Genomic DNA, 48,148 nt, shown 5'->3' on the forward strand with positions numbered 1-48,148 from the left:
CCCTCGCTCCACAAAACTTTTTTGCCTGCTGCCAAGGTGACGGCATCGGCTTCCCCTTTGTTTTTCTAACGTGTCTCTACCCCTTCACCCTTTCTCATTCCGGCTCGCATGGTTTCCTGCCTCCCCTTAAACCTCCCCCCGCTTCTTTGGCTCCAAGGCTGGATAACGGCGGCTTGCTGGGCCTTACCGGGCCGGGTTCCCACCGGCTATATTCCCAACGCCGAACTGGCGCACCACCCGTTTCACCATACCCGAAGGAAGTCTTAAAGTCAATAAAAACCCCCACGCCCGTTTATAAGCGAAGGGGGTTTGGGTTTGACCAATTTTTAAAGGTGCAATTACATCATTGGGGGCATGCCGCCGCCCATGCCGCCGCCCATGCCGCCGAAATCATCCTTCTTGTCGGGTTTGTCGGCGACCAGGGTTTCAGTCGTCAGGATCATCGCCGAGATGGATGCTGCGTTTTGCAGAGCTGAACGGGTAACCTTTGCAGGATCGACAATACCAGCTTCAATCATGTTGACATAGACACCATCTAAGGCGTTAAAACCAACGCCGGGGGCGGATGTCTTAACTTTTTCCACAACTACGGAACCTTCCACGCCGGCATTATTGGCGATCTGCCTCACGGGCTCTTCCAGGGCTTTGCGGATTATGTTAATCCCTGTATTTTCGTCCGGGGTTTCGCCCTTCATGTCTTCCAGCGACTTTACGGCTTCGATATACGCTACGCCGCCGCCGGGGACAATGCCTTCTTCGACAGCCGCCCGGGTTGCGTTGAGGGCGTCTTCAATGCGCAGTTTCTTTTCTTTCATCTCTGTTTCGGTTGCGGCGCCAACCTGGATGACGGCTACTCCGCCGGCCAGTTTGGCAAGGCGCTCCTGCAGTTTTTCACGGTCGAAATCAGAGGTTGTTTCTTCGATCTGCTTCTTGATAGAAGCTATTCTGGCGGTTATAGTGCCGGGACTGCCGGCGCCGCCGACAATAATTGTTTCTTCTTTCTTAATTCTAACCTTTGATGCTTTGCCCAGCATGTCAACAGTTGCCTTGTCAAGCTTTAAACCGAGTTCTTCGGTGATCACAGTGCCGCTGGTAAGGATGGCGATGTCTTCGAGCATGGCCTTGCGCCTGTCTCCAAAGCCGGGCGCCTTTACGGCCGCGCATGATACCGTGCCGCGCAGTTTGTTCAGCACCAATGTCGCCAGGGCTTCGCCTTCAATATCTTCAGCAATGATCACGATTGACCGGCCGGACTGGACAACTTTTTCCAGAACGGGCAGCAGTTCCGCGATTGCGCTGATCTTCTTGTCTGTGAGCAGGATGTATGGATCGTTAAATGTAGCTTCCATCTTGTCAGCGTCTGTAATCATATAGGGAGAAATATAACCCCGGTCGAAGTTCATTCCTTCGACTATTTCAAGGGTCGTTCCAATGCCCTTGGATTCCTCAACGGTGATTACGCCGTCCTTGCCGACTTTCTCCATGGCTTCGGAAACCAGTTCACCAATGGCAGTATTATTTGCGGAAATGGACGCAACCTGGGAAATGGCAGCTTTGGTCTCAATCTTTTTGGCGCTGGATTTGATTGCTTCAACGACTCTTTCGACTGCTTTCTCAATTCCCAGTTTGACGATCATGGGGTTGGCGCCGGCGGCAACATTCTTCATGCCCTCGCGTACAATTGCCTGGGCTAAAACTGCTGCGGTTGTGGTGCCGTCTCCGGCGACATCGTTTGTTTTTGTGGCTACTTCCTTGACCAGTTGGGCGCCCATGTTTTCAAGCGGGTCGCTCAATTCGATTTCCCGGGCGATGGTGACACCGTCGTTGATAATCATGGGAGAACCGAATTTTTTCTCCAGCACAACGTTGCGGCCTTTGGGGCCAAGTGTTACACGGACCGTATCCGCCAGGGCATTGACTCCCTTTTCTAATGCACGTCTTGCTTCTTCACGGAAGACGATATCTTTTCCAGCCAATTTCTCATACCTCCTTAATTATTTTACAATTACGCCAAGAATGTCAGATTCGCGCATAATCAGGTATTCAACATCATCAAGTTTAATCTCGTTACCGGCATATTTAGAGAAAAGTATCTTGTCTCCTACTTGAAGGTCAATTGACACTCTTGTGCCATTGTCCAGCAGCCTGCCCGGACCTACTGCTACGACTTCCCCTTCCTGGGGCTTTTCTTTCGCTGTCTCCGGCAGTACAATGCCTCCTTTAGTTACTTCTTCGCCCGGCAGTGGTTTGATGACTACCCTTTCACCTAGTGGTCTGATCACCTAAAAAACCCTCCTTAAGGATATTATAAGTTGGTTTTTGGTTGTTAGCACTCGATAATAGTGAGTGCTAACAACAGCTAAATAATATTAAAGAGTGACATTTATGACAACCATCATTCTCCAACAAAATAGCCCGTCTTCGATGATTAGGATGCCTTTTCTTCAGATTTCTTTATCTTTCCTTTTATTTTCATGTTTTGTTCTTTTATTCTTTCCGCTGTATGGGATTTTTATACCGGGTAAAGGCAAATATTTCTTTTAACCACCGCATTCCCCGGTTCTGCCGGTGAGGATTTCCATCCCGTGGATAAGTGTGGGAAAAAGTATGTCCAGGCACTCCTTTACCGCCTTAATGCTTCCGGGCAGATTTATAATCAGGGTGCCTTTTCTGATTCCAGCAGTTGCCCTGCTCAGCATAGCCTGCGGGGTCTTTTTTGAACTTTCCAGGCGCATAATTTCAGGAATGCCGGGCACTTCTTTTTCAATGACCTTTTTAGTCGCTTCCGGTGTGTTGTCACGCGGGGAAAATCCCGTCCCGCCGGTGGTAAAGATCAGGTCCAGTTTCTCTTCATCGCACATGGCAAGCAGGGCTTTTTCCAATCCTTCAAGATCGTCGGGCACGATAAGGTAAGCTTTTACCTTCCAGCCCAATGCCTCAATAAATTCCCTGATTGCTGCTCCGCTCAGGTCATCGCGTTTTCCACTCGATCCTTTGTCACTGGCCGTAAGGATTCCTACAGAATACATTTGATGTCGCTCCTTTGGATTTTATCGCCATTAAGTTTAACATACTTGTACTGGTTTTTCCAACGCGGTAAAATAACCTGGGAGGTTTTTAAGTTTGCCGGATTACACTACCTCAATTGAAGTCAAACGTTATAACCACAGCAGCGGGCTGTCCGTATCACAGGATATGATTTAAAATTGCCAGGATCAAATCACCTATGATTATTTCACGCGGCGCCCCCACCGATATGGCGCTTGGCATAGCAAAACAGTTAGGCATAACGGTTATTGGATTTGCCCGTCCTGATAAGTTTAACATTTATACAAACGATCAAAGGATTGCGGTTAGAAAATAAAGGAGGGCTTAAAAAATGATGCCTACTTCAAAGGTGGTTATCGAAACAACCGAGGTGGACAGTAAGAAATCTACTGTCTTACAGGACGTGGTAGTCAAGGAGAGACAGGTTAACCTCCTTTTCAACGGCTACGAACTTGGAGTTATAGACGGTATCCAGGATTCACTGCGGGAACTTGCCCTTGGCTTTCTTTTTACTGAGGGATATCTCCGTAGAAAAGATGAATTGAAACGGATTTTTCTAAGCGATAACAGCAGTCTGCTTATGGTGGAGACGCTTGCCTATGAACCGAAAGAGGAGGATTTTACAAGGCCTATTGGTGCCAGTTCTAAAAGCAGGTGGCCTTCACTGCGGCCGGAAGGCCATGAGGAGACTCTGAATCCGGTCGTGTCCGATCTTGTTGTATCATATGAACAGGTAATCAGCCTGAATCTTCAGTTTGATTATCTATCTGTACTTTTAGCGTCAACAAGGGCCACTCATGGAGCGGCCCTGTGCACGAACAGCAAAATTATCCGGCTTTTTGAGGATATCAGCAGGTTCAACGCAATGGATAAGGTGGTCGGTTTTACTTTCTTTGAGGAAATACCCCCATCTGACAAACTTATATTTTTCAGCGGCCGGATTTCTTCCGGAATTATTACAAAGCTTTTGCGTATTGGGGTACCGGTGATTGTTTCTCGGGACTACCCTACCGATCAGGCGATTGAGCTGGCGCGTGAAAAAGGTATTACAACAGTAGGCGCCGTCAAGGATGACAAATTTATCATTTACACCCACGGAGAAAGGGTTGATCTGGGCAGCAAGGCAAAAACCTGCTTTTAAAAGCAGCCCAATTCGCAGGATTTGAGCTTTATTTTCAGGCTGTTGCAGGCATTTCCCACAGTACGAGGCCGGACCTTTAGTTTTGCAGCCAGTTGGCGTGCCCCTGAACAGGTCAACTTGCCGTCAACGGCTGCTTTTTTAACAGCTTCCAGTAACTGCTGTGATATCTCGTCGCCGGTTTCTACATCTGTCTGCTTCTGGTGGCTGGCAAGTTTTGCTTTAAAATAGTGTTCTGCATAGATTGCTCCAAGCGGGTTATGGGCAAGAACCCGGTCCTTTACTGCAAGAACTGTTATCGGCGCTGAAGAGTAGCGGATAAAAAGAGTGTCGTGGCCCACACACAGACCGAGTAAGATATTCAGCTGCGTACCCGCTTCTTTTAAAAGTCCGGCTTGCGCAATAGGGTTGCACATGGCTTCAAACTGGCCGGGCCGTACTTTCTGGCTGTCATTCAAACCGAGTTTTTCTTTGTCCTGGGCTCCTGTTTTACATACCACAGAGGTTACCTTAAATCCGGCGTTCTGTAATATTATGGATACCTGCCTTGCCTCTTTTCGCAGACCTACACAAAAAGCAAGCCCAAGTTCTTTAAAACCAGCACGCCAGCTGAATTCGATAATTTCCTCCAGTCTCGTCCAGATGCCGTAGCCTTCCGATTCGACCAGTGCGGAGTTATAGCTGATGTTTTTGATCTCTTCCTTTTCGTACTCGCGGAGCGTTTCCTCGTAAAATTCCTGGTGATCCTGCATGGGGCAGTGATCCGGTATTTTTTCCAGCCGTCCGTCCCAACAGGCAAACTGACCGCAGTTAGCGCAATTGCTCATCGGTGGCGCCTCCTTATAGTCCGGCTAAAATAAAAACTGTACCATATTACATAATTACATATATCTTTACGGGCATTTTAGCCGGAAGTTTTTTATACTAAAGATTTCTCTGGATCCAGGCTATTTCCTTCAAGTTTAAATTATTCGGTAAAAATAAATCTTTGTGTTTTAAAATAAGCTTACTGGAAAAAATAAAGAAGGAAAAAATTGTGCTAAAGTCGAATTATCTCTAGGCTGTTAATTTTAAGTAATAATTTAGGAGGTTAATGAGTTGGCAAAAGTTTTGTATGACTCGGATGTAAAGATGGATGCCCTGAGCGGCAAAAAAATAGCGGTGATCGGTTATGGAAGCCAGGGGCATGCTCAAGCGCAGAATTTAAAAGACAGCGGTCTGGATGTTGTAGTTGGGGAATTAAAAGGGACCGCTGCCTTTGACCAGGCTGTAAAAGACGGCCTTAATGTTGTCAGCGCCGCGGAGGCAGCAAAGGCAGCCGATATTATCCAATTTCTGGTCCCCGATCAGTACCAGGCGGACGTTTATAAAAAAGAGGTTGTGGAAGGACTTGAAGAAGGAAACGCCCTGATGTTTTCCCATGGTTTTAATATTCACTTCCACCAGATTGTCCCGCCGGCAAATATTGACGTAATGATGATCGCGCCCAAAAGTCCCGGTCACCTGGTGCGCAGGATGTACACCGAGGGCAGGGGTGTGCCGGCCCTGCTGGCGGTATTCCAGGACTATACCGGCAAAGCGTATGAACTGGCCTTAGCTTACGCCTGGGGCATCGGCGCAACACGGGCGGGCGTAATTGAAACTACCTTCAGGGAGGAAACCGAGACCGATCTTTTTGGTGAGCAATGCGTCCTCTGCGGCGGCGTGACCTCTCTTGTCAAGACAGGGTTTGAAGTGCTGGTTGAAGCCGGTTATCAGCCGGAGATAGCTTATTTTGAATGCATGCATGAACTAAAGCTGATTGTCGATTTGATGTACGAGCAGGGTCTGTCGATGATGCGCTACTCGATCAGCGACACTGCCGAGTACGGGGATCTGACAAGGGGACCGAGATTAATTAACGGCGCCGTAAAGGAAGAAATGGAATATATCCTGGAAGAAATTCAAACCGGGGAATTTGCACGGGAATGGATTCTTGAGAACCTGGCCAACCGTCCGGTTTTCCAGGCCCTTCGGGATAGGGAGAAGGAGCATCTGATCGAGATAGTGGGCGCCGAACTTCGGGCGATGATGCCCTGGTTGAGGGACCGGGGTTAAAACACCGCCGCGGCTTAATAAATATAGGAAGTAACAGGCGGTAACTGGCTTTTTGCAGCTTTTGATCCTGCACGTTTATATATATTGCAAAAAGGTTTGAGCCGCCATTATTTTTACTTAAACAGGTTTAATTGGGGGATAAAAGATGGCGGCAGATTATCAGGATTACTACGAAACCCTGGGTATTAACCGGGGCGCTACGGAAAAAGAAATCAAGGCCGCATACCGGAAGCTTGCCCGTAAATGGCACCCTGATCTGCACACGGGCAAAAAGAAAAAGGATGCAGAGGAAAAATTTAAAAAGATTAATGAGGCTTACGAGGTTCTCAGCGATCCCGAGAAAAGGGCAAAATATGACCATCTGGGCAGCAACTGGCAGGCGCAGGATTTTGGGCCTCCTCCCGGAGCGGGTAAAGATGTCCATTTTTATTCGGATACGGATTTAAAAGGCGGTTTTAGCGAATTTTTTCAAACGCTTTTTGGAGATCGCTTCAACAGGGCCGAGACAGCCTATCGTTCCCATGCTGTTAACGGCCGGGATGTGGAGAGTGAGATCGAACTTACTCTGGAAGAGGTATATCATGGTACGACCAAGGGTTTCCAGGTTTCCAACGGCGCTATCTGCCATATGTGCGGAGGTACGGGATACCAGGATAGAAGTTTTTGCCCGGCTTGCGGGGGAACCGGGACCCTGCCGGAAACCAAAACGCTGCAGGTTAAGGTTCCGCCGGGCCTTTCGGAAGGAAGCCGCATCCGCCTGCGGGGCCAAGGAGGGGAGGGCCTTTCCGGAGGCAAAAGGGGAGACCTGTACCTGAAGGTGCATATTCTCCCACACCCCCATTTTACTCTAAAGGAAAACGATCTGGAGACAGAAGCCGTTATTTCTCCCGAGGATGCGGTGCTGGGAGCCAGGGTATCCGTACAGACACTTGACGGCCTTGTCACGATGACAGTTCCCCCGGGAAGCCACGCAGGGAAGAGGCTCAGGCTGAAAGAAAAGGGGATCCCCACCAAAGGCGGAGGCCGCGGAGATCAGTATGTCCGTATTGTAATCGACATTCCGGAATTTATCACCGAAGAGCAGAGACACTTATACCGGCAGCTTAAAGAAACTAAAACGGGGTAGAGATCAATGACTGAATATTCATTACAGGTATACCTTCACAGTATTAAAGAAGAAATGCTTGATGTCAACGAACTGGAAGTGCATCCTGAAATAATTGACATACTCAGCGAACTGGGTATTGTAGAGGTTATTGACGGCTGTATCGGCCCTGAAAATATTTACCGGGTAAGAAAAATGATCAGGCTAAAAAATTCTTTCAGCCTGAACTGGCAGGGCGCGGCTATTATTCTCGATCTTCTTGAGCAGATTGAAAAACTCCAGGAAGAGATTGAACAACTTAGAAAAAGGTGATTATATGGACTTCAACCATTTTACACAGAAATCCAGGGAGGCCCTCTCCGCTGCTCAACAGCTTGCTGCCGGGAAAAACCACCAGGAAGTCGGCCAGAAGCATCTTCTGGAGGCATTGCTTGCCCGGCAGGACGGTTTGGCAGCCCGAATAATCACGGGTTCGGGGACAGACCTGGCAACTCTAAAAAGCGGTTTGTCAGATCTGATAAAAAAGATACCTGTTGTTACCGGCTACAGTGGAGAACTGCGGATCAGCGCCTCACTTTCCAGGGTCCTGGCGCAGGCTGACAAGGAAGCGCAGCTTTTAAAGGATGATTTTATAAGCGTCGAGCACCTGCTGTTGGCTTTGGCCGAGATGGCCGAATGGGATCTGGGAAATCTCTTTAAGCAGATGGGCATAACCAGGGCCAGCCTGCTCGATTCCATGCGTTCCATAAGGGGAAACCAGAGGGTGACCTCTGATAATCCTGAGGAGACATACCAGTCCCTGGAGCGGTACGGGAGGGATCTGACCAGCCTGGCTGGCGCCGGGAAGATCGATCCTGTAATCGGCAGGGACGATGAAATACGAAGGATTATTGAGATTCTGTCACGGCGCACCAAAAATAACCCTGTTTTAATCGGTGAGCCCGGAGTTGGCAAGACAGCCATCGTGGAGGGACTGGCCAGAAGAATCATTGCCCGGGATGTTCCCGAGGGGCTGAAGGAGAAGAAGCTGATTTCCCTTGACATGGGCGCGCTGATCGCAGGCGCCAAATACAGGGGTGAGTTTGAAGAAAGGCTGAAGGCGGTTTTAAAAGAAGTCCAGGAATCTTCGGGAAAAGTGATCCTTTTTATCGATGAACTGCATACCGTTGTCGGCGCAGGTGCGGCGGAGGGCGCTATGGACGCCGGGAACCTGCTCAAGCCGATGCTGGCGCGCGGCGAACTGCGCTGTATCGGGGCGACAACCATTGATGAGTACCGCAAACATATCGAAAAGGACGCCGCTTTAGAAAGGCGCTTCCAGCCAGTTCTGGTCAACCCTCCCTCGGTGGAGGATACTATTTCCATCCTGCGCGGCTTAAAGGAGCGGTACGAGGTTTTTCACGGTGTCAGGATTCAGGACGCCGCGCTGGTTGCTGCCGCTGTATTGTCTGACCGGTATATAACGGACCGTTTTCTTCCAGATAAAGCCATTGATCTGGTAGACGAGGCCACCGCCCGCCTGCGTACGGAAATTGACAGCATGCCCACGGCTCTGGACGAGGTAAACCGGCGTGTGATGCAGCTTGAGATTGAGAAAGCCGCCTTAAAAAAAGAAAAAGATCAGGGTTCCCAGGAAAGGCTGAAAAAGATTGAGGAGACACTTGAAGAATTAAGAAGTGAGTCCGCCGATTTAAAAGCCCGGTGGGATGTTGAAAAACAGGCTATCACCAGGATCAGGCAGCTCAAGCAGGACATCGAGGAAACCAGGATGGAAATTGAAAAGGCGGACAGGGAATATGATTTAGACAGGCTGGCCGAACTGAAATACGGCCGCCTGAATGAACTGGAAAAAAAGCTCAAGGCGGAGGAAGAATCGCTTGCAGGTCAGCAGAAGCATAAGATGCTGCTTAAAGAAGAAGTCGATGAAGAAGATATTGCCAAGGTGGTCAGCAGATGGACAGGCATAAACGTAAGCAGGCTTATGGAAGGCGAAAAGGAAAAACTGATTCACCTTGAGGAAATTTTACATGAGCGTGTTATTGGGCAGGATGAGGCGGTAACCGCAGTCGCCGACGCAGTGATCAGAGCGCGCGGCGGCATCAAAGACCCGAACCGGCCGGTGGGCAGTTTCATCTTTCTGGGGCCGACCGGTGTCGGCAAGACTGAACTTGGACGGGCGCTTGCCGAGGCTTTATTTGATGATGAGCGAAACATGATCCGGCTGGATATGTCCGAATATATGGAAAAGCATACTGTAGCCAGACTGATTGGGGCGCCTCCGGGATATGTGGGCTATGAAGAAGGTGGGCAGCTTACGGAAGCGGTCAGGCGTAAGCCGTACTGCGTAGTTCTCTTCGACGAAATTGAAAAAGCTCACAATGACGTTTTTAATGTCCTTCTCCAGATCCTCGATGACGGGAGGCTGACGGACGGCAAGGGCAAGACGGTTGATTTTCGCAATACTATTATTATCATGACCTCAAATGTCGGAAGCCAGGAAATACTTAACCGCCAGGAAGTGGGCGGCGATTACGATAGAATGAAGTCAAGCGTTCTGGCCTTGCTAAGGCAGTATTTCAGGCCGGAATTCTTGAACCGGATGGACGAGGTAATCGTTTTTCATGCTCTGGAAAGGGATCAGATAAAGAAGATTGCCGTCTTGTTGTTGAAAAAACTCAACCTGCGTCTTGCTCAGACAACAAATTGCACCCTGAAGTGGACCGACGGCGCTGTGGACTATCTGGCCGAAAAAGGCTATGAACCTGAGTTCGGCGCAAGGCCGTTAAAAAGGGTGATTCAGCAGGAGGTAGAGACGCAGCTGTCACGAAAGATAGTCAGGGGAGAAATAAAGCAGGGGGACGTGATCACCTTAAAACAAGGGGAAATAGGTCTCTATTTCGACATTGGCGAGAATGAGCACGTAGACAGTTGACCTCCCCTAAGCTGATAGAAAAGAAATCTTAATGCCAAAGTTAAAAGGGTAATGATGTGAGTTATTTACATGCCGCCTTTGCAGCGCCGCTAGTCCGGTCCGAAGCAAGCCATGCTGCTGTCGGCGTGGAGCACCGGAGAGAGCATTGATAATGCCGTGCCTATCGGTCTCACAAAAACTAATTTTCAAGATAGTTTCATATTCAGGCAAAGGATATCGTTTGAAATAATAAAGTGAAACGGAGTGATTGGAACGTGTTGATGATTGAAAATTTGAAAGTCAGTCTGGAGGACAGGGAGGTATTGAAGGGAGTTAACCTGGAAATCAAACCGGGTGAGGCGCATGTTCTTTTTGGCCCGAACGGCTCCGGCAAAACCTCGCTGCTGATGACTTTAATGGGTTTTTCAAACTACCGCGTGACAGAAGGTACGATTAATTTCAAAGGCCGGGACATTACCGGAATGAGCATTAATGAAAGGGCAAGGCTGGGAATAGGTATGTCCTTTCAAAGGCCGCCGACAATCAAAGGCTTAAAAACACGCCAGATGGTAGCCCTGTGCAGCCCGGGTAAAGAAATCCCGCTGGAAGAGATGGCTGCCCGCTTAAATTTTGAAAAATTTTTAGACAGGGACTTAAATGCCGGTTTCTCCGGGGGGGAAATTAAAAGATCCGAACTTCTGCAGTTGATGGCGCAGAATCCGGACCTGATCCTGCTGGACGAACCGGAGTCGGGCGTCGACCTGGAGAGCATATCCTTGATCGGCGAAGTGATTAATGAGCTTCTAGAGCGCAAACCGGGCAAAGACCACTCCTCGTCTTCACGGGAAAAAAGAAACAAGAGATCTAAAGCCGGCCTGCTAATCACCCATACGGGGTATATTTTGAATTATGTAGACGCGGATATGGGTCATGTGCTCTATGACGGATTCTTATCCTGCCACGGCAACCCGCGTGAGACTTTAAAGTGCATTCAGGAAATGGGCTACCAGGAATGCATGCGCTGCATGATTTAATATGGAAAGGAGAATGAAAGAATGAAAGGGGCAAAGGAAAGCAAGCTTCAAAAAGCCCGTGACGCAGCCGAAAAAAAGGCTCTTTTTGGTGAAGATCTTGATCTCGGCCGGTTTATCCATAAAGCGCCGTCACGTTCAAATATGAAGGACCTTTCTTCCTTATCACAGTTAGATAAAAAAGAACTGCTCACCGCGGGCGTGGACCCGGAGGCCAGGGAGCGATCCGGCAGTTTTATGCAGATAGATCACTCGGTTGTGCATCATGATATATTTCAGGATGGTCTGGAGATTATGAGTACCAGTGAAGCCCGGGAGAAATATGACTGGCTGGAGGATTATTACTGGCACGCTGTAGCGGTGGATACCGACAAATATACTGCCAGAGCAGAGCTGCATCAAGAGCATGGTTATTTTATCCGTGCCCTGCCGGGTGTTAAAACAGCGTTTCCCCTGCAGGCCTGCCTTTTCACTGCCCAAGACAGGCTGGCCCAGGAAGTACACAATATAGTGATTGCCGAGGAAGGTTCGGAACTGCACATTATTTCAGGATGCGCTTCTTCACATAATGTAAAGGCCGGCTTACATATCGGAGTTTCTGAGTTTTATGTAAAAAAGGGCGCCAGGCTGAGTTTTACAATGATCCATAACTGGGCTGAGGAATTCGCGGTCAGGCCCCGCAGCGCCACCATAGTTGAAGAGGACGGCGTGTTTTTATCAAACTACGTCTGCATGAAACCGGTCAAAACTCTGCAGATGTACCCCACAACTTATCTTTCGGGGGCAAACGCAGTTGCCCGCTATAATACCATACTGGTTGCCGTACCAGGTTCATTCATGGATGTAGGCTCGAGAGTTTACCTTAAAGCTCACGGCACAAAGGCGGAGATGATTGCCCGTACTATAACAACAGGCGGTGATGTAATCAACCGCGGACACATCGTGGGAGAGGTAGCTGATTCAAAAGGCCACCTTGAGTGTCACGGCTTGATTCTTTCGGAAAAAGGCCTGATTTACGCTGTTCCCGAGCTGGAAGGAAGGGTTTCCGGGGTTGACCTTTCGCATGAGGCAGCCGTGGGTAAGATTGCCCAGGAGGAAATTGAATACATGATGTCCCGCGGCATGAGCGAGAGTGACGCTACCGCCGCAATCGTGAGGGGATTTTTAAATGTGGATATTATGGGCCTGCCCTCCGAGCTTAAAGAGGAGATAGACAAGACTGTCAACATGCAGGGGATGTTTTAGTTCTTGAAAAGAAGCCAAGAACAGCTCCTAGAAAAAAAACCAGCGGGTAAAAGAATGAGGCGGCGATTGTAACCCAGTAGTACAAGGGGATTTCAAGTATACTTGATGAAGGCAAAAGGGTGAAAAGCGGCGCCAGTGAAGTATGCCATACCTGCAAGAGAAAATCATACGTATTGAAAATAGTTAATTTAAAATAGCTGCCTGAAAAGATACCGCCAGCTATAAGTAAAGAAAGAATTATTGCCGGCAGCTGGCCGAAGGCTCCGCAGAGAAAGAAAGAAGCCAGCGGCCTGTTTTTATTTGACGCATGTCTGTATCCGAGATAGAATAGAAGTGACAGGTAAATCAGCCAGACAATAAAAGAAACGGCCAGCAAATTAAGCGTCACAACAGTTAAACAAATAAAACCGAAATGAAGCAGGTATAAGAACAGAATAAAACGTATATCTACAAAGTTTCGGAATGGAGTGGCGGACATGCGGTTGTTACTCCCCTGAATAACAAATTACATTAATAAGGGGGCTTTTTAAAAGTGAATCGGGAAGGATCCAGTATCCCTTTGAGCAATCAAGATTTATTCCCTGATGCAGATAGGAATACCAGATTAATTTTGTGCAGTACCAGAGTCCGTCTTCTTTTCGCGGGGCAAGGATAAAAAAGGGTCTCCCGGTTTGAGACAGTGCGTAATCAACAGCGGCCTTCTTTTGTCCTGGATCGGCCTTTACCCTTAAGATAGCTGCCCAATCGTAATCATGATAGTCTTGAGCCTCTGCAAGATAAACTCCGCTACTGGCACCCGCATCTACAACCCGGTTATCCCCTGTATACAGCCCGGCGTGGGTGAAAACTCCGTAAGAGCTCCCATGGTTGCCGCCCAGTAGAATGTCTCCCGGTTCAAGAAGAGAAAGATCGAGCTTGTTAGGGTTTCCCCGGAAATCACCGCTGCCAAATTCACCTCTTGAGGCGGCTGCCATGATGAGTACAAACAGGGACGGGGCATCACTGTAAGCGGCAGCCAGGGTTTGCCTCTTCTGAGCTTCTCTGAATGCGAACGTAAGGAAAAGGAGCAGAAGAACAATTGCGGCGGCAGTCAGTCTGCGCATATTACTTTACAGTGCAGCATGTCTTTTTAACAACTCCTAAGATTCTGTTCTGTTTTCCAAAGATATTTTGTACTGGTTCCGTCTAATTATCTCAACAAATTTATGTACTAAAAGGGGATCGAACTGAGTTCCTGAACACTGGAGAAGTTCTGTGATGGCATCTTCGGGAGGCATCGCTTTTCTGTATGGCCTGTCGGATGTCATCGAATCATAGGCGTCCACAATAGCCATGATCCGGCATTCAAGGGGTATTTCTTCCCCTTTCAGGCCGAAGGGATAACCTTCACCATTCCACCATTCATGGTGTTTCAGTATCCAGTCAGCTATTCTAATCAAATCGGGTGTGTACTGAACAATCCTATGTCCGATTTCGCTGTGCCGGCGAATTTCAATAATTTCATCGGGAGTCAGCGTACCTTGCTTAAAGAGGATATCGGCCGAGATGCCTACTTTGCCGATATCATGAAATTGAGCCAAAAGATACATGTCCATAATTTTTCCCCTGGGCAAGTCAATAACTTCAGCCAAGTTTTTAATTAAAGCCTGCAGCCGGTCCACATGGCCTTCTGCGGCGAAGTCGATCACCTCCAAAGATTCCATCAGGGCCCGGATTAATGTGCTGCGGGTGGATTGACTGTTGTATACCTTTTCTTTGTACATTTTATTGTCGGCTTCTTTGAAAAGGTCTGTTACACTGACCTTTTCTCCAATGCTGATTGCGTAACCAATTGAAACACTCAAATAACTTTCAGAGGTTTCTTTATTGTGATTGGTAATGTTTTGCCTTATTCTCCGGCAGGCGTTTTCCATAGTCCTGCTGTCGCAGTTTATTAAAAGAACGGCAAACTCATCGCCGCCGATACGGGCTACCATATCTTCAGCCCGGAAGGAAGACCTGATTGCTTTAGCAGCGGATATAATCAGATTGTCTCCGGCATTATGACCCTGCGTGTCATTAATAAATTTAAGCCCGTCAATGTCACAGACTATTATACCGATTAAAGAGAAACGCCCTTTTTGCAGGCGGTTCATTTCCTGTTCAAAATAAGTGCGGTTATAAAGTCCGGTAAGGTTATCGTGGAGGCTTAAATATTTTAACTGCTCCTCCATCTGTTTGCGTTCGGTAATGTCCCGGCTGGAAAGTATAACACCCGTCAGTTCCTGATTGTCGTCCAACAAGGGGTTAGCTATCGTTTCCAGCCAGATGTAGCCTTTTTTTGAAAGCTTGTAACGGTATTCGAACCTTTTTGAAATTTTTGTTTGAGTTACCGCCCAAAAGGCTGAAAACGCATATCCTGAGTCGTCGGGATGGATATTGTTTGTAAAAGATTTTCCAAGAAGATCTTCTGTCTTATAACCTAAAATTGTCTTGTACGAAGGTGAAACATAGCGGGAAATACCATCGATGTCGGTTGTGCAAATCATATCCAGCATATTATCGGTTATGCCGCGCAATAGTTGTTCATTTTCCTGGATGGTTTCTTCCGCTTGTTTCTGTTCGGTAATATCAAAACAGATCCCGGCCATTCCGGTTACCCGGCCTTCCTTAATTAATGGCCTGCTGGAAACACTTAAATAATATTCTTTTTTTCTGATTGCACTTGAAACCCGGTAGACATTGTTTATTTTTTCGCCCTTTAAGACGCGTTCCTTGTCCTTCAGGGCAGTTTCCTGGTCGTCAGGGTGGATGAAATCTATAATAGAATGTCCATAATAATCCTCAATTTTTGCGGGAAAGAACATTTTTTCCACAACCGGACTCATGTAAGTAAAATATCCCTGATCATCTGTTAAAAAAATAACCTCATTGATATTTTCAACCAGGATTTGATATTTATTTTCGGCGCCGGCCAGCTCATTTTTCAATATAGCGAAATCCGTTAAATCGATCCCAACTGCCAGGATTACCGAATGGCCATGGAGCTGTATATTTTCGGCCGTAACCTTTATTTCCCTTGCCTGGCCTGATTTTGTTTTTACTTTGATTGCATCGTTGTTAAGCTTGTTAAGGAACAGGATTTCCTCCGGGTTTTCATTTAGTTCCCGGAGCGTATATCCCGTAACCTCTAAAAGTCTATCATTAGCGTAAATGATTTGATTATTTTCAAGGATAAAGATTAATTTGTCAGTTAAAAAATCAGCTGATAAGCAAGAGGATAATTTATCTCCCGCCATATTGACCTCCCGGGTTTGTAAAAGTTTCAATATAATTTCTACATCAATAATCTGATTCCTCTATGGTTTATTAGTTTGTAAAAGATTAGTCCGAAAAATGTACTGCAGGAAAAAATGAAAAACCTGTCCATTTGGATTAATCATTTAACGCGTTAATACTTTTTTTTAGAAAAGAATTGAGTTATTATAAATTTGGCTTTTATGCTCAAGTACGCAATCTGCAACGGAAGCCGTAAATGTCAGGGGATGATTTTCTGGATAACGATGCGTATATAAGAAGTGATAACCCGGGAAGAAATGCCCCTTCAGCGTACGGTATGGCGGGGTGAAGAAATAAGCGATCCGGAAATTGAGTTCGCTTGGGATGACGGAGTACGCAAGACGGCAATAGCTAGTTCCAGCCTGTTAATTGACGATAGCGGCTCCGTTTTTGGGGCGGTTGCTTATTTTACGGATATTACCGAACAAAAGCTGACTAAGGAAAAGCTTGGTCATACAAACAAAGTAGTAGAAGGAATTAACAGGATATTAATGCATTCCTTAACCTGCGAAACTGAAGAAGAACTGGACCAAATCTGTTTAAATGTCTGCCAGGAACTAACAGAAAGCCAGTATGGTTTCATTGCAGAAATTAATCCTGCCGGGTATCTGGTAAATATTGCTATAAGCAACTCCGGATGGACGCACTGTCAGATGCAGATGCCCAGTTCAGGAGGAAGAATACTTAGACGGGGTATAGTTCATGGTGTTTACGGAAGGGTGCTTATAGACGGGAAATCCCTATTTGCAAATAATCCGGCCTTGCATCCGGACAGTATCGGCATTCCGGAGGGGCGCCCGCCGGTTAATGCATTTTTAGGCACACCGTTAATCCATAATGGAAAAACCATTGGCACGATCGGGCTGGCGAACCGGGAAGGCGGTTATAGAGAAGAGGGCATAGAAACTGTACTGATATTGATCATATTTATATGTCTGTCTGCCAGTTGATGACCGGACAGGGAGGCTGGCCTTTGACTATCTTCATGACTCCAGAAAAAAAAGCTTTGTCCTTCACGGACCAGATGATAGATCTGTTTTGGGACGCGAAATCCGGTGGTTTTTTCTTTACCGGGAATGACGCAGAGGTTTTAATCGACCGCCCCAAGGAAATCTATGACGGAGCAATACCTTCCCGAAATTCTGCAGCGGCTTATATTCTATCCTGTTTGGCTTCCTATACCGGAAATCAGCGATACAGGGATCTTGCCTGGAATCAGATGCGCCATTTTGCCGGGGAGGCGCGCGAGTACCCTGCCGGCTATGCTTTTTTATTGACCGCCTGGCAGTTTGCCCTCTGGCCTCCCAGGCAAATAATTGTTGCCGCAGGGGGGAAAAATAGTGAGGCGGAAGAAATCCTGGACATTCTGAAAAAAGAGTTTTTTACCGGAATCGGTCATAATTTTCTTCAGTGAGATGCCTACTTGCTCATGTTCGCCTCAGGCCGTCGTTATCACGGTTCGCTCAGGTGCTCCGTACCGACAACGCCAACGGTTCGCTTCGGACAGGACCAGCGGCGCTGCAAAGGCGGCAAGATAGGTAGCGTAATATCTCCAACTTTAATTTGTATTTGTCTGATTGCCAATACCGCCCCTGTCGCCTGGGGGGCTGTCGGCATACCAGTTATTACAGCAGGCGCCGTTACGGGAATCGACGCGATGACAATAAGCAAGTTAATATCCCCATAGTTTTCGGCGCCCTGAACAAAGCTATCATTATTGGCGGTAAACCGCTGGAGGTTGTCTATACTTTCAACTGGCTTTCAGGCACGGGGACAGCCATATTGCTGGCCGGATTAATCACGGCATTTATTCTAAGGATAAAAGCTGCCGAATTGTACAGGATTTTTGCCGACACTTTAAAAAGCCTTCGCTTTGCACTATTAACAATAGCCCTGGTGCTGGGGTTTTCTTATGTCGCCAACTGGTCGGGTATGACACCCACGCTTGGCAAGGCATTTACAGTCGCAGGGGCATTCTTTCCCTTCCTTTCAGCTTTCCTGGGCTGGCTGGGTGTTCTTATTACCGGAAGCGACACTTCTTCCAATGCTCTGTTCGCCAAGACGCAGCAGGTTACGGCGCAATCGACAGGGATTAACCCGGTGCTTACTGTTGCAGCCGATTCATCAGGCGGTGTGATGGGGAAAATGATTTCTCCCCAGAGCATCGTTGTCGGTATGTCATCCACAGGCCTGACGGGGCGGGAAGGCGACCTTTTCCGGTTTACGCTGCCGCACAGTATATTTTTAACGGTAATCGTCGGGCTGATTACAGTTCTTCAGGCTTATGTGTTTCCTTCATTGTTCGGGACGACGGATTGTTATAAAATAAACTGTCTGCAATTTGTATTCTTTGAACTTAATAACATTGTTTTTTGCCTTATTTCACTTAAGTATTAATTGAGGATCATTAGTCGGTTCCTTCCGATATTTATTTCGGGATTAAGAATGACCTTGGTGGCATGGATGAAGTCCGGAAACCTGGCCGATTATTTTTTACTGGAAATTAAGGTTTCTAATGTTTTTTCCAGGGTAAGAAGTTCGGCTTTCTGTCGATGAACCCATTCCAGAATTCCTTTAAGCACTTCTTCTTTTTTCTGATCGGTCAGGTTGCCCAAATCGAGCTCTTCTTCAACAAAATAACTCTGTTTAACTTCAAAGATTTCAGCAAGTTGTTTTAGTGTTTCCGGACGTATGCTGTGAAGTCCCTGCTCCCAATCCCTGATCGCGGATACACTGACTCCGATTATTTTGGCCAGTCCTTCTCTTTTAAGCCCTTTAGTTTTTCTTAAGTTTTTCAGCCTGAAACCAATTACTTTATTCATGTCTTCCATAGTTTATCACCTGCCTTTAATAATGACGTGCCGGCAAGTAAAATTTTGATCTATGAAAAATAAATTCTAGATTATTCTTCTTTTTCCTACTTCGATATTGTAAATTAGAAATATATATCCGTTGTTGGATAATTCTGTTGTTTTTTAGCACCTGTACGGGTAAGATAAACTTACCGTTTAATTTAAAAATAAACAGGATGAGATATTTGGTATGAGATCAGTAATCTTTGCATTTTTGGCTATGCTTTGCTGGGGTATTGGGCCGATACTGGCCAAGACAGGCCTTGTTTCACTGGAGCCTTTTTCAGCGCTGACAATAAGAAGCGTATCCGTTGCAGTCGTCTTGCTGGTCACCGGCCTGTTGACCGGAAAAATGACAGCTTTATCCCAGGCCGATCTCAGGGCTGTTTACTTTATGATAGGCGAGGGAATCTTAGCAGCCTTTTTAGGGCAGATTGCCTACTTTTATGCTTTAAAGATTGGTGAGGCTTCGGTAATCACACCGATTGCGGCGGCATTTCCAATTGTTACGTTGATCCTGGCCGTACTTCTGCTTGGGGAAAACCTTACTGTGCAAAAGTTTGTCGGCTCCGTGCTGATTGTTGCCGGTGTTATTATTGTTAATAGATAAACGGGGTTTTAGTCAAGTATTGATAAAAACGGTTCAGATAGACAAAGCTTTTGAAAGGGGTTATTCGGTGAAAAAATCCATCTTTTTTATAGTGCTTTTGATTGTTTTGGCGGCTTTTTACAAATACGGAATGAAACCAGTGACGGTAACAGCTAAAAATATTCAGCAAAGCACAAATCTAATCGATATTGACTTGAAGATTCCCGTTGTTTCGGGAATGATAAATCAAAAAATCCAGGGCAAGATTAATGGACAGTTCGAAAAAGATGCTCTTGATTTCAGGAAGAAAATTGAAAAGCTTTCCGTACAGGGTAAGCAGGATGCAGATAATTCCGGCTTTCCATTCAGAAAATTTGACTCCACGACCGCTTTTGAGGTTGCCTATAACAAAAATAGCTTGTTAAGTATACCTGTAGAATACTATCAGTTTACAGGCGGCGCTCACGGGTCGACTGAAAAGAAGCCGTATAATTATGATCTGAAGACAGGCCGGGTTATTGCTCTGGGGGATATTTTCAAGGAAGGCTACAATTATAAAGAGGCCATCAACCAGGAAGTCAAAAGGCAGATCAAAGAAAAAAACGACTTATATTTCACACAGCCCGGAATGGAATTTCAAACAATTAAGGAGAACCAGCCGTTCTACTTTGTGGATGGCGGTTTGACAATATATTTTGCACAATATGAAATTGCTCCGTATGCTGCCGGAATACCGGAGTTTAAACTGCCGTTTACCCTTTTTGGCAATAACGTGAAAATTAAAGGTTAGTAAATGTACATTACTAAAGAGAAGGGCTCCCCCATGGAAAGCCCTTCTCTTTAGTCTTAGCTCTGTTTGCTTTTTTGGGGCTTAAAAGAAGGGCAGTTCTCAGACATATATCCTTCACTTTTGCTTAATTCATCGGCTTCCTCGGCCTGACACTGTTTGTTCTTATTATGGGAGCAGTCTTCAAGGTTGCATTTCATCGATCTCACCTACCTTTCTCACCCTATTGTTGCCTTAGCTGGTAATCCTTATACCACCACACGGGAAATATGTTATATATCCTTGAAAAAGCGCATATTGTATTTTTGTATGTGACATTAAAAGACAAACTTCTTCGAAGGAAATATTTTATCTGTGTCAAATACAGAACAAATGGTAACAAAGGGTAAGGAGTTGAAGGCCATGTTTATACAGAGATTAAGCAAAATGATTCTGAAAAAGCTTGCAATGATGGCTGAAGAGAACGGTACTTTCAAGTTTTATGTTTCCGATGTTGAGCTGTATTATATCTTTGAAGATTTTGATCCCAAGAAAATTAACCTTGCTGTGGAATACCTTAGCGAGAATAACTATGTTAGACTTGAACAAACTTCATCAAGTTTTAATATCTGCCTGAACACATCAGGATATGACCGGGCTACCAACAGCCAGATAAGCCTTCTTTACCATTAAAAATTCAGGAAACGAACTGTTATATGTTAGGGATTAAGAAATGAGGAAGACATTTTTTTATTGCTGATTGTGTTCGTCGTGGCGCTTTCCTCTACGGGGTGCAAAAGCCCTGTTCCGTTCCCAAACAAGCCTGAGAAACCAGCGGGGGAAATGAGCAGTACTGAAAATTACCCCGATGAAGTAAAAACAGCTGTTGAAACTGTTAAACCGATGCAGGTTGGAGTGGCGGTATCTGTTAACAATAAAACCTACCTCATCGTCAGCTATGGCGAGAAACCAACCGCAGGGTATGAAGCTTCGATTACTTCAACAGAAAAGCAGGGGGACGGACTTATAGTAACGACAGCGATCAGTGGTCCAAATTCAGGGGAGCCGGCAGCACAAATGCTTACTTATCCGTACGTTGTCAAGGCGGTTGACGGTTCTTTTAAGGAAGTTCTTTTCAGGGATCCTGCCGGTGAGGAATTTCCGCAGGTAATTGGCTTGTAAGGCAGGCTTTCTTCCATTAAACGGTCCGGTAATAGTAATATCATCGTTTCATCGCTGTCGGCAGATCAGAATGGGATTAAAGCAAGGGGTATTGCCCGTGTTTTTGAAGCGACAGTTGGGTATGAAACCCAAGATGAGGCAGGAAACAAGCTGACCGATGGGTTTTTAACCGCTGCTGCGGGCGGTCCGAACTGGGGTTACTTCGAACTTGTCTTGAATGAACTGCCCAAAGATGCAGCAAAGCTGCAACTATTTCAACCAAGCGCTAATGACGGAAGCAAACTTGATCTTGTAGAGCTCAATTTGAAGTAAAGTTAATATAGTATAGGGGGTCAGGCTTGACTTATTATGAAAATTGACTTATTAGGAAAGCCCTTTAACTAAATCCATTTTTCTATCTGAATTTTTTAATGATAAATATTCTTAGGCCGCCGTTATCACGTTCGCCATTCCCGATATCACCAGGTCGTTTCACGAATCTTTGAGTGTGCCGCTGTAGGGGGAAGGTTTTAGTTTGTGAGTTTAGATGTACACTATGTCTTCCTCGAACACCGTCATTGTTTCCAGCCCCTCGGCGGTTACAAGGTAGGTGTTTTCCACTCCCACAGCCCCATCGGGAAAAACAAATTTGGGCTCCAGGGCGATGACCATTCCTTCTTCCAGGAGCGTGTCGAATCCGTGTGCAAATACAGGCAGTTCGTCGAGTTCGATGCCGATTCCGTGACCGACAAATGCCACAGGTGTTGGGAAACCCATGAAATGCTTCCCGAAAGGTCCTTCCTCGGCAGCCTGCCTGGCCAGGTCGTAGATTTTTCCACTCGCCACACCAGGTTTTGCCGCCTTTTTCATCCTCTCCAGGATATCCAGCGCAGCCTCCTGAGCCCTGATTAGATGCCCGGGGAGTTCTCCAATACAAAATATCCTGGTTTGGTCTACCATATACCCGTCGTGAACAAAACCGTAATCCACAAGAACGGGCTCATTTCTGGCAATCGGCTTTTCGCAGGCGCCCTGTGCATAGGCCGGGCTGACACCTTTCCCTCCCACAGCGCCGTCAAAATAACTGGGAACAACGTTTCGTCCGGAACAAATATGGACAAAAACAAGGTCCTGATTGAATCCGCGCACTCTCAGCAAACCGGCGTGCCCTTTCTTGCGGGAATATGCCTCGATTAACGCGGCCAGTTCCAGTTCGGTCATGCCTTCCCGCAAAGTTTCTCTGACCATGGTAAAAACTTCGCCGTGCAGATCTGCTGCCTCTTTTAAGATTTGTAATTCATAAGGAGACTTGACCATCCTGACAGTGCGTATTAATTGGCTTGCATCTACAATTTTGGCCGGTTCAAAAAGTTTTTGATAGCGCAAATATTGCGCTGCGGGGAGAATGTCCAGTTCGAAGCCGAGCGTTTTCAAAGGCCGGGAACTGTAAGACTGTATAATCGCATGAATTTCCCTTAAGCTTTCCAGGCAGATGATATTATCCAAGCCGGATTCTTCCGTAGCCCGTTCAAAAGTTTTCTTAACCAGAAGAACCGGACTGCCTTCGGCGGGTATAAACAGGTGCGAGCGTTGGATAGTCCCTGAAAAGTAAAACAGGTCGGCGTTCTGCACCATTACCGCCCCGTCGATGCCGTGCAGTTTCAATAACTCCTGAAGCTTCGCGCATCGCTGATTAAGTTCTGATTTAGGAGTGAAACGCAAATTATAACCTCCCCATCTCTTAATAAAAAATTATCTTTATTTATCTGTGTACTTGTCTTACTCAACTGATTATATCATTTATAATAATTTCTTTGGATCATGCGAGTAAAGAACTTTTATTATAAAAAATCGCCTGAAGAAAATAAATACCCTTAATCGTAAACAATAAAAGATAATTAATTTCTTTGGAACATCCAAGAAAAATACAGCGTACTCCGGCTTCCGTAACAGGCTGTTTCGGGTTATCTTTATGTAAGAGGTGAAAGATGAATGGAAGCAGGGGAATACCATTTTACGAACAACAAGTGCACAGCCGGAACAGGGAAAGGGATGATTGCTTTGCAGGGAAAAATTGTAACAAGGGAAATCTTGTGCAAAACAGCCTTAAGCAAGACGGGGATTCCAGGGTATGAATACTGCATGAATCCCTATGTCGGCTGCGTTCACGGCTGCATTTACTGTTACGCTTCCTTTATGTGCCGTTTTACAGGCCACCGGGAAAAGTGGGGCGAATTCCTTGACGTTAAGGTAAATTTCCCTGAAGCGCTCGCCAAACAGCTGGGCAGCCGCCGGACGAGGCCCGAAGGCAGGGTCCTGCTGGGCAGTGTGACCGACGCCTATCAGCCGGTCGAAATCCGTTACGAAATCACACGGTCCGTTCTCAAAGCGCTGGCCGACTACCAGCGGCTTCAGGTCAATATTCTAACAAAATCGGACCTTGTTCAGAGGGACCTTCCGTTACTGCAACAACTGCAGGACTGCGAGGTCGGATTTACGATTACTACCATGGATCATAAAGTTGCCCGGGTGCTTGAACCCGGCGCTTTTTTGCCAAACCAGCGTATCGCCGCAGCCCGGAAACTAGTCGAGGCCAGTGTTTCTGTGTGGGTTTTTATAGCCCCGCTGCTTCCGGGATTGTCGGATTCCGAGGAATCTCTAACGGATTTACTGAAGACTCTTCACGAAACCGGCATTGAAGAAATCCTGCTGGACAATTTGAATCCCTACCCTGCGGTCATGCACCGCTTAAAAACAGCCTACCGCCAGTATTTTCCCGGAGCTTTGCCTGAATTAGAAGAATACCTGTCTCATCCAGCAATCTACCGGGCAAAAAGTCAGGCGCTGCTGCGGCAGATCAGTGATTTTGTAGGCTGCCGGCCATATTTTATATAACTTCAACCTCCGCCAATTCTTGCCTATTGACAGAGGCTATTTGTCTACTTATTTTTTTTCTGCGCAGTAATAGATAACTTTCCGATCGCTTTGCTTATTTCGACTGCAACTAGCGGCACAATACTTAAGCCAAGAACAAGCAGCCAGTTATTAAGCTGAAGCAGTTCGGTTCCAAACATGTCACGCAGGAAAGGGACGAATATTACTGATAATAATGCCGAAACGGAAAGCACATTGGCAAGGACAAGACTGCGATTTGTGAAGAAGCCTATGCTGAAGAGTGACTGATCCAGACTCCTGACGTTGAAGGAATGTACCAGCTGGCACATGCATAAGGTTGCGAAAACCATGGTGTGCACCTGTTTTACCGGCAGACCCTGGCGCAAGCCAATGAAGTAACATACAAGGCACATAGCTCCTATAACAAAGCCCTGCCAGAGTATTTTGGCGCCCATGCCCCCGGCAAACAGGCCTTCCCGGGGATTACGGGGCGGTTTCTTCATGAGGCCTTTTAAAGGTGGTTCCAGCCCAAGGGCCAGGGCAGGGGCTCCGTCCGTGACCAGGTTCATCCATAGTATTTGGATAGGTGTCAGGGGATTTCCTAAACCAAGCAATAAGGCGACAAAGATGGTTATAATTTCTCCTGCGTTGCAGGAAAGCAGAAATTGTACGCTGCTGCGTATGTTATTATATATAGTCCTTCCTTCCTCGATTGCTTTAACTATGGTGGCAAAATTATCATCCCGCAGCACCATATCTGAAGCCCCCCTGGCTACCTCGGTCCCGCTGATTCCCATCGCCGCCCCGATGTCAGCCCTTTTAAGAGCCGGGGCGTCATTCACGCCGTCACCGGTCATGGCCACGACATGTCCGTGATGCTTTAGAGCGCTGACGATGCGTAATTTATGCTCGGGTGATACCCTGGCATAAACGGCGACTTTATTGGCAACCTTTCTCAATCCTTCTTCGTCTATCATTTCAATCTGGTCGCCGGTCATCACTTCGTCACCCGGCTGCAGTAAGTCTAATTCTTTAGCAATAGCGATTGCGGTATCCCGGTGGTCACCAGTTATCATTATTGAACGGATGCCTGCCCCGCGGCTGACCGCAACCGCTTCTTTAGCCTCCGGTCGCGGAGGATCCTGGATAGCGTAGAAGCCGATAAAGGTCAAATCACGTTCCGCTGTGTCTGATTCCTTTGGATAGTTCTCCTTCACTTCAGGCCACAGCCGGGTAGCCAGGGCTAATACTCTTTGCCCTTGCAATGCAAACCCGGAATTAACCTCCAGGAGGTGCTTGCGGATGCCTTCGTCCAGAAGGACAGGCTCTTTTGCCGACAGTACCTTGCTGCAGCGGGACAGCAGCACATCAGGCGCACCTTTGGTAAAGGACTGAACAGTTCCGCTTAGAAGGTGGAATGTAGTCATCATTTTACGGTTTGAATCGAAGGGTATCTCAGCTAACCTGGGGTATTTTGTTTCGGTTTCCTTTTTTGTTATACCTGCTTTGGCGGCAGCAACTACCAGCGCTACCTCGGTAGGATCGCCGGCTACTTGATAACCGGTATCCGTTTGTTCCAGCTGGGCATCGCTGTTTAAAAGCCCGCCTAACAGGAGCAGATCCAAATTTGTATCCAAAGAGGACATTTCTTTGCCATTCTTATCTAAAAACTTTCCTTCCGGTTCATAACCGCTTCCGGTTACTTGAAAAAAGCTGTCTGCGACAAAAATTCCGGTAACGGTCATTTCATTTTTGGTCAACGTACCAGTCTTATCCGAGCAAATTACCGTTGCGGCGCCTAGTGTCTCAACGGCCGGCAACCTCCTGATAATAGCCTGGCGCTGGCTCATTCTGGTCACGCCCATGGCCAGTACGATTGTTACCACTGCGGTCAGCCCTTCAGGTACTGCGGCTACAGCCAGACTGATGGATACCATAAACATTTCCGGCAGCGGTATTCCACGATACAGTCCCAAAGCAAGCACAACGACCACTATCGCCCCTGCCGCTATGCCAAGGACTTTACCCAGACTGGCTAAACGCTGTTGCAAAGGTGTTGATTCTTCTTCCGCTGTTTCAAGCAGTTCAGCGATTCGTCCCAACTGAGTCTTCATTCCTGTCTCAACAACAAGCGCTTTACCCCGGCCGCCGGTCACAGCAGTACCCATGAAAAGCATATTTTTTCTGTCACCTACAGCCAACTGGCCGGTGTTAATTACAGCTGTATCCTTTTCGACCGGTATAGACTCTCCGGTTAAAGCGGATTCATCAACATAAAGGGAAGCTGCTTCAATCAGCCTTGAGTCGGCCGGAACAAAGTCACCTGCTTCAACTAAAAACAAATCACCCGGGACAACCTTTTCCGAGGAAATCTGTAATAAATTACCGCCCCTAATTACTTTAGCTAATGGTTTAGTCATGTCTTTTAAAGCCTTCATGGCATATCTTGCTTTGTTTTCTTTAATTGACCTTATTGTTCCATTGAGGATTACAATGATCAGGATAACTATAGAGTCTCTCCACTCACCGATGAACGCTGAAATAAGAGCAGCGGCAATTAGAATCAAAACAAGAACATCTTTGAGCTGGTTATAAATCATTACAAAAAAACTTCGGGGAGGTTCTTCTTCCAGGGCGTTAGGGCCGAATGTTTTTAAACGGGCGTCTGCTTCTTCTGTATTCAGTCCTCTTTCCAAGTCAGTTTTAAATTCCTGTTGTAATGATCCAACGTCTAGCGCATGCCAATTTTTTTCTATCATTCTCCCTCCTTTTTGCGATACTGTAAGGAATACTACCTCATATATTTATTATAAACCCGGAAGGGTCAGTTTTAAGTAAGTGATGAAAGATAAGTGGGTTTTTATTTCTGGCGGGGTAAACAAAGAAGAGATTTAAATAGGCAACCTGGCTGGATTACCTGACCGTTTAGACAAAGTTATCTATAAATTAAGTAAATCATGATTATAAAAGCCTGTATCCAACACCCGGTTCCGTAATAATATGGCGGGGATATGATGAGTCGGCTTCAATCTTACGACGCAGCTGGCCTATATATACCCGCAGGGAGTGGGTATCGTACTCATATGTCATTTTCCAGACAGCGCGGATTAGATGCTTGTGAGTCAGCACCTTGCCGGCATTTAAAGCCAGGTTCTTAAGCAATTCATATTCTGTAGGGGTAAGTCTAATTTTCCTGTTGTTGACGGTTACATAGCGGCGGGCAAAGTCAATGGTCAAGTCGTCAAAAACCAATACAGGCTCATCTTCAGTACCGGCCGCATGGCGCAAAGCCGCCCTTATCCTGGCCAACAGTTCACCCATCCCGAAAGGCTTGGTTACATAGTCATCTGCTCCGGCATCTAAAGCAGCTATTTTGTCGTTTTCCTGGCCTTTAACAGAAAGAATAATTACCGGAATACCGGACCACTCGCGCAGATTTTTCAGCACTTCCAGGCCGTTTAGATCCGGCAATCCCAGGTCAAGGATAACCAGTTCCGGCTTAAAAGCTGTAATTTCATCAAGGCCGTCCCGGCCGGTCGCCGCTCCCTTGACTTCAAAGCCGTGACCTGACAAAGCCACTTTCAGCAGCCCTCTGATTTCTATTTCATCATCTATGACCAGGATGCGCGCTCCTTTAGTGATCATTATTTTCCTCCCCGTCAATATCAACAGGCTTACAGGGTACTGCCTCGCCAAGCGGCAAAATGAAGCTGACGTCCAGACCTCCGCTGGGATTGTTGGATGCCCAAATGCTTCCTCCATGAGTTTCGATTAGCCCTTTACAGATTGCCAGGCCGAGACCTGTGCCGCTAACCTGATGGGGTGACTTAAGCCTGTAGAACTTATCGAAAACATGATCCAGGTCTTCAACTGAAATTCCCTGTCCATAATCAGTTACAGTTACCTTAACCTGTTTGTTGTCATGACTGGCGAATATGCATATTTCACTTCCCGTAGCGGAGTATTTAATAGCGTTATCCAGCAGATTAACCAGCACCTGCTCCAGTAAAACAAAATCAACCTTAACCAGGGGCAGGTCGGGCGAAACCTCTATTTTAAGGGGTCTGTCGCGCAGTGGGTCTTTCATGTTTCTTACCGCAACCCCGATTATTTCCCGAATATCGCACCAGTCTTTATTCAAGCGGATTAGTCCGCTCTCCAGTTTAGCCATATCAAGAAGATTGCCGACAAACCTGTTCATCCGTAAAGCTCCCTGCTTAATTGTTTGCAAAAGATCATGACTGGCTTCAGGACTAAAAAATCCCTCACCTTCAAGAATCGATGTCACAGCGCCGATTATAGAAGCCAGCGGTGTACGCAGATCGTGTGAGAGGGAATCAAACAGAGCGGTACGGAGCCTCTCGGATTCGGCTGCCAATTGAGATTCTTTGGCCAGTTCGGCAAGCTTTATCCTGGTGACTAAGAGCGCAGTTAAGTTTGCAAAAGCCTCCAGCAGCCGCCTTTGTTCCAGTTGCAGGTATCGTTCCTTGATGTCAAGCTTTATGCATAGAACTCCTTGGGAATACTGCTCGGTTCTGAGTGGTATATATAGCCCGACAGCGCTGTTCAATGTTCTTGTGCCTTTTCCGGCTATCTCACCACGCTCAAAAGCCCACCTGGCAACGGCCAATTCGCTGTCATTAAGGAAGTCCTGTGAAGAAGCGCCTGCCCTGAGTTCCAGCTTTCCGTTCTGATCCGGCAGTAGTACGGCTGCCTGGGAATCAGTAGTTTCTGATATTCTTCTGGCTACAATTTCCATTGCCGGATTAATTTCCGAAACTGCTACGATATCCCGGCTTAACGAGTATAGCGCCGCCATTCTTGTTTCACGCCGCCTGGAGCTGATTACCTGCTGTTGGAGACGGCCTGAAAGAGTTCCAGTCAGCAGCGCAACTATTATAAAAACAACCAGGGAGAAAAGATAGGGCAGGTCTGCCGGTATAAAGCCGGGGACAGGAGGTATGTAGAAATAGTCAAAAATCAGCGAACAGACAACCGCAGCCGTAACCGCCGGACCTGTTCCCCATTTGACTGCGCTGAATAAAATAGGCAGTATTAAAATCATTGCGACATTTACCAAACCGACGTATGGATAGACAAGACCGACCAAGACGGCGAATAAAGCCATTGTCACCAGAGGTAAAAGATGGTTGATGAGTGGAATCCTCAAGGTGGGGAAAGGCAGTTTTTTTTGCTTTTCCGCTTTTGGTTTATTCGGAATTACATAAATACCTGCTCCGCGGCTCCGCCTGATTACATTGTCAGCAATTGAACTGTGTGTCCACTCCCAAAATGCAGTGCGCAGTGACTTACCTATTAATATCTGTGATACATTGCGCTTCCTGGCCAATTCCAGCAGTTCCCCGGCAATGTCATTGCCGGTTTGTGTTATTGTTTCAGCGCCAAGATCAACGGCTAATTGCAGGTTCCTGGCCAGGAGATTTCTTTCGGCTTCATTTGGAGGAGAACGCCTTGGGGTTTCAACATAAACGGCCAGCCACTCCGCCTTCATGCCTTCCGCAATTCGTCCGGCCATCCTGATCAACTGTGCCGAAAACGGGCTGGGGCTGACGCAGACCATGATCCGGTCTCCAGTCGGCCATGGGCCTTCAATGCTGTGATCCTCCATATATGTTTCGAGCGCATAGCTAACCCTTTTCGCAGTGTAGCGTAAAGCCAATTCCCTTAGAGCGTTGATATTTCCGGGGCGATAGAATCTCCGGAGGGCTTCTTCATCCTGGCCGGGCATATATGCCTTGCCATCTTTCAGCCTCCGGATGAGTTCCTCGGGAGGAATGTCAACCAGTTGAATCTGAAAGGCGGATTCTAAAAATTTATCAGGTACGGTTTCCTTTACTGCAGTTCCTATTATCCTGGTTACGATATCATTTAATGTTTCAATATGTTGAATGTTTATGGTTGTGTAGACGTTAATACCAGCTGTTAGCAATTCCTCAACGTCCTGGTAGCGGTAGGTATGATTTGACCCTGGTATGTTGATGTGCGCCAGATCATCCACCAGTACAAGACCGGGACGGCGGTCAAGAATGGCATTAAGGTCTATTTCTTCGAATTTCTCTTCCCCGTAAGCAAGACGCCGACGTGCAAGTGCAGGCAAGCCTTTGAGCAGGGTATCTGTTTCCATACTTCCATGAGTGTCCACCAAACCGATAACAACGTCTATGCCCTCGGCAAGCCGTTCCCTGGCCGCGTCAAGCATGGCGTATGTCTTGCCCGCGCCGTCGGATACCCCGAGGAAAACTGTCATCCTGCCGCGTTTCTTGCCGTTCAGATTAGATGAGGTTGTATCCTGATCAGTCATTTTTCACACACCATCGAAAGTTTTTCCTGCTTTCTTTGAAAGCCCGTCCAAGTAGTCATGTTTATTCTTGTCTTTATTTTAATATATCCATTCCTGGTCCAGCAACATATCACGGCAAGGCTTTTAAATATGCTTTTCATGTGCCAGGTTTTGCTTTACCACACCTATTTTGCCGCAAAAGAAAGAGCGGCCGGTTTCGTGCATGCATGTGGTCATTATGATTGATTCGCCTGGTGTTTTTTAAAGCCCATGTTTCTCAGACTTAAAACATGGGCTTTTCTAATTTATGAAAGACTTGCATAAAAGGAGTTTTCAATGATTCAGTTTTATCCTTTAACAACCAGTACCGGACATTTAGCATGCTGCAGTACATAATTGGAGACACTGCCTAATCCCAGGAAGATCCTTTCCACGGTCCCCCGGTTGGCCGAGCCCATAATAATCAGGTCGAAATTCTCTTTTTCCGCATAACGGACAATACCTTTGCCGGGGCTCTCGTCTAAAATAACAAAACTTGCCTTAATACCTTCATTAATAATTTTCTCTTCATATCCTTTCAGCACTTCGGTAAAATACTTACGGGTATCCTCCTGCAGGTCCTTGATCATATCAGGGGTAGTCACGGTTGTGATGAAGCCGGGCATTTTCACTGAAGACAACAGGCAGATCTCCCCATTACCGTCTTTGGCGATTTCAATCGCTTCTTCTACAGCTTTTTTGGCCTTGTCGCCGTTGTCATAGGCAACCAGTATTCTTTTAAACACTGCTTCGCCCTCCTTTGATTACGCTTTTGAAGATTTTTTTTGGGCAGTTGCGTTTCTGCTCAAGAAATTGTTCAATGGAACAGAAATTACATAAAGTATTGCGCCTATTACCAGTGTACCGATAATTAAGCCCAATCCGTGATATTGATACCAGAAGAGCAAATAGACCATACAGATGATGATGGAAACAATCATTGTGGGGAAAGCTACTTTCATATAGCTGATAAATGTAATCGGGACACCTCTTTTTTCAGCCATTCCACAGACCACGACGTTAGCCGAAGCGCCGATGATTGTTCCGTTGCCGCCCAAGCAGGCGCCCAAAGACAAAGCCCACCATAAAAGGTTTATGTCACCCGACATTCCCAGCCTGCCCATATCTTTAATCAGCGGAATCATCGTAGCCACAAACGGTATGTTGTCAATAAAAGCCGAGGCAATGGCGGAAATCCACAGGATAAGCATACTGGCAGGCACAAGCAGTCCGTTGGTAATATCAATAGTAAAGCGGGCTATGGCTTCAATAACACCTACCTTCTCAATTCCGCCGACAACTAAGAACAAACCGGTAAAGAAGAATATCACCGGCCACTCCACAGCATGCAGGGCTTGTTCCGGATCTTCCCGGCAGGACAGCAGTAAAAGCAGAGTAGCGCCGCTTAATGCGATAACAGAGGATTCCATGTGGATGTACTGGTGAATGACAAATCCTATTATGGTTACAGCAAGTACGACTATGCACTGTTTCAGCAAATGGCTGTCTTTTATTTCCTGTTTCTCGTCCATTTTCATTATGCCCTTTTGCAGTTCCGGAGTTGTTACTAACTGTTTTCTGTAAATCAGGGCCAATATGACAATTGTAACGATGTGTACGATTATAATTACAGGTGCTAAATTTGCTACAAAATCCATAAACCCTAGACCGGTTGAGCTGCCGATCATAATATTGGGCGGATCGCCGATCAGCGTGGCTGTGCCACCGACATTTGAGGCAATAATTTCGGCAACTAGAAACGGAACGGGATTAACTTTTAACTGGCTGGTAATCGCGAAAGTTACCGGTACGATTAACAATACCGTGGTTACATTGTCTAAAAAGGCAGATGTTACAGCAGTAACCGCGGCCATGGACATCATAATCTTGATGGGATTGCCTTGCACCGATTTAGCGGCTTTGACGGCCATATATTCAAATATACCTGTGTTGCGTGTAATTCCTACGATGATCATCATCCCGATTAACAGGCCGAGGGTGTTCCAGTCGATATAATGGATAGCGTCTTCCACACTGAGGACACCGGACAGCGCAAGCAAACCGGCGCCAATTAAAGCTGCGATCGTTCGGTGAACTTTTTCTGATACGATAACCGCATAAGTCAGTAAAAATACAGCAATGGCAAATAAATACATGGATTTTACACCTCTTCTGTTCCTTTTCCCTTTCTAAATATTCAAGCTTGTTTTTTCTCATTTCCCGGGACAACCTGTAATACGAACATATGGCGCCATAGTTGCCTCTATGCCGACAGCCTCTTTTTCTTGGGCCGGATCACCTCCCTTTGCGTCAATTGCTTAAAGCTGCGCCTTTGCTTTAATGCGGATTTGCAGGTCAAGTGCCCCTATCTATTAATCTGAAATCTCACCTATATGTAGCAAGATTCATGCCAGAAAAATGAGTTTACACGAAGATTAGCTTATTGACAAAATCTTGACTGCATTAGTGCCCATTAACTGCATTTTTGCATTGGCATGAAGAGAAGTTCAGCAAAGACAACATTTGTACGGTTTGAGGTAGAATGATGAAAAGGAGGTAGGCCAAACAAGAATTGCATTGCCTATCCTAGCAAAGTACCTCTTGAGGAACTAAAAAACTTCTTCAGGAAAGGAAGCTAACAGAGGAACAGTCAGCAGAAATGAATTGTGTAGATAATGGCAGTAACATACGGCCAAGGAATTACTTATGTTTATAAAGGCATTAAAAAAGTTGGACCATATTACTGTTAACAACACAGAAAGACTACTGCCGGTATAGGAAGAAGGTGTTGAGAAACGGCTAAGCGGGGTAATGCGAAAGTTCTGAAAACAAATTGAGCCTTAGCGGGATTGGAATTGAACTAACCACCTCTTGCTTGTCAAGCTTCAGCCTAGTGTGGTAGGGTGGATCTTATTTATAGCAGTTTTATGAACTCTTCAAAGGTGAGGCTTGCCTGTTCTAAAATACTTTTGATAAGTATAGGGCTTAAAGTCTCCCCGGCATGAACAGGCACTGTTACCAGGTTGCTACCCGGCTTATACAAGTGATGATGACTCCCGCTTACTCTTATTATAACAAAGCCAGCGGCTTTAAGGGCTGATACAACCTTCTTACCTGTGACCCTGGGTATCCTGGTCATAAAACGCTGACCTGTACTTCAGCAAACTCAACGTCTCCCTGAGGGACAGTCTGTCCTATCAGCTTTAGGGCTTCAATATGGCCCGTTATAGCTTCTTGGATCCGTTCCAATGCTTCCTTTCTGTCCTTTCCCTGAGTAAGACAGCCAGGTAGTGCGGGAACTGTTACAACATAAACCTGGGCATCATTATCCCAGGTAAGGATAACCTTGAACTTGCGCGGCATCGTCAGAGACCTCCTCTTTTACGTATTTAAATAAATCTCCGGGTGTTATACAACAAGCCGGGGAGCGACACCCGGCTTTCTTTATTTCTTTTAAATTGTTTTAAAATTTTACTGGTATAAAATTTGTCAAAAAAGTTGATATAAAATGATCCCTAAAACCATGGCATTACTGGTGGGCGGGATTGGAATTGAACCAACCACCTCTTGCGTGTCAAGCAAGCGTTCTCCCACTGAACTACCCGCCCACGTCACGTACATCACTTATTATTACGAAAATCGGCGGGAATGTCAATAGGTTAACTCTGGCTGCCGAATATCTTTTCGTATAACCGGGCGCCGAGGCCTTTGCGCGGAATCTGTTTTTCGGCTACAAGGTCGATGCTGGCAAGTTTTCTATCTCCAAGATAGAATGACTCTTTGCCCAGCTTTTGCCTGTAAGATACAGGCGCTGAGATGTCTGGAACGAGGTCCAGCTTTCTTTTTAACATGGGAAGGTCGCTGCGCAGCAGATCAATTGTGTGATTTTTCTCTCCTACAAGCGCAACGCTGGATTCCTTTCCTCCCCGGACCGGCAGGTATGCGGATGTCTTATCTGTACTGCACAGTTCCAACGAGACAATCTGGTTAAACCCGTAGTCCAGAACAGCCATGGTATCCTGGTAGCGGTCGTAGCAGTCCAGGACAACGGTGATCAAGCTGCGGCCGTCCCTGTTGGCCAGGACAATCAGGCAGTTGCCGGCGGCGGAAGTCGAGCCTGTTTTGACTCCTTCAATGCCGGGATAGCTTCCTCCAAGCAGCCGATTGGTGCTGTTTATTTTTTCACTTTTCTTTGGTTCAATCCACTCAACATTTGCCTCTTTGCTGCGGACGTATTTTCTGAATGCCGGATTGTTAAGGGCATACCTGGTAATCAGGGCGAGGTCGCAGGCGGTTGAGTAGTGGTTGGGGTGTGTATAACCGTTTGTGTTGGTAAAGTGCGTATTGACAGCCCCAATAAGCCTTGCTTTTTCGTTCATCATTTCCAGAAATATTTTTTCCGAGCCCGCCACATGCTCCGCAATAGCCACAGTGCTGTTATTGGCTGAATAGACTAAAGCCGCCTTCAGTAAGTTATCCAGGGTGATTTTATCGCCGGTACGCAGGCTGATTGTCTGCCCTTCGTAAACAGAAGCGGCGTTTTTGGATACAGTAACTACATCACCCGGACTGCTGTTTTCCAGGGCGATTATTGCGGTCATAATTTTAGTCAGGCTGGCCGGCGGCCGCTGCTTTAATGGATTCTTTTCGAAATATAACCGGCCGGTTTTTTCATCCATCATTACGGCGGCGTCGGCGCTTATTGAAGGAGGTTTGGCATAAGAAGCATGAGGGACTGCAAAGGATAGAAGCAGAACAATAAAAAAGGCCCTTAGAAGCATAAAAATTCATCCCCTTCTAAGTTATTGTCGACTTTGGCCGGCGGTTTTATGAAAGGAATGATTTGTGAAAAACAATAAAATAAGGATAAAAGAGGAGAAAGACGGGGCAAAACGCAGGAATGTTGATAGGACGCAGGAAAATCAGTTTCTTTTCTTTCTGAGACAGTAAAAAATAACCAGAATGACGATTGCAGCAATAACGACTACGTCCAGCCGGTGGAACCAGTACTTCAAGTCTTCCCAGTTCTGGCCCATTTTCAGACCAAGGTAAGTCAGAAAAAAACACCATGGCAAAGAGCCGATGAAGGAATAAAAAACAAAGCGCCAAAAATTCATCCCGGAAATACCGGCTGGAAGGGATATAAAAGTGCGGACTACCGGCATCAGGCGGGTGAAAAAAACCGTAACTTCCCCATAGCGCAAAAACCAGCTTTCGGCCTGGTCAAAATGTTTTTGTGAGATTCCGATATATCGCCCGTATTTCAAAAGAAACGGGCGCCCGCCCCAGAGCCCTAAAAAGTAAGATAGAATGGAACCTGCAATTCCCCCCAGCGTGCCTGCCAGCGCTGCCTGGACGAATTGCAGCTTTCCTGTTGAAACGAGATAACCGCCGAAGGGAAGAATTAATTCACTGGGTAAGGGGATATTTGCGCTTTCAATGGCCATCCCGATAAAAAGCCCCCAATACCCGAGTGACGAGATATATTCCACAGTGCTTTCGGCAATTGCTGCCAGCAGGCCGGCAAAAGACATATCGGACAAATATTTACCTCCGGTATGGAATTTAGATCCTGTTGTTTTTCCAGATCCTGGCCAGCAAGGAATAATCGACATTTATATCTGGAACGGCTGGTTTATGAGTGGAGTAACGGTGGTCATAATCCAGCAGTTCAAGGGTGAGGCACAGTCTGCGAAAGTTACTTGAGATTGTTGAAGGCGCGATTCCATACTTTTCAGCCAGTTCCTGTTGGTTAACCTTACGGTCGAGTTCGAGCCTGGCTATGGTATAGATTATCGTGGCTACCCAAACGTTGGATTTGCGGATAGCGGGATGTTCTGTCCAGCAGAAATCGTGCCAGAGGCGCAGGGCGGAATTGAGCTGGTTCCGGCTGCAGCCCCGCGTCGATAAATCTTCCAGGACTTGAAGGGCAACTTGCGCGTAACTGGGGTACGGCCATTGGCAATCAGTGTGATTTCGAGGCCAATCAACCGTGTCGGATTCATTTTTAACCAGGTAAAGATTAGTGCCGTTATTGCTGGTTTTCCCCCTGGACAGGCCAAGTTTTTTCCATACTTTGCGGAAGTCGTAGTACGGTTCGCCGTTACACTCCCGTTCTATTTCTACCTGTTCAAGTTCATAGAGTATTTCCTTAAGAAACTTTCTTCCTTCGGAAGTGCGGCAGGCCTGCCTTGGAGTAAGGCCGTTCAACGCGGATATCGGGCAGTCGACCCAGCGATCATAATATTCATCAAGCAGGACATTTGTTATCTCACGGGCTATCTCGCTGGAAAGCGAATCTTCTTCAGATTCCTGTATGTCCTGGCCGCTTTTTCCATCAATAGATATAGGAACTGGGTAGTTCATGTTCATTTCGATTACCCAGGAGTTAAGCTGACAGGCATTGTCTTTCAGGTATATGTTTATTCCTTCGGAGACGGGGATGCTTTTCTTAGAACAATATGATTCCAAATCATTTTTTATTTTTTCCAAAAGCAAGTCCTTGCAGAAAGCCGGCAGGGTCAGGCCGCTGGTTGAAAATTCATATTCGTCTCCTACTTTAAGCACACGCATGAATAGAACCATTCCCTGATCCAGTTCCTGCGCGGCGTTGGGATCGCAAACAGTTATTTGAGCTCCGCCGATGAGTTCGCGCAGGGTTAAAACATCCTTGGAAGAAATGTTTTCTACCTCGTAAAGGGAAATCCTGGATTGGGACCACTCCCGTAGGAGCTGTTGTTCCTGTTTGGTCAGGTCCGGGCTTCTTTGGAACATCTCAATGATCGTTTCGCCGGTCATCAGCATGTAATCGAAGATTAGCCATTCAAAACAGCGCTCAAGAATAAATTCATCATATCGTTCGATCATTTCATTGCTGATCTTATCCAGATATATCTTTTGCGCCCGCGTGACCTCCCGGGCCAAGAACGGCTGGTCGGTAAAGGCGCCAAGTTTGCGCCGGAGCTGCTGGCCTGCTTTTTTTAAACCGAATTGCTCTATCGAAACTACTTTTGTCAACCTGCCGCAGCATAGCGCAAAGGATTTGCCGCAGCCGCACGGGCAGGTATCCTTGTTTTTCTTTTTCATTCTGCACCTCCTGATGCACTGCAAACGTTCAGCCAGCCTAAAGGATTTAATCTTCTTCAAGTATTATTTCGGTCCCATTTTTAAAGACTTTAATATTAAGCGTCTTTAATATTTCTATATTAAGATATGTTCGTCCTTCTCTGATTAATATCGCTCCGTCTAAATTAACCTGAACATTGTTAATAAGAGTATTGCCACCATTTTTCAAGGGTAATACCATATTGTTCTTCCCGTTCTTAACAAGCAGGCTTTCATTGCTCGCCTGGTATTCTACGGAGTAGCCAAAAGCTTCCAGCACGAGGCGCAAGGGAAGGTAGTCCCTTCCGCCGTCTGTCAGGGGCTCAAGATATACTCCAGTTATTTCCTTGTTTACCGACATGCTTTCTTCTTTTAAATCCAGGGTTACTTCCTGCTTGCCGGAAGAGTTTAACATTCTCAGGGCGGCCGCCAACTGGAGTTCCGGAGTAGAAACCAGCCTGTCCGGGATAAGGCCCTTTTTGTCTATTGAATATCCGTCGGGAGTATGATATTCAGCTACAGTAATTTTCAAGGCGCCGCCGTTTTGAAGGGGAATCACTTCCTGGATTACTCCCTTGCCGTATGTCCGAACTCCCGCCAGAGATGCTTTTTCATAGTCCCTGATGGCTCCTGCCAAAATTTCGGAGGCGCTGGCTGTATATTCATTAACCAGAATAACTACCGGCAGGTCCAATTTTTCGTTATCTCCGGAAGTATAATACTTATCCTTATGCCCGTCACGGTAAAAAGTTGTTACAACAAGGCTTTTATCCGGAAGAAAATTGTCCGCCAGGTCAACGGCCGCCTGCAGATAGCCGCCGGGATTGCTGCGCAGGTCCAGAACCAGGCCATTTACTTCTTTTTCTTTCAATTGACTTAATGCTGTATTAAATTCTTCCGCTGTGCGGCTGGAAAAGGTACGGACAGAAATATAACCTGTGTTGCCTGATAAAACTTCCCAATCACACGTCGGACCGCTTATTGAAGCTCTTTCTATATTCACGTTGAAATCGCTTTCACCGGAGCGCCTTATGCCCAAGTTGACAAAGGTTCCTTCCGGGCCGCGGATCTTGCCGACCGCATCCCAGAGGGGCTGTTTCGCAATATCCATCCCGTTTATAGTAATAATTAAATCATCTTTTTTCAGGCCGGCTTCCTGTGCGGGGGAATCCTCAATTACTTTTTTAATAATGGGATAGGGCGGACTGATTTCAAGTTCGACTCCTATACCTGTAAATTGATTCTCTAAAGAACTGGAGAATTCTTCGAGCGTATCCGGGCTCAGGTACTCTGTATACGGATCATTTAATGAATCAATGATCCCTTCTATAGCGTTCTGGGTCAGGGAATTAATATCAGTGGGTGTTATATAATTCTCATCAATGTACTCCATGATTTCTTGAATAGTTGATATTCCCTGCTCAATGTCATCGGCGGCCGGCGCCGGCAGTACAGGGAAAAACATCAGAAAAATCAAAAGAATTAAAGCAACCGACTTTTTAAGCAACTTAATCACTCCATTATTATTCGTAATTCGCCCTGAAAGTTTTTTTTCCTTCTATGCGGTGTATGATTTGTTTCGACACAGATGATAAAAAGGATTTTTAAAGCCTTGCGGTGAAATACTTATTTATTAAATTTGAAAACCATAGGCTGGGTGCTGGATTTTGAATTCCGGATTATTTTTGATTATTGATGGGAACAGCCTGGCTCACAGAGCTTTCCATGCCCTGCCGCTGCTTACTACAAGCCAGGGGATTTTTACAAACGCGGTTTATGGATTTGCCAACATGCTTCTTCGAATTTTATCCGACCGTAAACCGCAGTTTGTCGCGGTATGTTTTGACAAGGGCAAGATTACCTTTAGACACAGCGATTACGGGGAATATAAATCTAAACGAAAGCCTACCGCCGAGGAGCTTCGTCCGCAGTTCCCGCTAATCAAGGAATTTTTACAGGCAATGTGCATCAGGATTTCTGAATATGACAACTATGAGGCTGATGATTTAATAGGTACGCTGGCGGTTCTCTCAGAAAGGGCTGGCATGAAAAACCTCATCCTGACTGGCGACCAGGATGCGCTTCAAATGGTTTCGCCGCTGACCAAGGTTTTGCTTACTAAAAAAGGGATTACGGAACTCGAAGAATATACTGAGGAAAAGGTCCGGGAGCGTTATGGAGTGTTGCCGGCCTTCTTTGCGGATCTTAAAGGTCTAACCGGCGACCAATCGGACAATATACCAGGCGTTCCGGGAATAGGGCCTAAAACGGCTTCCGTGCTTTTGCAAAAATACGGAACCCTTGAAAACATACTCGGCAATCTGGCTGAACTTCCCGAAAAGCAAAGGGGGAAAATTGAACCGTTTGCCTCACAGGCTGTTTTATCAAAACAGCTGGCTGTGCTGATTAAGGATGTCCCTTTACAGGAAGAAATCAGTGATTACACATGGCCGGGGGCCGATTACAAAAAGCTGATCGAATTCTGCGGCAAATACGAGTTTAAGAGTTTGATCCGCTCACTTACACAGACCGGCCAGAAACCTAAAAACAAGAAGCAGGCAAGGGATACGGGCAGTCTGTTCAAGGAAGCGGAGTACGCCAAAACAACAAGCGACGATTTATACCCGGTTGAAAAACCGGAAGATCTGGAAACGCTGGTTGAAGAAGTGCGGCGGGCCGGATGCGCCGCCCTGGCCGTAAACGGCAGTTTTGACGGCGGGGCTGAGAGGGCGGTATTTGCATTCCCTTCTGCCGGGGAAACTCAAGACGGGCCGGAAATTAAGACGGCAGTTTTTTCCTTAACCGGGCAGGGCCTGAAGGCTTTAAAGGCGATTTGCACAGACAGGAGTATAGATTTAATCGCCCACGACGGCAAAAAGCTGATCCGCATTTTAAAGGCCAATGGAATAACCATTGGGAACCTGTCCTTTGACACAATGCTCGCCGCCTATATCTTAAATCCCGGACTCTCCGGCTACCGGCTCAGAGATCTTGCCCTGGAGCATCTGAAAGAAATTATCCCGGGCGATGAGGATAGCTCCATGCTTACAAGCGTACGGGCGACCTGCCGGTTGGCGGATATTCTGAAAGATAAACTGCATCTGCAGGAAGCAGACGAACTTTTCTACAAAGTAGAAATGCCCCTTGTTTACGTTCTGGCGGACATGGAATCCGCAGGAGTGGCGGTGGATAGAGAACAATTGGCCGACTTATCGGATGAACTGGCCCGAAAAATAGATGATCTTACCCGGGAGATTTACGCTCTTGCGGACTGCGAGTTTAATATAAATTCAACCAGGCAGCTTTCTCAAATTTTGTTTGAAAAACTTCAGCTTCCTGTGATCAGACGCACAAAAACAGGATTCTCCACTGATGCGGGCGTTCTGGAAGAACTTGCCGATTCCCACCCGATTGTGAACAAGATACTTGATCACAGGATGCTGGCCAAGTTGAAGTCCACTTATGTGGACGGGATGGTTTCCTTGATTAATCCGGTGACAGGCAGGCTGCATACTACTTTTCACCAGGCTGTCACCGCTACAGGCCGTCTGAGCAGTTCGGACCCGAATTTGCAGAATATACCCGCCCGTGTGGAAGAAGGAAGAAAAATAAGGCAGGTATTTATACCCCGTCAGAAAGGGAACCTGATTCTTACCGCCGATTATTCCCAAATTGAACTGCGCCTGCTTGCCCATCTGAGCAGCGATGAAAATCTCAAGGAGGCCTTTTTACAGGGAGAGGATATCCACACCAAAACAGCGGCGGAAGTGTTCAGTATTTCGGTTGTGGAAGTTACCAACCAGATGCGCAGCAGGGCTAAAGCCATCAACTTCGGAATTATCTATGGGATCAGCGATTACGGCCTGGCCAGGAACGCGAACATCTCGCGCCAGGAAGCCAAACAATATATTAAAAGTTATTTTGAACGCTATTCAGGCGTTCAGGAATACATTAAGAGCGCTGTTGAAGAAGCACGCAGCAAAGGGTACGCGTCTACGATTATGAACCGGCGGCGTTACCTGCCCGACCTGTTCAGCCCGAACAAGACGGTACGTAATTTCGGTGAACGTACCGCCGTGAATACGCCAATCCAGGGAAGCGCGGCGGATTTGATCAAACTAGCGATGATCCGCATTCACCGGGAGCTAGAAAAACGGCAGCTTCAAACCAGGATGATTCTCCAGGTTCATGATGAACTTATCTTTGATGTCCCGGTCGAGGAGATGAAGGAAGTCCGGGAGCTTGTCAAGGACTGCATGGAAAATAGCCTTGTTCTGGATGTTCCCCTGCTTGTTGATTTGAAAGCCGGGCCCAACTGGTATGAAGTGAGAGAAATATAGTTTTCTAAGGAGGGCGTTATGCCTGAACTGCCAGAAGTAGAAACCATTAAACGAACCCTCGAGGCCAGAATTAAAGGGCTGTCGGTGGTTTCCGCAGAAATATTCCTTCCCAAGCTGATCAGGACGCCCGGTTTGGATGAATTCAAAGCACTTTTAACAGGGCAGAAATTTCAAGGGTTGGATCGAAGGGGTAAGTACCTTTTACTGCATCTTTCTCAAGGTTTGGTCATGGTGATACATTTGAGGATGACCGGGAGGCTGATTTATTTGCCCGTTTCTGCGGAGATAGCGCCGCATACCCATTTAATCATTAACCTGGACGACGGCTGCCAACTGCGCTATTCGGACATCCGGCGTTTTGGAAATATATCCCTGGTTCCGGCCGCGGGCCTGGACAAAATCCCTGGTTTATGCAGTCTGGGCAAGGAACCGTTTGATCGCGAATTTACACGCGGTTACCTGCTTAAACAACTGCACAGCCGCCGGGTCATCTTAAAAACTCTCCTTCTGGACCAGAGCTTTATTGCGGGGTTGGGTAATATATACGCCGATGAAGTATTGTTCCGGGCCAGGATCCACCCGCAGCAAAGATCAAATACTTTTTCGCAGCGTCAATCCACAAGGCTCTTTCACGCTATCCAGGATGTGCTCAGGGAGGGAATTGAAAACCGAGGTACGACCCTGCGGGATTATGTTGACGGGGAAGGCGTAGCCGGCAATTACCAGAACCTGCTCAAAGTGCATAACCGTGAAAACCAGCCGTGCGCTGTATGCTCAACAAACATTATCAGATTGCGGATAAGCGGGCGAAGCACATACTTCTGCCCACACTGCCAGAGGATGTAGGAGTTGACAGGCAGTTTTAAAAATCCCGGGGTGGTGTGCTTTTGTTAAGGCGGATCCTTTTTGCGCTGATTTTACTGCTGATAATCTTCAATCTGGATCACATCGGACGTTTCTTTTACCCGTTTTCCCATCACGATTTAATTATGCGGAATGCGAAGAAGTATAATCTCGATTCCTGCCTGATGGCTGCGGTAATCAAGACTGAAAGCAATTTTAACGCAAGCGCCCTTTCTGATCAGGGCGCCATAGGATTAATGCAGATAATGCCTGAAACGGGGAAATGGGCAGCTGACCAGATAGGTATACAAGGATATTCCACCAACAAGCTTTACGATCCTGAGACCAATATCCTGATCGGTACGTGGTATTTGTCCAGTTTAAACGGAGAGTTTGGCGGCAATATGGTTCTTGTCCTGGCGGCCTATAACGGCGGAAGCGGGAATGTAAGAAAATGGCTGCAAAGCGAGGAAATTTCCGGAACCGAGAAAGACATTGCTTTGGCGCCTTACCCGGAAACAAGGCATTTTATCCGAAAAGTGCTCAGGAACTATAAGATATACAGTCTTCTTTACGGCCACCAGGAAAATCCAATTTGAAACTTGAAAAAAGAGAAGCTGTGGATTTATTATTAATTCAGAAACTATTGATTATAAGGAGGAGTATAAATGGCAGGCCAACAGACAGTATCGCTTAAGGTATCGGGGATGAGTTGTATGCACTGTAAGGCTGCGGTTCAGGAGGCGCTTACAGGTGTTGCCGGAGTTAAATCTACGGAGGTAAATCTTGATCAGGGCAAAGCAACCGTGACATTCGATCCGGAAGTCGCTACGGTGGATAAAATGCGCGAGGCAATAAAACAGTCGGGTTTTGAAGTAATCTAGCCGAAGAAAAACTCCCTGACAGGGAGTTTGAGCAGCTAAAAGTAAATTGCAATATTTTTATTAAAGAGTTTATTGTCCCGGCATTTGAGGCAGACTCTCCGCCAAATTGCTCATATCTGTTATCTTTACGCCCTCGGGAAGCGTAAATAATTCGTCCGGCTGTTTTCCGATCTTGATATTGGTATAGTCAAGTACCGTCTTGGTTCCGTCTGCATTCGTCATCTCTATTCTGACGGGTATTCCATATTCACCGTGAATCCACATTTTTGTCTCAATTGTCATTGGGCCAGAAGTTGTAGTAATTTTTGGGCCAGGAGTTGTCATGGTGATGACCTTGCAGGTTACCCCGTTGCAGACTTCGGTTCCCAGTTCTTTGGTTTTAGCCGTGTCTATATTTTTTAGATAGTCTTCCGGGGTTGCTGCTTGTTCATTATTGTTGAAGTCTGGGAACCTCACAGCCATGTTTTGAGCCGGGTAATAGGTATAAAAAGTGTTGCCGTCCGTGATGCTTATAACTTCAACATCATTTTCCCTTGTTTCTGACCTGAACTTATTTTTCATCATACACATCCGGCCGCTCATTTTAATGTCGCCGGAGGTCATTGTATAGTCGTATGATAGCCCTTCCTCCAGCTCTTGTCCCCTGGTGATAAGATCGGCTAAGGTTGATCCTGTTTCTTTCTGCCCGGCGCCTTCTCCCTCGCTGACCTGCGAAGAATTGCTGGCTTCTTTTTTATTCCCTGAGCAGCCTGCCAGTCCAAAACAGACAAAAATAAAGGCTGTGATTAAGATAAACCCTAATACTTTTCTGATTTCATACACCTCCTTTCCGTTTCGCAGTAAAAACACAGGTATAAAGATGTCGGTGCTGTGTTTTTGGTTTTAATATTGGAAGAGCCTGTTAGAAAATATTATCTTTATTACCCTCGAATATTTTGTTGGCATAGGCAACGCAATCATCGTCGTCGGTCTCAAAAATTACCGGTTCACCTTCCGGAGCTATTCCCTGGCCGTTAAAAAATAAGACAATGATACATGAAGGAGATCCCGGATGAAACTGAATGCTTGCTATGTTGTATTTTTTTACTTCGACCAATTCTATTAATTTTTCCAGATCAGACATTGCGGACCCCTTTTCTACTTTATTTTTTAATGTGATAATAATATATCGTAAAAATAGATACTCTTCAATCTTTATCACGGATTTAGTTTTTTAGACTATAGCGGGGCCAGGCTTGACTTATTATAAAACTTGACTTATTTAAAGAAGCGGTTTTGCCTTGATGCTGTGACGACATCTCACAAAGAAGCTTATCTGTGAAAAATAGCGTCCTTTGAAGATTCAGCGGATCACGTGAGAGAGCGTTGATAACGCCGTGCATACTTATGAACACTGCCAGTGAATCCGGGGAAATTTAAAATGATAAAAATCATCGTCATGGTTATTTTGGCGTTTGTTTTTCTTCACCAGGTTGCAGCAAGAATAGTCAAGAAAAAGCTGGTTCATTTTCCTTTTCCATACCTGGCGGTTTTTATTATTGATAATAACCTGAAGAGGCTGCTCCAGCCGGCTGAAACAGTAATCAGGCGCAGCGGCATAATGGCCGGGATGACAGTTTTAGAAATAGGCTGCGGGAGCGGTTCATATACTACTTTTGCAGCCAGGGAAATTGGCGCCCAGGGCAGGCTTTATGCGCTGGACATCCAGCAGGGCATGCTGGATCGATTGCAAAAGAAGCTGTCGAGGCCTGAATTCAAGGATCTCAAGAATATCTTTCCGGTAAAAAGCAGCGCTCATGTTCTGCCTTTTGACACAGGCTCGTTTGATCTGGTTTATCTGGTGACTGTTCTCCAGGAGATACCCGATGTACAAAAGGCATTAAGTGAGATAAAAATGTGTTGAAGCCCGGGGGTATACTTGCTGTTACGGAGTTTTTTCCTGATCCCGATTACCCGTTAAAATCGACTACCGTCAAGCAGGGTGAAACAGCAGGTTTTATTTTAGATCAATCACAGGGGAGTTTCTGGAATTATACTGTCAGATTTATAAAATAAAACATAAGTTTACTATAAATTTGTATGACGGTTTCCTGAAACGTTGAATTATTCCAGGTAAACCTTTATTATAGAAATGTTACTAAAGGCTTGCGTTCTAAAGAAGGAGTAATTTTTTGATAAGGGGAATGGGCATTGAAACTTGCATTTGAAGAAATAGTGGATATAAATGCTTTCGGAAGGGAAAACACAAGGAAGCTAAACGAATTTCTGCCGCTTGCCGCAAGCGCGGATGTCAGTCCCGCCGCTGAAGACAAGCATAAGGTTTTGCTGGTTGTTATTGATCTGCAGGTTGATTTTATGGATGACGGCGCACTGCCGGTTCCTGGGGCCTATGATGATGTAAAAAGGCTGACCAGTTGGATGTTTCATAATTTATCCGGGATTACAAAAATAGCCGTATCTTTGGATACACACGTTCCTCACCAGATTTTTCATCCCTGCTGGTGGGTCGATGAGAGGGGAAAAAATCCCCCGCCCTATACTGTAATTACACTTGAAGACCTGGACAAAGGCAGGTGGAAAGCTGTTTTCAATCCGGATGAGTCCCGGGAGTATTTAATCGGCCTCAAGAAATATGGCAGGCTGGATCTTATTGTTTGGCCCTACCATTGTATTCAGGGTACAAAAGGGGCCGCTTTGGAGGCTCAGTTTGCCAATATGCTATATGCCCACGAGGCGGCAAGGAAGTCCGTCCCTATTCATTTGGTCAAAGGGACAGATCCCTTGAGTGAAATGTACGGCATTATCAAGCCGGAATTCGACCGGAACAACTTTATGAATCTTTCTTTCCTCAGCCTTTTCGAAAATTATGACCAGATTATTGTTGCGGGACAGGCAAAAACACATTGCGTGTTAAGGTCCGTCCAGCAGTTTTTTGAGCATTACCGGGACCGCAGGGATGTATTGAAAAAGTTTTTTATACTGGAGGACTGTATGAGTCCCATTCCAGGTTTTGACGTGGATGAGGAGTTTGCCAGATTTGAAGCTGACTATAAAGTTGCCATTGTAAAATCAACTGAGTTCGTGCTTTAGTTTGTAGTTATAAATAAACATTAAAAATTATAAAAAGCTATAGTTAAAGGAAGTGCAGTATGACCAGGAAAACAAAAAAAGATTATGTTTTAACTACCTCCGGTTATGAATATGATAAAGAACTTGCCAGGGTGTCCATAAAGGTAGTGCCGGCCCTTCAGGCTCTGATTAACAACCAGCATGATTTACTTAAGGCATTGCTGCCGAACTTCCCGGAAATGAAGATTTTCCTAAAAAACCATATGGCCGAACTATCTGTGGTGGAAGAAACAATTGCTTCCGCTCACGCCAAATACAACTTAAAAAAAGAAGAGACAAAAATACTAAGACAAAAAAAAGAAGATGGAAATACAAGTAAGGATATTGCTTCTTCGGGATATGACGAACACATTAAAGATAATGGTCAGTTGATGGACGAACAAGTCAGAAAAATAAGTCCCGGTTTGCCTTCCGCGAAGTTCGACACTGCAAAGAAGAATCCAGGCAGGAATGAAATACTGGATGTCAGGCGGATAGCGATAGGAGCTTCAATAAAGGCATTAACGAATGTTCTAGGACGGAAACTTTCTGAAGATGAGATATTGGCAATTGAGCAACAGGTTGATGCTTACCTTTAATCAAAGGTTTTCAGCTGCCTGGCCGCCAAAATATTTTCTACTTCTTTAAAGCCGGTTGGAAAGGCGTAGTTGTAGCGGGCCGGAAGTACAAAGACATAGCTATTGTTGCGGGCCAGATCACTGGGTCCCATAGGCGCCGCGCCAATATAAAAATCCTCCTTTTGTAATGAGTTCCATTGGCTTATTGTAAAGATCATAATGGGAATATTCTGGCGTGGCTTTTGTTCAGTCCACTACGGATGCCTGATGGAAATCATTTTGCCGGTTTCCACCGGCTGCGAACCACCTACTGCCAGACCCACCCATTCACTGTTTACAACCCGTATAACCTTTCCAGCTTTCAGGCAGAGTCATGCTAAATCCGTATTCGGTATTCAGTAAGCAGTTTCTGTGTTTCCGGTTTGATAGTCTCCCAAGTTAACCCAACTTTCCCCTCCCCAAGATCATAATTAGCCCAAAACACCCCTCTGGATAAATATGGGTTGGATATAAGCCGCACCATTACTGCATTCATGTATTCATAAAAAGTCCAAAAACATCAAAATCACCAATGTAGTACCCTATTTTATTATGCCATTGACACAACAGAGTCTCTGGATTATAATAACAATATGCATATAGCCACTATTACTACAAAAAACAAAAAGACAGGAAAAGTTTATATCAACCATAAACTTATCCAGACTATCCGTACGGAAAAAGGGCCGCGTAATAGAATTATTATGTCTTTGGGCCAATTGAATTTACCTAAAGACGATCTGAAAAAGCTGGCCT

General features: G+C 46.2%; 46 protein-coding genes, 1 tRNA gene and 2 pseudogenes. 24 read left to right on the plus strand and 25 right to left on the minus strand.

Going from position 1 to position 48,148, the window contains the following annotated elements; genetic code table 11:
- Positions 1 to 94: 94 nt before the first annotated feature.
- The 4 genes from DEH07_05770 to DEH07_05785 all read right to left on the minus strand — a co-directional run bounded on the left by DEH07_05770 (position 95) and on the right by DEH07_05785 (position 3,029).
- Entirely contained in the window at positions 95 to 286 is a 192-nt protein-coding gene (locus DEH07_05770) for a hypothetical protein (protein ID HBY04046.1), read from the minus strand.
- 52 nt (positions 287 to 338) lie between these two features.
- Entirely contained in the window at positions 339 to 1,976 is a 1,638-nt protein-coding gene (groL, locus tag DEH07_05775) for a chaperonin GroEL (protein ID HBY04047.1), read from the minus strand.
- An 18-nt stretch (positions 1,977 to 1,994) separates the two neighbouring features.
- The gene (locus DEH07_05780) at positions 1,995 to 2,282 is read right to left on the minus strand and encodes a co-chaperone GroES (protein ID HBY04048.1); all 288 of its coding nucleotides are present in this window, start codon (positions 2,280 to 2,282) and stop codon (positions 1,995 to 1,997) included.
- A 258-nt stretch (positions 2,283 to 2,540) separates the two neighbouring features.
- Positions 2,541 to 3,029 carry a molybdenum cofactor biosynthesis protein gene (locus DEH07_05785; protein ID HBY04049.1) on the minus strand — a complete coding sequence of 163 codons (489 nt, stop codon included), beginning with the start codon at positions 3,027 to 3,029 and terminating at the stop codon, positions 2,541 to 2,543.
- Positions 3,030 to 3,226: 197 nt separating this feature from the next.
- On the opposite strand from DEH07_05785, the gene DEH07_05790 reads away from it, so the two are divergent.
- Entirely contained in the window at positions 3,227 to 3,364 is a 138-nt protein-coding gene (locus tag DEH07_05790; protein ID HBY04050.1) for a hypothetical protein, read from the plus strand.
- Positions 3,365 to 3,379: 15 nt separating this feature from the next.
- Entirely contained in the window at positions 3,380 to 4,189 is an 810-nt protein-coding gene (locus DEH07_05795; GenBank protein HBY04051.1) for a formate dehydrogenase accessory sulfurtransferase FdhD, read from the plus strand.
- Here DEH07_05795 and DEH07_05800 read toward each other — a convergent pair.
- Positions 4,186 to 5,013 (minus strand): metal-binding protein, encoded by an 828-nt coding sequence (locus tag DEH07_05800; protein ID HBY04052.1) that lies wholly within the window; start codon positions 5,011 to 5,013, stop codon positions 4,186 to 4,188. The genes DEH07_05795 and DEH07_05800 overlap by 4 nt on opposite strands.
- 271 nt (positions 5,014 to 5,284) lie before the next feature.
- On the opposite strand from DEH07_05800, the gene DEH07_05805 reads away from it, so the two are divergent.
- The 6 genes from DEH07_05805 (at position 5,285) to DEH07_05830 (ending at position 12,575) form a co-directional block, all read left to right on the plus strand.
- Positions 5,285 to 6,283, plus strand: coding sequence for a ketol-acid reductoisomerase (locus DEH07_05805; protein ID HBY04053.1), 999 nt, complete (start codon positions 5,285 to 5,287; stop codon positions 6,281 to 6,283).
- Positions 6,284 to 6,428: 145 nt separating this feature from the next.
- Entirely contained in the window at positions 6,429 to 7,409 is a 981-nt protein-coding gene (locus DEH07_05810) for a molecular chaperone DnaJ (GenBank protein HBY04054.1), read from the plus strand.
- A 6-nt stretch (positions 7,410 to 7,415) separates the two neighbouring features.
- Positions 7,416 to 7,700, plus strand: a complete 285-nt coding sequence (locus tag DEH07_05815) for a hypothetical protein (protein ID HBY04055.1) — start codon at positions 7,416 to 7,418, stop codon at positions 7,698 to 7,700.
- A 4-nt stretch (positions 7,701 to 7,704) separates the two neighbouring features.
- On the plus strand, positions 7,705 to 10,320 hold the full coding sequence (clpB, locus tag DEH07_05820) for an ATP-dependent chaperone ClpB (GenBank protein HBY04056.1): 2,616 nt from the start codon (positions 7,705 to 7,707) through the stop codon (positions 10,318 to 10,320).
- Positions 10,321 to 10,574: 254 nt separating this feature from the next.
- Positions 10,575 to 11,333, plus strand: coding sequence for an ABC transporter ATP-binding protein (locus tag DEH07_05825; protein HBY04057.1), 759 nt, complete (start codon positions 10,575 to 10,577; stop codon positions 11,331 to 11,333).
- Between the two features lie 21 nt (positions 11,334 to 11,354).
- Complete coding sequence (locus tag DEH07_05830) at positions 11,355 to 12,575, plus strand: hypothetical protein (protein ID HBY04058.1); 1,221 nt, start codon at positions 11,355 to 11,357, stop codon at positions 12,573 to 12,575.
- On the opposite strand, the gene DEH07_05835 is transcribed toward DEH07_05830, so the two are convergent.
- Genes DEH07_05835 through DEH07_05845 form a run of 3 tightly spaced genes read right to left on the minus strand, consistent with a single transcriptional unit; the run spans position 12,553 to position 15,853 of the window.
- Positions 12,553 to 13,053: a hypothetical protein gene (locus tag DEH07_05835; GenBank protein HBY04059.1), complete on the minus strand. Its 501-nt coding sequence runs from the start codon at positions 13,051 to 13,053 to the stop codon at positions 12,553 to 12,555. The two genes, DEH07_05830 and DEH07_05835, sit on opposite strands and share 23 nt — an antisense overlap.
- 7 nt (positions 13,054 to 13,060) lie before the next feature.
- Complete coding sequence (locus tag DEH07_05840; GenBank protein ID HBY04060.1) at positions 13,061 to 13,678, minus strand: hypothetical protein; 618 nt, start codon at positions 13,676 to 13,678, stop codon at positions 13,061 to 13,063.
- A 36-nt stretch (positions 13,679 to 13,714) separates the two neighbouring features.
- Positions 13,715 to 15,853, minus strand: a complete 2,139-nt coding sequence (locus DEH07_05845; protein ID HBY04061.1) for a hypothetical protein — start codon at positions 15,851 to 15,853, stop codon at positions 13,715 to 13,717.
- A 279-nt stretch (positions 15,854 to 16,132) separates the two neighbouring features.
- Here DEH07_05845 and DEH07_05850 point away from each other — a divergent pair, with 279 nt between their 5' ends.
- From DEH07_05850 to DEH07_05860, 3 genes are all read left to right on the plus strand, one after another.
- Positions 16,133 to 16,843, plus strand: coding sequence for a hypothetical protein (locus DEH07_05850; GenBank protein HBY04062.1), 711 nt, complete (start codon positions 16,133 to 16,135; stop codon positions 16,841 to 16,843).
- Positions 16,825 to 17,307, plus strand: a complete 483-nt coding sequence (locus DEH07_05855) for a hypothetical protein (GenBank protein HBY04063.1) — start codon at positions 16,825 to 16,827, stop codon at positions 17,305 to 17,307. Before DEH07_05850 ends, DEH07_05855 begins: the two co-directional genes overlap by 19 nt.
- Positions 17,308 to 17,441: 134 nt before the next feature.
- Entirely contained in the window at positions 17,442 to 18,290 is an 849-nt protein-coding gene (locus tag DEH07_05860) for a hypothetical protein (GenBank protein HBY04064.1), read from the plus strand.
- A gap of 89 nt (positions 18,291 to 18,379) precedes the next feature.
- On the opposite strand, the gene DEH07_05865 is transcribed toward DEH07_05860, so the two are convergent.
- A complete protein-coding gene (locus DEH07_05865) occupies positions 18,380 to 18,724 on the minus strand; it encodes a hypothetical protein (GenBank protein ID HBY04065.1) in 345 nt (114 codons plus the stop codon).
- 211 nt (positions 18,725 to 18,935) lie between these two features.
- On the opposite strand from DEH07_05865, the gene DEH07_05870 reads away from it, so the two are divergent.
- The 5 genes from DEH07_05870 to DEH07_05890 all read left to right on the plus strand — a co-directional run bounded on the left by DEH07_05870 (position 18,936) and on the right by DEH07_05890 (position 21,594).
- On the plus strand, positions 18,936 to 19,355 hold the full coding sequence (locus tag DEH07_05870) for a hypothetical protein (protein HBY04066.1): 420 nt from the start codon (positions 18,936 to 18,938) through the stop codon (positions 19,353 to 19,355).
- Positions 19,342 to 20,124 (plus strand): DUF3298/DUF4163 domain-containing protein, encoded by a 783-nt coding sequence (locus DEH07_05875; GenBank protein ID HBY04067.1) that lies wholly within the window; start codon positions 19,342 to 19,344, stop codon positions 20,122 to 20,124. The genes DEH07_05870 and DEH07_05875 overlap by 14 nt, the downstream gene beginning before the upstream one ends.
- A 351-nt stretch (positions 20,125 to 20,475) precedes the next feature.
- Positions 20,476 to 20,793, plus strand: coding sequence for a hypothetical protein (locus DEH07_05880; GenBank protein ID HBY04068.1), 318 nt, complete (start codon positions 20,476 to 20,478; stop codon positions 20,791 to 20,793).
- 60 nt (positions 20,794 to 20,853) lie between these two features.
- The gene (locus DEH07_05885; GenBank protein ID HBY04069.1) at positions 20,854 to 21,282 is read left to right on the plus strand and encodes a hypothetical protein; all 429 of its coding nucleotides are present in this window, start codon (positions 20,854 to 20,856) and stop codon (positions 21,280 to 21,282) included.
- Positions 21,283 to 21,297: 15 nt separating this feature from the next.
- Positions 21,298 to 21,594 carry a hypothetical protein gene (locus DEH07_05890; GenBank protein HBY04070.1) on the plus strand — a complete coding sequence of 99 codons (297 nt, stop codon included), beginning with the start codon at positions 21,298 to 21,300 and terminating at the stop codon, positions 21,592 to 21,594.
- 210 nt (positions 21,595 to 21,804) lie between these two features.
- Here DEH07_05890 and DEH07_05895 read toward each other — a convergent pair whose 3' ends face one another.
- Positions 21,805 to 22,983 carry an aminopeptidase P family protein gene (locus tag DEH07_05895; protein ID HBY04071.1) on the minus strand — a complete coding sequence of 393 codons (1,179 nt, stop codon included), beginning with the start codon at positions 22,981 to 22,983 and terminating at the stop codon, positions 21,805 to 21,807.
- Positions 22,984 to 23,313: 330 nt separating this feature from the next.
- Here DEH07_05895 and DEH07_05900 point away from each other — a divergent pair, with 330 nt between their 5' ends.
- A complete protein-coding gene (locus DEH07_05900; protein HBY04072.1) occupies positions 23,314 to 24,156 on the plus strand; it encodes a radical SAM protein in 843 nt (280 codons plus the stop codon).
- A gap of 44 nt (positions 24,157 to 24,200) precedes the next feature.
- Here the strand turns inward: DEH07_05900 and DEH07_05905 are convergent, their stop codons facing one another.
- The 13 genes and pseudogenes from DEH07_05905 to DEH07_05965 all read right to left on the minus strand — a co-directional run bounded on the left by DEH07_05905 (position 24,201) and on the right by DEH07_05965 (position 39,107).
- Positions 24,201 to 26,915 (minus strand): ATPase, encoded by a 2,715-nt coding sequence (locus tag DEH07_05905; protein ID HBY04073.1) that lies wholly within the window; start codon positions 26,913 to 26,915, stop codon positions 24,201 to 24,203.
- Between the two features lie 202 nt (positions 26,916 to 27,117).
- On the minus strand, positions 27,118 to 27,801 hold the full coding sequence (locus DEH07_05910) for a DNA-binding response regulator (protein HBY04074.1): 684 nt from the start codon (positions 27,799 to 27,801) through the stop codon (positions 27,118 to 27,120).
- A complete protein-coding gene (locus DEH07_05915) occupies positions 27,791 to 30,478 on the minus strand; it encodes a sensor histidine kinase KdpD (GenBank protein HBY04075.1) in 2,688 nt (895 codons plus the stop codon). Before DEH07_05915 ends, DEH07_05910 begins: the two co-directional genes overlap by 11 nt.
- A gap of 326 nt (positions 30,479 to 30,804) precedes the next feature.
- On the minus strand, positions 30,805 to 31,242 hold the full coding sequence (locus tag DEH07_05920) for a universal stress protein (protein ID HBY04076.1): 438 nt from the start codon (positions 31,240 to 31,242) through the stop codon (positions 30,805 to 30,807).
- An 18-nt stretch (positions 31,243 to 31,260) separates the two neighbouring features.
- Positions 31,261 to 32,652, minus strand: coding sequence for a hypothetical protein (locus tag DEH07_05925; GenBank protein ID HBY04077.1), 1,392 nt, complete (start codon positions 32,650 to 32,652; stop codon positions 31,261 to 31,263).
- 758 nt (positions 32,653 to 33,410) lie between these two features.
- Positions 33,411 to 33,635 (minus strand): hypothetical protein, encoded by a 225-nt coding sequence (locus DEH07_05930; GenBank protein ID HBY04078.1) that lies wholly within the window; start codon positions 33,633 to 33,635, stop codon positions 33,411 to 33,413.
- Positions 33,632 to 33,859, minus strand: coding sequence for a HicB family protein (locus DEH07_05935; protein ID HBY04079.1), 228 nt, complete (start codon positions 33,857 to 33,859; stop codon positions 33,632 to 33,634). Before DEH07_05935 ends, DEH07_05930 begins: the two co-directional genes overlap by 4 nt.
- A pseudogene (locus DEH07_05940) lies at positions 33,822 to 33,908 on the minus strand (XRE family transcriptional regulator). The gene DEH07_05935 and the pseudogene DEH07_05940 overlap by 38 nt, the downstream one beginning before the upstream one ends.
- Before the next feature lie 121 nt (positions 33,909 to 34,029).
- A tRNA-Val gene (locus tag DEH07_05945) sits at positions 34,030 to 34,104 on the minus strand.
- 51 nt (positions 34,105 to 34,155) lie between these two features.
- Positions 34,156 to 35,277, minus strand: a complete 1,122-nt coding sequence (locus tag DEH07_05950) for a D-alanyl-D-alanine carboxypeptidase (protein HBY04080.1) — start codon at positions 35,275 to 35,277, stop codon at positions 34,156 to 34,158.
- 141 nt (positions 35,278 to 35,418) lie between these two features.
- A complete protein-coding gene (locus tag DEH07_05955; protein ID HBY04081.1) occupies positions 35,419 to 36,030 on the minus strand; it encodes a hypothetical protein in 612 nt (203 codons plus the stop codon).
- Between the two features lie 31 nt (positions 36,031 to 36,061).
- Positions 36,062 to 37,582: a hypothetical protein gene (locus DEH07_05960; GenBank protein HBY04082.1), complete on the minus strand. Its 1,521-nt coding sequence runs from the start codon at positions 37,580 to 37,582 to the stop codon at positions 36,062 to 36,064.
- A 46-nt stretch (positions 37,583 to 37,628) separates the two neighbouring features.
- Positions 37,629 to 39,107, minus strand: a complete 1,479-nt coding sequence (locus DEH07_05965; protein HBY04083.1) for a peptidase S41 — start codon at positions 39,105 to 39,107, stop codon at positions 37,629 to 37,631.
- Between the two features lie 160 nt (positions 39,108 to 39,267).
- Between DEH07_05965 and DEH07_05970 the strand changes: the two genes are divergently transcribed.
- The 4 genes from DEH07_05970 (at position 39,268) to DEH07_05985 (ending at position 43,667) form a co-directional block, all read left to right on the plus strand.
- Entirely contained in the window at positions 39,268 to 41,940 is a 2,673-nt protein-coding gene (locus DEH07_05970; GenBank protein ID HBY04084.1) for a DNA polymerase I, read from the plus strand.
- An 18-nt stretch (positions 41,941 to 41,958) separates the two neighbouring features.
- Positions 41,959 to 42,786 carry a formamidopyrimidine-DNA glycosylase gene (locus DEH07_05975; GenBank protein ID HBY04085.1) on the plus strand — a complete coding sequence of 276 codons (828 nt, stop codon included), beginning with the start codon at positions 41,959 to 41,961 and terminating at the stop codon, positions 42,784 to 42,786.
- 35 nt (positions 42,787 to 42,821) lie between these two features.
- On the plus strand, positions 42,822 to 43,382 hold the full coding sequence (locus DEH07_05980; protein HBY04086.1) for a lytic transglycosylase: 561 nt from the start codon (positions 42,822 to 42,824) through the stop codon (positions 43,380 to 43,382).
- Between the two features lie 69 nt (positions 43,383 to 43,451).
- Positions 43,452 to 43,667: a hypothetical protein gene (locus DEH07_05985; protein HBY04087.1), complete on the plus strand. Its 216-nt coding sequence runs from the start codon at positions 43,452 to 43,454 to the stop codon at positions 43,665 to 43,667.
- Positions 43,668 to 43,736: 69 nt separating this feature from the next.
- Here DEH07_05985 and DEH07_05990 read toward each other — a convergent pair whose 3' ends face one another.
- Entirely contained in the window at positions 43,737 to 44,489 is a 753-nt protein-coding gene (locus DEH07_05990) for a hypothetical protein (protein ID HBY04088.1), read from the minus strand.
- A 79-nt stretch (positions 44,490 to 44,568) separates the two neighbouring features.
- Complete coding sequence (locus tag DEH07_05995) at positions 44,569 to 44,790, minus strand: hypothetical protein (protein HBY04089.1); 222 nt, start codon at positions 44,788 to 44,790, stop codon at positions 44,569 to 44,571.
- Positions 44,791 to 45,105: 315 nt separating this feature from the next.
- Here DEH07_05995 and DEH07_06000 point away from each other — a divergent pair.
- From DEH07_06000 to DEH07_06010, 3 genes and pseudogenes are all read left to right on the plus strand, one after another.
- Positions 45,106 to 45,722: pseudogene (locus DEH07_06000) on the plus strand (dimethylmenaquinone methyltransferase).
- A gap of 135 nt (positions 45,723 to 45,857) precedes the next feature.
- Positions 45,858 to 46,757, plus strand: coding sequence for a hypothetical protein (locus tag DEH07_06005; GenBank protein ID HBY04090.1), 900 nt, complete (start codon positions 45,858 to 45,860; stop codon positions 46,755 to 46,757).
- Between the two features lie 59 nt (positions 46,758 to 46,816).
- Positions 46,817 to 47,374 (plus strand): hypothetical protein, encoded by a 558-nt coding sequence (locus DEH07_06010; protein HBY04091.1) that lies wholly within the window; start codon positions 46,817 to 46,819, stop codon positions 47,372 to 47,374.
- Positions 47,375 to 48,148 lie beyond the last annotated feature (774 nt).

The sequence above is a fragment of the Desulfotomaculum sp. genome, assembly GCA_003513005.1.
In the GTDB taxonomy this organism is placed as follows: domain Bacteria; phylum Bacillota; class Desulfotomaculia; order Desulfotomaculales; family Nap2-2B; genus 46-80.

Excerpts from the sequence above, each read along its gene's own strand:
- DEH07_05960 (HBY04082.1), bottom strand. The coding sequence starts at position 37,582 with ATGAAAAAGAAAAACAAGGATACCTGCCCGTGCGGCTGCGGCAAATCC.
- DEH07_05845 (HBY04061.1), bottom strand. The coding sequence starts at position 15,853 with ATGGCGGGAGATAAATTATCCTCTTGCTTATCAGCTGATTTTTTAACT.
- DEH07_05975 (HBY04085.1), top strand. The coding sequence starts at position 41,959 with ATGCCTGAACTGCCAGAAGTAGAAACCATTAAACGAACCCTCGAGGCC.
- DEH07_05950 (HBY04080.1), bottom strand. The coding sequence starts at position 35,277 with ATGCTTCTAAGGGCCTTTTTTATTGTTCTGCTTCTATCCTTTGCAGTC.
- DEH07_05915 (HBY04075.1), bottom strand. The coding sequence starts at position 30,478 with ATGACTGATCAGGATACAACCTCATCTAATCTGAACGGCAAGAAACGC.
- DEH07_05925 (HBY04077.1), bottom strand. The coding sequence starts at position 32,652 with ATGTATTTATTTGCCATTGCTGTATTTTTACTGACTTATGCGGTTATC.
- DEH07_05905 (HBY04073.1), bottom strand. The coding sequence starts at position 26,915 with ATGATAGAAAAAAATTGGCATGCGCTAGACGTTGGATCATTACAACAG.
- DEH07_05790 (HBY04050.1), top strand. The coding sequence starts at position 3,227 with ATGATTATTTCACGCGGCGCCCCCACCGATATGGCGCTTGGCATAGCA.
- DEH07_05900 (HBY04072.1), top strand. The coding sequence starts at position 23,314 with ATGATTGCTTTGCAGGGAAAAATTGTAACAAGGGAAATCTTGTGCAAA.
- DEH07_05785 (HBY04049.1), bottom strand. The coding sequence starts at position 3,029 with ATGTATTCTGTAGGAATCCTTACGGCCAGTGACAAAGGATCGAGTGGA.
- DEH07_05800 (HBY04052.1), bottom strand. The coding sequence starts at position 5,013 with ATGAGCAATTGCGCTAACTGCGGTCAGTTTGCCTGTTGGGACGGACGG.
- DEH07_06010 (HBY04091.1), top strand. The coding sequence starts at position 46,817 with ATGACCAGGAAAACAAAAAAAGATTATGTTTTAACTACCTCCGGTTAT.
- DEH07_05840 (HBY04060.1), bottom strand. The coding sequence starts at position 13,678 with ATGCGCAGACTGACTGCCGCCGCAATTGTTCTTCTGCTCCTTTTCCTT.
- DEH07_05870 (HBY04066.1), top strand. The coding sequence starts at position 18,936 with ATGAGATCAGTAATCTTTGCATTTTTGGCTATGCTTTGCTGGGGTATT.
- DEH07_05810 (HBY04054.1), top strand. The coding sequence starts at position 6,429 with ATGGCGGCAGATTATCAGGATTACTACGAAACCCTGGGTATTAACCGG.
- DEH07_05930 (HBY04078.1), bottom strand. The coding sequence starts at position 33,635 with ATGACCAGGATACCCAGGGTCACAGGTAAGAAGGTTGTATCAGCCCTT.
- DEH07_05855 (HBY04063.1), top strand. The coding sequence starts at position 16,825 with ATGTCTGTCTGCCAGTTGATGACCGGACAGGGAGGCTGGCCTTTGACT.
- DEH07_05955 (HBY04081.1), bottom strand. The coding sequence starts at position 36,030 with ATGTCTTTTGCCGGCCTGCTGGCAGCAATTGCCGAAAGCACTGTGGAA.
- DEH07_05830 (HBY04058.1), top strand. The coding sequence starts at position 11,355 with ATGAAAGGGGCAAAGGAAAGCAAGCTTCAAAAAGCCCGTGACGCAGCC.
- DEH07_05910 (HBY04074.1), bottom strand. The coding sequence starts at position 27,801 with ATGATCACTAAAGGAGCGCGCATCCTGGTCATAGATGATGAAATAGAA.
- DEH07_05815 (HBY04055.1), top strand. The coding sequence starts at position 7,416 with ATGACTGAATATTCATTACAGGTATACCTTCACAGTATTAAAGAAGAA.
- DEH07_05995 (HBY04089.1), bottom strand. The coding sequence starts at position 44,790 with ATGTCTGATCTGGAAAAATTAATAGAATTGGTCGAAGTAAAAAAATAC.
- DEH07_05985 (HBY04087.1), top strand. The coding sequence starts at position 43,452 with ATGGCAGGCCAACAGACAGTATCGCTTAAGGTATCGGGGATGAGTTGT.
- clpB (HBY04056.1), top strand. The coding sequence starts at position 7,705 with ATGGACTTCAACCATTTTACACAGAAATCCAGGGAGGCCCTCTCCGCT.
- DEH07_05865 (HBY04065.1), bottom strand. The coding sequence starts at position 18,724 with ATGGAAGACATGAATAAAGTAATTGGTTTCAGGCTGAAAAACTTAAGA.
- DEH07_05935 (HBY04079.1), bottom strand. The coding sequence starts at position 33,859 with ATGCCGCGCAAGTTCAAGGTTATCCTTACCTGGGATAATGATGCCCAG.
- DEH07_05795 (HBY04051.1), top strand. The coding sequence starts at position 3,380 with ATGATGCCTACTTCAAAGGTGGTTATCGAAACAACCGAGGTGGACAGT.
- DEH07_05835 (HBY04059.1), bottom strand. The coding sequence starts at position 13,053 with ATGTCCGCCACTCCATTCCGAAACTTTGTAGATATACGTTTTATTCTG.